Here is a 56,497-nt window from a genome sequence, read left to right as displayed (position 1 = left end):
TTTAGGGTTCAAGAGCGAGCGCATCTTCAATTCGCACTCGAACAAAAATTCAAAGGCCTCGATCTGCCGCAGGGCATCGCTCATGCGCGTGCCCCAGGTGTAGAGGCCATGGCCGCGGATCAGGTAGCCGACGCAATCGGGATGGGCGTCGAGCCAAGGCTGCACCTTGGCGGCCAGGCGCGCAATGTCCTGGTCGTTGTCGAAAATCGGCACGCGCACCCGGGATTCGTGGGTCGTCACACCGCTGAAGGCCTTTTGCAGTTCGTAGTCTTCAAACTCGATGAAGTCTTGTTGCGTCAGGCGCGACAGCACGGTGGCATTCACCGAGTGGGTGTGCAGCACGGCACCGATCTCTGGGCGCCAGCTGTAGAGCTGGGTGTGCAACAGGGTTTCGGCGGACGGTTTCTTGCCCGGTTCCAGGCTGTTGCCTGACAGGTCGGTGGCCAGCACATCGTCCATGCCGAGTTGCCCCTTGTGCTTGCCGGACACGGTCAGCAAGGCTTCGGTCGGCGACAGGCGGGTCGAGTAATTGCTGCTGGTGGCCGGCGACCAACCGCGGCCATACAGAAAACGCCCGGCGTCGATGATTTCCTGGGCGAGGTGTTCACGGGTAAGGCTCATGGCCTGTCCTCTTGCATACATGTGGCAATGATAACGGCAGCCGCGACGGCTGCGAGGCTGGCAATACTAAAGGTCAATGCGGCGCCAAGGGCGTTCCAGCTGTAACCGGCGTACAACGCGCCCAATGCGCCACCGGTGCCGGCCAGGGCGGCATACAGCGCCTGACCCTGGCCTTGCTGGCGCGCGCCGAAACTACGTTGCACGAATTGAATGGCAGCGGCGTGAAAACTGCCGAACGTCGCCGCGTGCAGCACCTGGGCAAACAACAGCACCCAAAGAAACTCCGCGAGCGTGCCCAGCAACAGCCAACGCAGCGCCGCCAGCAGAAAACTGGCCATCAGCACCCGGCGCAGCGAGACGCGCGCGAGGATCCGGCTCATGGCCAGAAACATCAGGACTTCGGCAACCACGCCGACCGCCCAGAGCATGCCGATCACTCCGCGGCTGTAACCCAGTCGCTCAAGGTGCAGCGTTAAAAACGTGTAATACGGCCCGTGGCTCATCTGCATCAGCGCCACGCAGGCGTAAAACGCCAATACGCCGGGGTTGCGCAGCTGCTTGAGAAATCCCTCCCCCGCCACCCGGTTGCCCGGCGCCGGTTGAGCGTTCGGCACCCACAGGCTGCTGAGCACGATGCCGGCCAGGATCAGTACCAGCGCCGCCGGGTAGATGTCGAGGCTCAGCCATTCGAACAACCGCCCCAGCGCGACCACGGTGATGATGAAACCGATCGAGCCCCACAGGCGAATCTGGCTGTAGCGCGAAGTCTGCCCTTGCAAGTGCGCCAGGGTGATGACTTCGAACTGCGGCAACACCGCGTGCCAGAAGAACGCATGCAAGGCCATGACCATCGCCAGCCAGGCGTAGGTCTTGCTGACGAAAATCAGCGAGAACGTCAGCAATGTGCACACTGCACCGAAGCGCACGATGGCCAGCCGCCGGCCGGTGTAGTCGCCCAGCCAGCCCCAGATGTTCGGCGCCACGCAACGCATCAGCATCGGGATCGCCACCAGTTCGCCGATGCGCGCAGCACTGAACCCGAGGTGATCGAAGTACAGCGCCAGAAACGGCGCTGTCGAACCGAGCAAAGCGAAATAGAACAGATAGAAACTGGAGAGCCGCCAGTACGGGAGCGCCGCCACGCCGGTCAAACCGCAGCGGCTGCGAGGTCAGCCATTAAAGCTGACCCAGCACCGGCGTGCTCACACGCACATCGGCGTTCTGCCCACGGTGACGCAGCAGGTGATCCATCAGCACGATGGCCATCATCGCTTCGGCAATCGGCGTGGCGCGGATGCCGACGCACGGGTCGTGACGACCCTTGGTGATTACTTCCACCGGGTTGCCATGGATGTCGATGGAACGGCCCGGCGTGGTGATGCTCGACGTCGGCTTCAGCGCCAGGTGCGCTACGATTGGCTGACCCGAGGAAATACCACCGAGAATGCCGCCCGCGTTATTGCTGAGGAAACCTTCCGGGGTCATTTCATCGCGATGCTCGGTGCCGCGCTGGGCGACGCTGGCGAAACCGGCGCCGATTTCCACGCCCTTGACCGCGTTGATGCTCATCAGTGCATGGGCGAGTTCGGCATCGAGACGGTCGAAGATCGGCTCGCCCAGGCCTGGCATCACGCCTTCGGCGACCACGGTGATTTTCGCGCCGACCGAATCCTGGTCGCGGCGCAACTGGTCCATGTAGGCTTCCAGTTCCGGCACCTTGTCCGGGTCCGGGCTGAAGAAGGCGTTCTGCTCAACCGATTCCCAGGTCTTGAACGGGATTTCGATCGGCCCGAGCTGGCTCATGTAGCCGCGAATGACGATGCCCTGGCTGGCCAGGTATTTTTTCGCAATCGCACCGGCCGCGACGCGCATCGCGGTTTCGCGGGCCGAACTGCGACCGCCGCCGCGGTAGTCGCGCTCGCCGTACTTGTGGTGGTAGGTGTAGTCGGCGTGGGCCGGGCGGAACAGATCCTTGATCGCCGAGTAGTCCTTGGACTTCTGGTCGGTGTTGCGGATCAACAGGCCGATGGAACAGCCGGTGGTGCGCCCCTCGAACACGCCGGAGAGGATTTCGACTTCGTCGGCTTCCTGGCGCTGGGTTGTGTGGCGGCTGGTGCCGGGTTTGCGGCGATCCAGGTCACGCTGCAGATCCTCCAGGGATATCTCCAGGCCCGGCGGGCAGCCATCGACAATGGCGACCAACGCCGGACCATGGCTTTCGCCCGCGGTGGTGACAGTGAACAGCTTGCCGTAGGTATTGCCGGACATGCAGGACGCTCCGTGAAATGAACCTGAATACGTAATGCGCGCCAGTATACGCAGGCTACCCAAGTAGTTCATCCTCGAACCTTATGGGTGCCTGTGAGTCCAACCGGCACCTTCTTGATGATGGCGCGATGATGCTGCGAGTTCTAGCCTTGAGCCTTACCCTGATTTCCGGCTTCGCCCAGGCGACTGTCCTGCAACGACCGATCACATTGGATACAGGCACTGGCGAGCTTTTCGGCTCGCTGTTACTGCCAAAATCCGACAATCGAGTGCCGGTTGTCCTGATCATTTCCGGTTCCGGCCCTACGGATCGTGACGGAAACAACACCGACGGCGGGCGCAATGACAGCCTCAAGCGCCTTGCCTGGGTGCTGGCCAAACACAACATTGCCAGCGTGCGTTACGACAAACGTGGCGTGGCCGCGAGCCTGGCCGCGACCCCGGACGAACGCAACTTGACGGTAGAGGCTTATGTGTCCGATGCCCAAGCCTGGGGCCGGAAGCTCAAGACCGATCCGCGCTTCGGCAAACTGATTGTGCTGGGTCACAGCGAGGGCGCCTTGATCGCCAGCCTTGCTGCGCCGGGCATCGATGCCGACGCGGTGATTTCTGTCTCGGGTAGCGCAAGACCGGTGGATCAGGTCATTCGCGAGCAACTGGGCAATCGCCTGCCGCCACCGCTGATGCTGCGCAGCAATGAATTGCTCGACAGCCTCAAGGCCGGGAAACCCGACGACAATGTGCCGCCACCCTTGCAGGCGATTTTCCGTCCGAGCGTACAGCCTTACCTGATTTCCCTGTTCCGCCAGGACCCGGCCGCGGCATTTGCCAAGCTGAAGATGCCGGCGCTGATCATCCAGGGCAGCAACGACATCCAGGTTGGCGTCAATGACGCAAGGCTGCTCAAGGCGGCCAAACCGGACGCCGAACTGGCGCTGATCGAGGGCATGAACCACGTCATGCGCATCGTGCCCAACGACGTCAAACGCCAGCTGGCTTCCTATAAAGACCCGCAGTTGCCCCTGGCAGCGGAACTGGGCACGCGAATCCTCGGGTTTATCGACGGACTTCGCACCAGCTAAGCGCTGCCGGGGGCGTTCTCAACCAGTTTTCACCGCGTGAAAATGGTTGAGAACAACCCCAGCCCTCCAGTCTTGAAAAAAACGGCCGATAAGCCTTTGTCGCCAGCAGATTGGCTGGCGACAAGCTGAGCTTGGACAGGATCTCGCCGTTATGACTGACACCCAGACTTCACCCGACACCACCGCTGAAAAAGACGCACCGCCAGCGGTCGAGCTGCCCTGGGCGGACGTCCACGTCGAGCACCACAAGATGCTCCGTCTGGCGCCGCTGCAGACTGACCGCAACACGGGCGGGCGCCCGTTGCGCTTTGTCGAGCTCGGCTATGCCGAGCGCAACGACAAGGAACGCAGCCTGATGCGCATGAGCATCACCCTGCCCGGCCAGCGCGTGCGCAAGGAACAGAATCATCTGGACGTGTGGGTCGATCACACCGAAAAGCGCGTGCATTTCGCCCCGGATAGCGGTTTGCAGGTTGAACCGCTGAACCGCGGCATTGGCCGATTCATGGCGGCCCAGGGCATCAACTGGGCGAAGAAGCGCTGGCCGACCTACACCGTCGACGGCTTTGACCWGAGCAACAAGGAAGCGCTGAACGAAGACACCCGCCTGCGCCGCGATCATTTTTTACGCGTGCACGGTTTCGACGTGGTGTATGCCGATGCCCAGCATTTGAAAGGCAGCGTCAAGCCGGTCAAGGTCGGCGACCTTGCTGGCGACTGGAACAGCGAAAAACTGCAGGTCGTGGAAATTCTCGAGGCGGCGCAGATGCTCCAGCAAGCCGAGCAGAACCTGGCCGAGCAGGAAGTCAAACTCAAGAAACACGAAGAAAAAGTCAGCAAGTACAAACGCGAAGACGCCGGACTGCGCTTCACCATCACCTGCCTGGTGGCGTTTGCGGTGTTTCAGGCGGGGTTGCTGATCTGGATTGCCACGCACCGGTAAAGGCTTGAGAGCGCGGCGCATTCATTGTAGGAGCGAGCTTGCTCCGGGCGGCGTTCCGACGATGGACCTGAGAGCAAGCTCGCTCCTACAAGGGTCAGACGCGGGAAGCGAACAACGCCTGATGCTCACGGCACTGCTGCGCGCTCAGCATGAATACGCCATGGCCGCCACGCTCGAACTCCAGCCAGGCAAAGTCGACTTCCGGGTACAACGCCTCGACGTGCACCTGGCTGTTGCCCACTTCGACAATCAGCAAGCCCTTCTCGGTCAGATGATCCGCCGCTTCGGCGAGCATGCGCCGTACCAGGTTCAAACCGTCATCGCCGCAGGCCAGGCCCAGTTCCGGTTCGTGCTGGTATTCGTCCGGCATGTCGGCGAAATCCTCTGCATCGACGTAGGGCGGGTTCGACACGATCAGGTCGAAACGTTGTCCCGGCAAGCCCTCGAAACCGTCGCCCTGCACCGTGTACACGCGCTCATCGACACCATGGCGCTCGATGTTCTGGTTGGCCACTTCCAGCGCTTCGAACGACAGGTCTGCCAACACCACCTCGGCATGCTGGAACTCGTAGGCGCAGGCAATGCCGATGCAACCGGAACCGGTGCACAGGTCGAGAATCCGCGCAGGCTCCGAAGCCAGCCACGGGGTAAAACGATTTTCGATCAACTCGCCAATCGGTGAACGCGGGATCAGCACACGCTCATCGACGATGAACGACATTCCGCAGAACCAGGCCTCGCCCAGCAGATACGCAGTCGGTACCCGCTCTTCGATACGGCGCTTGAGCAAGCGCTGCAAATGGACCAGTTCGTCGTCTTCCAGATTGCAGTCGAGGTAGCTGTCGGCGATTTCCCACGGCAGGTGCAGTGCGCCCAACACCAATTGCCGGGCTTCGTCCCAGGCGTTGTCGGTGCCATGACCGAAAAACAGATCCTCCCCATGGAAGCGACTGACGGCCCAACGGATATGGTCACGCAGGGTGCGAAGGCGGGAAGTGATCACGACGGCAAACTCCAGAAAAATCGACGGGCGATTCTACCAGTCAAACGACGTCACGACGACGCGGGAAACTACCGATTCAAATGTAGGAGTTATCCATTTTTTCGCCAGGCTATTGAACAAAACGTGACTATTGACAAGGCTACAGGCCAGCAACGACGGCACCTACGATCGTAGCGATTCACAGAACCGCTCAGCCAGAGGACAATGTCGCAAAAGCCCCACTCCAAGGAGCCCCAGAATGTCCGTTCCAAAAACGATGTTTCAACTCAGCGGCCGCGGTTATCCGGCAGCCAAACTGAGTCATGCGACCCTTATCATCATCGATGCCCAGAAAGAATATTTGAGCGGGCCGCTGGCCCTCAGCGGCATGGATGAGGCCGTCGCGAACATCAAGCAGTTACTCGCCGCGGCCCGTGCCGCTGGCCGGCCGATCGTGCATGTCCGCCACCTCGGCACGCTCGGTGGAATGTTCAACCCGCAAGGCGTCGGTGGTGAGTTCATTCCGGGTCTTGAGCCACAGAACGACGAAACCATCATCGGCAAATTGCTGCCGAGCGCGTTCCACGGTACCGAACTGGCCAAACGCCTGGAGGACCTCGGCGCCCTCGACCTGATCGTCTGCGGTTTCATGAGTCACTCCAGCGTCAGCACCACCGTGCGCGCAGCGAAGAACCTGGGTTTCCGATGCACACTTATTGAAGACGCCTGCGCCACTCGCGATCTGCCCTACAAGGGCGGTGTACTGAGCGCCGCGCACGTTCATCAGACCGAAATGGCGATCATGGGCGATAACTTTGCCACCCTCGCCTTGACCCACGAACTGGTCTGATCAGCGCCCAATGAGCGGTCAAAAACGCCGCTCATCCGCAAAAGCCTCTCATTAGCCGTAATTGTCTTAGCCTCAGGAACATCCCGGTCAACTCCCGGTCGAAGGGCCGATACCCATTGAGGAAGGTCGGAATGAAGTTATCCGATGGTTTTGACGCTCGCCGCTTGCGGCCCAAAGGCCAACGCAATTGGCGTTTTCGAATCGGCGCAACGATAGCCGCGTTGCTGGCCATGAGCGGTGTGTTGCTCGCCATGGCCGGTGTCGCCAGCCTGCTCGGTCACGCCCCCGCCCTCGGCGAGATGAACACCAACCGTGCCGGTGCGGCGGTGATCCTGGCGATTGGTCTGGTGGTGCTGTACCTCGGCGTGTGGCTGTGGCGCCGCTGCCGTCGCCGCTCGCGTCAGTCACAAGAACTGAACATGTCCCCGCATCTGATGAAAAAACACGACTGAGACCAAGGTCGAGACCGAACGCCGCGCGTTTTGTCGCGCCCGATTCGCTTCGAGTTGGGTAAACTGGCCGCCCTTCGCGGAGGCTGACATGCAAGACGACGATTTTTCCCTGTTCAAAAGCGCGATCCAAGGCGTCAAGCCGATCAAGCACGATCGCGCCGAAACCGGCAAACCCAAGGCTGACCGCGCGCAGATTGCCAAACTGCGTCTAGCGGCCACTGTGCGCACCGAATCCACCACCGTTGACGGGCTGTCCGATCAGTTCGTCATCGACGTCGGCCCTGAAGACGAGCTGATGTGGGCACGTGACGGCGTACAGGAAAGCCAGATGCGCAAGCTCAAGATCGGCCAGATTCCGTTCGAAGGCAGCCTCGACCTGCATGGCATGAGCGTGGAAAAAGCCCGGGAAACCCTCTGGGCCTTCCTGGCCGAAGCGACCAGGTTCGAAATCCGCTGCGTGCGCGTCACCCATGGCAAGGCTGTACGCCTGGACGGCAAGCGGCCGATGATCAAAAGCCACGTCAACACCTGGCTGCGCCAGCATCCACAGGTGCTCGGCTTCACCTCGTGCCAGGCCAAACACGGCGGTGCCGGCGCGGTTTATGTGATGCTCAAACGCACCATGATGGAAGGTCGCGACGAGTAAAGCTGATGCGCCACGCTTGCAGCGTCGTGTCCGCCACCGTACCCTTGCCCTTTGCGTAAAATCCCACAGGTAGTTTCATGTCCCTGGAACAGAATTACACCGCGATCCTTGGCCAACTGGGCGAGGACGTCTCCCGCGAGGGCCTGCTCGACACGCCCAAGCGTGCCGCCAAAGCCATGCAGTACCTCTGCCGCGGCTATGAACAGACACTGGAAGAGGTCACCAACGGTGCCCTGTTCAGCTCCGACAACAGCGAAATGGTGCTGGTCAAGGACATCGAGTTGTACTCGTTGTGCGAACACCACCTGCTGCCGTTCATCGGCAAGGCTCACGTCGCCTACATCCCGAGCGGCAAGGTTCTGGGCCTGTCGAAGGTGGCGCGGATCGTCGATATGTACGCCCGTCGCCTGCAGATCCAGGAAAACCTCAGCCGCCAGATCGCCGACGCGGTCCAGCAGGTCACCGGCGCCCTGGGCGTTGCGGTGGTGATCGAGGCCAAGCACATGTGCATGATGATGCGCGGTGTGGAGAAGCAGAATTCGACGATGATCACCTCGGTGATGCTCGGTGAGTTCCGTGAGAACGCTGCGACCCGCAGCGAATTCCTCAGCCTCATCAAGTAATTCGCGGCACGAAGAAAACCGGCACTCATCGCCGGTTTTTTTTCGTCCGCAAAAAATCAGGTAAGCTGCGCGCCCTTCTTCATTTGCACCGTGAGGCTTTCAACGTGTTCGTAAAAGCGCTTCGTGTCGGCCTTGGCCAACTGATCATCTTCATCGACTTCATCACCCGTCCGGGCAAGAAAAAGCGCCCCGCCGCGGCTCAGGCCCAGGTTGAAGCGGCCGCCAAGGGCCTGACGCTGTATCAATTCCACGCCTGCCCGTTCTGCGTGAAGACCCGCCGCACCCTGCGCCGCCTGAATGTGCCGGTGGCCCTTCGCGATGCGAAGAACAACGAGCAGGATCGTCAGACCTTGCTGGAGCAAGGCGGCAAGATCAAGGTGCCGTGCCTGCGTATCGAAGAGAATGGCCAGACCACCTGGATGTATGAGTCCAAGGTGATCATTGATTATCTGGACAAGCGTTTCGCGGCGGCCTGATGTATTTTCGGTGAGGCTGATGGCCTCTTCGCGGGCAAGCCCGCTCCCACAGGTTTTGTGCACGCCACAGTCCCTCTGTGGGAGCGGGCTTGCCCGCGAAGAGGCCGGCACAGGCACCGCAAACCTCAGACAAAAATAAACCGGCCCATTGGCCGGTTTATTTGTATCTAGCCCGCTTGCGCCGCCTGCGCCTGTCGCACCACCGCCGCCAAGCGCTTGAGCCCTTCATCCAGCCGCGCCGGATCAATGTGGCTGAAGTTCAACCGCAGATATCCCGGATGATTATCCGGCTCGGGGAAAAACGGTTCGCCCGGCATGAACGCCACGTCGTTGGCCAGCGCGGCGTTAAGCAAGGTTCGGGTGTCCTGTGGCTGCTTGAGTTTCAACCAGAAAAACAGCCCGCCCTGCGGCACGTTCCAGTCCGCCAGATCCGAAAAGTGAGTTTCCAGCGCTGCCTGGAACGCATCCCGACGTCCACGGTAAAAGTCGCGTAACTCACTGCGGTGTTGCTGATATTTCTCGCTGCCTATCCATTGCAGCGCCTGCCACTGGCCGACCCTATTGGTGTGCAAATCCGCCGACTGCTTGAGTTTCAACAGATGGGGAAACAGGTCTGGACTGGCGATCAGGTAGCCGACGCGTAAACCCGGCAACAGGGTTTTAGACACAGTGCCGGTGTAGATCCAACTGGCGTTTTTCAAGCGACTGACAATCGGCCTGGCGCTGCCGCCATCAAAGGTCAGTTCGCGGTAAGGCTCGTCTTCGATCAAAGTGACGCCGAACTCATCAAGCAACGCGGCCACCGCATCGCGCCTGGTTTCGCTGTAACGCACGGCCGATGGATTCTGGAAGGTCGGGATCAGGTAGATGAAGGCCGGACAGTGTTTTTCCAGGCGTGCGCGCAATTGCGCCAGGTTCGGACCGTCAGCCTCCAGCGGCACGGTCAGGCATTCGGCGCCGAACAGCTGAAAAATCTGCAACGCCGCCAGATAAGTCGGCGCTTCGAGCAGGACTTCAGTGCCCTTGTCGATGTAGAGCTTGGCTGCAAGGTCCAGGGTCTGCTGTGAGCCGCTGACCACCAGCACCTGGCTCGCCTCACATGGCACGCCCAACGCTCGCGCTTCGGCGGCCAGGGCTTCGCGCAGCGCCGGCTCGCCTTCGCTCATGCCGTATTGGCCCATGGACAACGGCATGTCGGCCCATTCGACCTTCGGCAGCATGGCTTCGGCGGGCAGGCCGCCGGCAAACGACATCATCTGCGGACGCTGAGCCGCGGCGAGGATTTCACGGATCAAAGAACTTTTAAGGCGCGAGACACGTTCGGAAAAAGCCATGGGGATCACCGGTAGCGAGGCACGAGGAGAATGAGTCAAACTTGTTGACCGAAATTACGCCAGCTCGAATGGATACGTCAATATGCTTGACCTTAAAAACCCGATCTCCCAGCAGCAAGCCATGGAAGCGTTTTTCTTCGGCTACCAGGCCTTTACCGCCAAGGCCGATGAAATGCTCGAACGTCGCGGCCTGAGTCGGGTGCATCAGCGCATCGTGTTTTTCATCGCCCGTTACCCGAACCTGAGCGTCAAGGAGTTGCTGGCCTTGCTAGGTGTGAGCAAGCAGGCGCTGAACATGCCATTGCGACAATTGCTGGAGATGCATCTGGTCGACAGCGTCGCGTCCGAGACTGACAAGCGTAAGCGCTTGCTGGAATTGACTGCTGAAGGCGCACGGTTTGAGCAGGCGTTGAGGCGCGAGCAGGTGAAATTGCTGGAACGGGTGTTTGCCGAGGCCGGGGAGACGGCGGTGAATGGGTGGTTGGCGGTGAATCTGGCGTTGGGAAAGAGTCATTCGCCGGCTGAATGAGTGTTTTGGCTACTCCATAAGCGTTGGCCGATCTGGCCTCTTCGCGGGCAAGCCCGCTCCCACAGGTTTTGTGAACACCATAGAACTAATGTGGGAGCGGGCTTGCCCGCGAAGGGGTCGGAACAGGCGATATATCCCTAAAGCCAAACTTTTCGTCGACAAAACCAAAAACATTATTTGCATTATTTGTATACAAAAGCATAATCCACCTCGTGCGAGTTCCTGACCAAGCGGTCAACAAATTCGCAAGTGCCTCAAAGGGCCGCTGCCACCCTCATGGGTCCGGCCCTGGAAATAACAATAAAACTCTTGAGGAGTATTCGCTGTGGAAAGCCGCAAATCCGAAGCATCGACGCTGGATCTCTCGCCGCCATTACGCAATGGCTTGCTGGAACGTCTGTTCAAACTCAGCTTGCACGGCACCACGGTGAAGACCGAGCTGATTGCCGGTCTGACAACCTTTATCACCATGGCTTACATCATTTTCGTTAACCCCAACATCATGGCCGACGCCGGGATCGATCACGGTGCCGCGTTCGTCGCCACCTGCATCGCCGCGGCACTCGGTTGCCTGTTGATGGGCCTGTACGCCAACTGGCCAGTCGGCCTGGCACCGGGCATGGGGCTGAACGCCTTCTTCACCTACACCGTGGTCGGCACCATGGGCTACAACTGGGAAACCGCCCTCGGCGCGGTGTTCGTTTCCGGTGTGCTGTTCATGATCCTGACCTTCTCGCGGATCCGCGAATGGCTGCTCAACAGCATCCCGGTCAGCCTGCGCTTCGCCATGGGCGCCGGCGTGGGTCTGTTCCTGGGGCTGATCGGTCTGAAAACCGCGGGTATCGTCGTCGATAGCCCGGCTACCCTGATCAAGCTCGGTTCCCTGCGCGAGCCCGGCCCGCTGCTCGCCGCCGTGTGCTTCCTGATGATTGCCATCCTCAGCTATCACAAAGTGTTCGGCGCAATCCTCATCAGCATCATTACCGTGACCCTCGCCGGTTGGGGCCTTGGGCTGGTGCACTACGAGGGCATCATGTCGGCCCCGCCAAGCCTGGCCCCGACCTGGATGGCCATGAACGTCGCCGGTGTGTTCAACGTCAGCATGATCAGCGTGGTCCTGGCGTTCCTCTTCGTGCACATGTTCGACACCGCCGGCACACTGATGGGCGTTGCCCAGCGCGCCAATCTGGTGGGCGCTGACGGCCGCATCGAAAACCTCTCCCGCGCCATGAAAGCCGACAGTGCTTCCAGCGTATTCGGCGCAGTGGTGGGTGTTCCGCCAGTAACCAGCTACGTGGAAAGTGCTGCCGGCGTCGCCGCTGGTGGTCGGACTGGTCTTACCGCAGTCACCGTTGGTGTGCTATTTATAGCTGCAATGTTTTTCGCACCACTGGCCGGCATGATTCCCGCCTATGCCACCGCTGGCGCACTGATTTATGTAGCAATGCTGATGATGGGCGGCATGGCCCACATCGAATGGGATGAAGCGACCGACAGCATTCCGGCGATTGTCACCGCAATCATGATGCCGCTGACCTTCTCGGTTGCCGACGGTATCGCGCTGGGCTTCATCACCTACGTGGCGCTGAAGGCCGGTACCGGCAAGTACAAGGAAATTTCCGTAAGCCTGTGGGTGCTCTGCGCGATCTTCATCGCCAAGTTCATCTTCCTGTAAACCTTACGCGGGACCCGCTTCAAAACAGCCTCACCCCGTCGGGTGAGGCTTTTGTGCAAATGGAGGAAAGTGATGAGTCTGGAAACCTGGCTGCTGTTCAGCGGCGCTGCGCTGATAGTGATCCTGATCCCGGGGCCGCTGTCTTTGCTGATGATCAGCAACAGTCTGAATTACGGCCTGCGCCGCTCTTACCCGGCCTTTCTCGGCGGCGTGTCGGCATCGATCTGCCTGCTCAGTGCTTCGGCGCTGGGCCTGGGTGCGTTGTTGCTGGCTTCGGAACAGCTGTTCAGCGCCCTGAAGATTGTCGGCGCACTGTATCTGTTCTACCTCGCCTGGCAGAGCTGGCAGCAATCGCGCCAGCCTTCCCACGGCGCTGAAGTGCCGCAGGCAGCACCGGTGCCTCGCTTTCGTGCACTGTTCGGCCGTGCCTTCATGCTCGGCGCCAGCAATCCGAAAGACATACTGTTCTTCGCCGCTTTCCTGCCGCAGTTCTTGAGTGCCGAACAACCGTTCCTGCCGCAACTGCTGGTGATGATTGCGACCTGGACCGTGCTTGATCTGCTGTGCAAGCTCGCCTACGGCCTCGGCGCCCATGGTGCGGCGCGCTATCTGCGCAGCGGCAAGGGCCAGAGCTGGTTCAACCGGATCAGTGCGGGGTTGTTTGGTGGTGCGGGTGCCGCGTCGCTGCTGAGCCGCTAAGAGCCAAAAGCTAAAGCTTCGCGAGCAAGCCCGCTCCCACATTGGAACGCATTCTCCTGTGGGAGCGGGCTTGCTCGCGAAGACGGCTTCACAGGCACCGGTTTTCTCAAGACGAAAAAAAGCCCGCAGTGTGAGCGGGCGAAAGACCAAAGAAGCTATATGCGCAGTCGCTTCCAGGGTGCAGCAGCTGCCTGGGGGATCAGCTGCCGCGATAGGTGGAGTAGCTGTAAGGCGAAATCAACAACGGCACGTGGTAGTGATCCTGTTCGGCAGAGATGCCGAAACGCAGCACCACGACATCCAGAAACGCCGGCTCCGGCAGTTTTACACCACGGGCGCGGTAGTAATCGCCGGCATGAAACTGAACCTGATAGACCCCGGTGCGGTAGTCATCGCCTTGCAGCAGCGGTGCATCGACACGGCCATCGCTGTTGGTGACGGCAGTGGCGACCAATTCCAGCTGCGAACCTTCAACGCGGTACAACTCGACCTTGATCGAGCTGCCCGGGCAACCGTGTGCTGCGTCCAAAACGTGTGTAGTCAAACGTCCCATTGATTCTGCGCGCCTGCCTGCGTGGAGCAGTCAGACTTCGCGCCTCCCGAAGTCAGTTGAAAAGGAGACCGCACCGATTCGAAGCACGAAAAGCTGCGGCGAGCGACTGATTAAGACATTTTTCAAAAAAATTGTACACAATAAAAACGACATATTTCGCATTACCCCCGCCCTCTGCATATTTACCGTCGATTCCCCGCCAAACCGCACAGCCTTTGAACCCTTCAATCAATAATTGACCAGTCAGGCAGATTTCTTGCAGGCTCACGCCAATAGCAGTAAAAGATGACAGTCGGTGAAAAATGCGAAAAATCAGGCTTACAAAGTGAATATAAAGCTGTATACAATCAGCCCATCGCTGTGACGCAAGCCTGCCATCCAATTTTCAGCTGCGTCACACCAACCGTCATCATCGAATAAGAAGGAAGCCTGCAGTGAGCGCTGACTACCCACGCGACCTGGTCGGTTACGGCAGTAACCCTCCTCACCCCCACTGGCCGGGCAATGCCCGCATTGCCTTGTCGTTCGTACTCAATTACGAAGAAGGCGGCGAGCGCAACATCCTGCATGGCGACAAAGAGTCCGAAGCGTTCCTCTCGGAAATGGTTTCAGCCCAGCCGCTGCAAGGCGCGCGCAACATGAGCATGGAATCCCTTTACGAGTATGGCAGCCGTGCCGGCGTCTGGCGGATTCTGAAACTGTTCAAGGAATTCGACATTCCGCTGACCATCTTTGCCGTGGCCATGGCCGCCCAGCGTCACCCGGACGTGATCCGCGCCATGGTCGATGCCGGCCACGAGATCTGCAGCCACGGCTATCGCTGGATCGACTACCAGTACATGGATGAAACCCAGGAACGCGAGCACATGCTCGAAGCGATCCGCATCCTCACCGAGATCACCGGTGAGCGTCCGCTGGGCTGGTACACCGGCCGCACCGGCCCGAACACCCGTCGCCTGGTGATGGAAGAAGGCGGTTTCCTCTACGACTGCGACACCTACGACGACGACCTGCCCTACTGGGAGCCGAACAACCCGACCGGCAAGCCGCACCTGGTGATCCCGTACACCCTGGACACCAACGACATGCGCTTCACCCAGGTCCAGGGTTTCAACAAGGGCGACGATTTCTTCGAATACCTCAAGGACGCGTTCGACGTGCTCTACGCCGAAGGCGCCGAGGCACCGAAAATGCTGTCGATCGGCCTGCACTGCCGCCTGATCGGCCGTCCGGCGCGTCTGGCCTCGCTCAAGCGCTTTATCGAATACGCTAAAAGTCATGAACAGGTGTGGTTCAGCCGTCGCGTCGACATCGCGCGCCACTGGCAGGAAACCCACCCGTACCAAGGGGCCGCGAAATGAGCGCCTTTCAAACATTGAAACCATCGACATTGAGCCGCGACGCCTTCGTCAAAGCCTTCGCCGACATCTACGAACATTCGCCATGGGTGGCCGAGAAGGCCTTCGACCTGGGTCAGGACGCTGCGATCGACCAGATCGAAACCCTGCACCAGCGCATGAGCGACATCCTGTTGAGCGCCGATCACACAAGCCAGCTGGCCCTGATCAACGCTCACCCGGACCTGGCCGGCAAAGCCGCCGTCCAGGGCCAGTTGACCGAAGCCAGCACCCATGAACAGGCTGGCGCCGGTATTCACCAATGCACGGCCGAAGAGTTCCAGCGCTTCACCGAGCTGAACGACGCCTATAAAGCCAAGTTCAAGTTTCCCTTCATCATGGCGGTAAAAGGCAGCAACCGGCATCAGATCCTCGCAGCGTTCGAAACGCGCATCCACAACCCGGTCGACACCGAGTTCAAGTGCGCGCTGGCGCAGATCAACAAGATCGCCCTGTTCCGATTACTGACCCTATAGCAAGCCTGGCCCAGGCATTTCATGAACGCCGAAATCAACCTGGGCCTCGCAAGCATCCCAAGCCACTTATTTAAAGGCAGACAAGAAGAATGAAAGCTTACGCCGTACCTTTCGAGAAGTTCGTCAACCTGGCCGATGCCCGCCTGGGCACCAAAATCATCTCGGTCACCGATGACTGGTTCGCAGACGCCAACCGTCTGTTCCAACCGACCCCGGCCGTATGGAAGGAGGGCGTGTTCGATGACAACGGCAAGTGGATGGATGGCTGGGAGTCGCGCCGCAAGCGCTTCGAAGGCTTCGACAGTGCCGTGATCCGCCTGGGCGTACCGGGTTCGATCAAGGGCGTCGACATCGACACTTCATTCTTCACCGGCAACTTCCCGCCATCGGCGTCCCTGGAAGCGTGCTTCCTGGCGTCGGGCGAGCCTGATGAAAACACCCAGTGGACTGAAGTGCTGTCTGCCGTCGAGCTGCAAGGCAACAGCCACCACTACCACGAAATCAACAACGATCAGGCGTTCAGCCACCTGCGCTTCAACATCTACCCGGATGGCGGCGTGGCCCGTCTGCGTGTGTATGGCGTGCCATTCCGCGACTGGTCGGCGATCGGCGACAACGAGCAAGTCGACCTTGCCGCSGCCCTCAATGGTGGTCGCGCCCTCGCCTGCTCCGACGAACACTTCGGCCGCATGAGCAACATCCTCAACCCGGGCCGTGGCATCAACATGGGCGACGGCTGGGAAACCGCGCGTCGTCGTACCCCGGGCAATGACTGGGTCATCGTCGCGCTGGGTCACGCCGGCGAAGTCGAGAAAGTCATCGTCGACACCCTGCACTTCAAGGGCAACTACCCGGACAGCTGCTCGATCCAGGGCGCATTCGTGAAGGGCGGCACCGACAGCCAGATCGAAACCCAGTCGCTGTTCTGGCGCGAACTGCTGCCAAGCCAGAAGCTGGAAATGCACGCCGAACACACCTTCGCCGAGCAGATCAAGGCACTGGGCCCGATCACCCACATCCGCCTGAACGTGTTCCCGGATGGTGGTGTGAGCCGCCTGCGCGTACTGGGCAAGGTCGCTAAATAAGCGCTGAACCCAATCGCGAGCAAGCTCGCTCCCACAGGGGATTGCATTCCAAATGTGGGAGCGAGCCTGCTCGCGATGACAATAGAACCAACAACACAGAATTCGGATAAGAACAGCATGCGCACACTGACGATTGAACCGCTGACCAAAGAAGCCTTCGCCCCTTTCGGTGACGTGATCGAAACCGACGGCAGCGATCACTTCATGATCAACAACGGTTCGACCATGCGCTTCCATAAACTGGCTGTGGTCGAAACCGCTACGCCAGAGGACAACGCGATCATCAGCATCTTCCGCGCCGACGCGCAGGACATGCCGCTGACCGTCAGCATGCTGGAGCGCCATCCGCTGGGCAGCCAGGCTTTCATTCCGCTGCTCGGCAACCCCTTTCTGATCGTGGTCGCGCCACTTGGCGATGAACCTGTATCAGGCTTGGTCCGCGCCTTCGTCACCAACGGCAGGCAGGGCATTAATTACCATCGCGGCGTCTGGCACCACCCGGTGCTGACGATCGAAAAGCGGGATGACTTCCTGGTGGTTGATCGCAGTGGCACAGGCAATAACTGCGATGAGCATTTTTTCAAAGAGGATGAGCGTTTGATCCTCGCCCCCCACCAATAAGAGAAGGTCTGATCACTCGACAACAGAGTGACAGGCGAGAGGTAAAGACTGTGGAAGCACATCTGTTGGAATGGCTGAACCTGAGCGTGCGCTGGGTTCACATGATTACTGGCGTGGCCTGGATCGGTGCGTCGTTCTACTTCGTCTGGCTGGAAAACAACCTCAATCGGGTCAACCCGAAAAGTGGTCTGGCCGGTGATTTGTGGGCGATCCACGGCGGCGGTATCTACCACCTGGAAAAATACAAACTGGCTCCACCGACCATGCCGGACAACCTGCACTGGTTCAAATGGGAAGCCTACTTCACCTGGATGTCGGGGATCGCGCTGCTGTGCGTGGTGTTCTACTCCAACCCGACGCTCTACCTGCTGGCTCCGGGCAGCACCCTGAGCGGTCCTGAAGGCGTGGCCATCGGTCTCGGCTCGCTGTTCATCGGCTGGTTCATCTACTCCTTCCTGTGCGACTCGGCCCTGGGTAAACGCCCTGCCCTGCTAGGTTTCATCCTGTTCGTCCTGATCATCGGCGCGGCCTACGGCTTCAGCAAAGTGTTCAGCGGTCGCGGTGCGTACCTGCACGTCGGTGCGATCATCGGCACCATCATGGTCGGCAACGTGTTCCGCATCATCATGCCGGCGCAACGCGCACTGGTGGCGGCGATTGCCGAGAACCGCACGCCCGATCCGGCCCTGCCGGCCAAAGGCCTGCTGCGTTCGCGTCACAACAACTACTTCACCTTGCCGGTGCTGTTCATCATGATCAGCAACCACTTCCCGAGCACCTACGGCAGCCAGTACAACTGGTTGATCCTGGCCGGGATCGCGGTACTGGCGGTGTTGGTGCGTCACTACTTCAACACCCGTCACGACAGCCACAAGTTTGCCTGGACCCTGCCGGTGGCAGCCGTGGGCATGATCAGCCTGGCTTACGTCACCGGCCCTGCGCCGTTGAACAGCCCGGAAGTGGCCAAGGCGCCAGCGAAGATCGAATACCAGCCGCTGCCGGAAACCGCAGTGGGTGGTGGTTTGAAACCCGCTGAAGCCAAACCTGCAGAAGCACCAGCCGCCGCCCCGGCGCAAGCGTCCAACGCCGGCCCTGGCTTTGACAAAGTGCACAGCGTGATTCAGGAACGTTGCGCCGTTTGCCATTCGGCCAAGCCAACCAGCCCGCTGTTCAGTGCGGCCCCTGCCGGTGTGATGTTCGACACCCCCGAGCAGATCCGCCAGAACGCAGCACGGATCCAGGCACAAGCTGTCACCAGCCAGATCATGCCACTGGGCAACATCACGCAGATGACCCAGCAGGAACGTGACCTGATCGGTGCCTGGATTGTGCAGGGAGCCCAGACCAATTAATCGTTAAAAGCATCGCGAGCAAGCTCGCTCCCACATTGATTTTGTGTCGATCACAAATCCCCTGTGGGAGCGAGCTTGCTCGCGATTGGCCGCGCCGCGGTCAGCCTGATGCACAAAATCACAAGAATAAAAAAGATCCGAGGTGTTGCATGTCCGAGCTATCCGCAGCGCGCATCCCCGACGCACCCGCCATTCAGCGTTTGCCCCTCTTGCAACTGATCCTGGTCGGTTTGCAACATGTTCTGCTGATGTACGGTGGTGCCATCGCGGTACCGCTGATCATCGGACAGGCCGCTGGCCTGAGTCGTGAAGAAATTGCCTTCCTGATCAACGCCGACCTGCTGGTAGCGGGTATCGCCACCATCGTCCAGTCCCTCGGCATCGGCCCCATGGGCATTCGCATGCCGGTGATGATGGGCGCCAGTTTCGCCGCCGTCGGCAGCATGGTCGCCATGGCCGGCATGCCCGGTATCGGCCTGCAAGGGATCTTCGGCGCAACCATCGCTGCCGGTTTCTTCGGCATGATCATCGCCCCGTTCATGTCCAAAGTCGTACGCTTCTTCCCGCCGTTGGTGACCGGCACGGTCATCACCTCGATCGGTTTGTCACTGTTCCCTGTGGCCGTGAACTGGGCCGGTGGCGGTGCCAGCGCCGCTCAATTCGGTTCGCCGATTTACCTGACCATCGCCGCGCTGGTGCTGGGCACCATTTTGCTGGTGCATCGCTTCATGCGCGGCTTCTGGGTCAATATTTCCGTGCTGATCGGCATGTGCCTGGGATACGTGCTCTGCGGCCTGCTCGGCATGGTCGACCTCAGCGGCATGGCTCAGGCGCCATGGCTGCAATTCGTCACCCCGCTGCACTTCGGCATGCCGAAGTTCGAACTCGCGCCGATCCTGTCGATGTGTCTGGTGGTGGTGATCATTTTCGTCGAGTCCACCGGGATGTTTCTGGCGCTGGGCAAGATCACCGGCCAGGAAGTCTGCCCACGGATGCTGCGTCGCGGCTTGCTGTGCGATGCCGGCGCCTCGTTCTTCGCCGGGTTCTTCAACACCTTCACCCACTCCTCCTTCGCCCAGAACATCGGCCTGGTGCAGATGACCGGCGTGCGCTGCCGCTCGGTGACCATCGTTGCCGGCGGGTTGTTGATCGTCCTGAGCCTGCTGCCCAAAGCCGCGTTTTTGGTGGCCTCGATTCCTCCGGCAGTACTGGGTGGCGCAGCGATTGCGATGTTCGGCATGGTCGCCGCCACCGGGATCAAGATCCTGCAGGAAGCCGACATCGGTGACCGTCGCAACCAGTTGCTGGTGGCGGTGAGCATCGGCATGGGCCTGATCCCGGTAGTACGCCCGGAGTTTTTCGCCCACCTGCCCGTGTGGATGAGCCCGATCACCCACAGCGGCATCGCCATGGCCACGCTCAGTGCCCTGACCTTGAACCTGCTGTTCAACATCCTCGGCGGCAAAGAACGCGCCGCGATCAACGACTGCCACGCTCATACGCATTGACTCGCAAACACACGCCCCCTGTAGGAGCGAGCCTGCTCCGGGCGGCGTTCCGACGATGAACCCGAGAACACCGCGTTTATCCAGATAACACGCGTAATCGTTGACGACCATCGCGAGCAGGCTCGCTCCTACAGGGCAAGGGCTGCCTGCGCCTCAAAAATAAAAACAAGAGGGAGCAACAGATGATTCGGACACAAACCAACCTGCTGTTGGGTGCTGGCCTGCTGGCCGCGAGTCAGGCCATGGCCGGCGATTTACTGCTGTGGCAGACCAACAGCCTGAGCTACCTGTACGGAAAGAACTACGCGATCAACCCACCGATCCAGCAGACGATAACCTTCGAACACGCCGACCGCTGGAAGTACGGCGACAACTTCATGTTCATCGACAGCACCTGGTACAACGGCGACAAAGACCGGAACAAAGGCGCTCACGCCTATTACGGCGAGTTCAGCCCGCGTCTCTCCTTCGGCAAGATCCTCGACCGCCGTTTCGAATTCGGCCCGATCAAGGACGTGCTGCTGGCCATGACCTACGAAAACGGCGAAGACGACACCGAGGCCTACCTGATCGGCCCCGGTTTCGACCTCGCGGTACCGGGCTTCAACTTTTTCACCCTGAACTTCTATTACCGCCAGACCGAAGGTTCGCGCCCTGGCGATGATGTCTGGCAAATCAGTCCGGCCTGGTCCTACACCCTGCCACTGGGCAGCTCGAACCTGTTGATCGACGGCTACATCGACTGGGTGGTGGATAACGACCAGAACGCCCGCGGCACCTATCACGCCAACCTGCACTTCAACCCGCAGATCAAGTACGACCTGGGCAAAGCCCTGGGCTGGCGCGAGAAACAGGTGTATGTCGGCACCGAATACAGCTACTGGAAGGACAAATACGGCGTCCAGGACAGCTCCCGTTTCAACACCAATGAAAACACCGCCAGCCTGCTGGTAAAGGTGCACTTCTAATGCTGCTCCGCAACCGTGCCCCAAACCTGTCGTCGGTGCGCCGTTGCGGAGCACTTGAGACCTGGCCGAGGAGTCAGTATTCTCCGCGGCCGCCCGAATCCGGTTTAAAAAAAAGCCCGGATGTAAAACCTGACCAGCAGGCCAACTTATCCCGGCGCTGGCAGGAACCAAGGCACTCCAAAACCCCTCTCAATCGACCGCTCTTGAGCCGTCGAGCGGGAGTTTTTTTGCTTTTTGAAAGCCTTGGCCCAGCTCTTGCTCACAGCGCTAAAGCTGACCGAATGGATAATTTTTTTCAGCTACAGAAACAGGCGCCACACCAGAGCGCCGACTTTAAAAAAATAACGTGGAACCACCTACTTTTTGGGAGCAACCGAATGAAACGTACGTGCACTAGCCTGATGCTGGCAGGATCGATGCTGGCCGGGGGCCAGGCCATGGCCGGCGATTTGCTGCAATGGCAGAACAACAGCCTGTCCTACCTCTACGGTAAAGACTTCAAGGTCAACCCGCACATTCAGCAGACCGTGACCTTCGAACACGCCGATGGCTGGAAGTACGGCGACAACTTCTTCTTCATCGACAAAATCTTCTACAACGGCAAGGAAGACGCCTTCGCTGGCAAGAACACCCACTACGGTGAGTTCAGCCCACGCCTGTCGTTCAACAAGATCTTCGACCAGAAGTTCGAGTTCGGCCCGATCAAGGACGTGCTGCTGGCCATGACCTACGAGTTCGGTGAAGACGATACCGAGTCCTACCTGATCGGCCCTGGTTTCGACCTGGCCATCCCGGGCTTCGACTACTTCCAGTTGAACTTCTACAACCGCCACACCGAAGGCGACCGCCCGGGCGACAATGTCTGGCAGATCACCCCGGTCTGGTCCTACACCATCCCGGTGGGCGAATCGAACATCCTGATCGACGGTTTCATGGACTGGGTAGTCGACAACGATGTGAACAAAAATGGCGAATACCACGCCAACCTGCACTTCAATCCACAGGTCAAGTACGATCTGGGCAAGGCGCTGAATTTCGGTGCCAAACAGTTGTATGTCGGTGTTGAGTACGACTACTGGTCGAACAAATACGGGATCGACGATTCCAAGGCCTTTAACACCAATCAGAACACGACGAGCTTCCTGGTGAAGTTCCACTTCTGATCCTGCTGTAACCGGCGTCTGCAAGGACGCCTTCGCGAGCAGGCTCGCTCCCACAGGGATTTGCGTCGTACGCCGAATTCGAATTCGGCGCAAATCTTTGTGGGAGCGGGCTTGCTCGCGAATGCCGCACCGCCGCTATCAAGCCGAAACCACCGCCTCGTTAATCCCCAGAAACCGGCACAACTCCCCACGCTTGGCCAACGCATCGCGCCGCCCCAGCTCGATCAATTCGCTGCAATACCCCGCCTCGAACAGCAGATAGCTCAATACCCCCGCCCCGCTGGTCTTGGTCGCACCCGGCCCGCGCAAGAACAGGCGCAGCGCCGGTGGCAGTTCCTGGCGATGGCGTGCGGCAATCTCGTCGATCGGCTGACTCGGTGAAATCACCAGCACGTCCACCGGCGCCACGCCCAAGGCACGGGTTGGCGTACCGTCGGGCATCAGGTGACTGAACTGATTCAGGCGCTGCAACAGTTCGATATCACTTTCCAGGCTGTCAATGAACGTACTGTTGAGCATGTGCCCGCCGATTTGCGCCAGTGTCGGCTGCTGACCGGTGTAGCTGCGCTGCAAGGGTTGTTGCGGGTCGAACCCGCGGGGGTTGCCGCTGACGCCCACCACCAGCACCCGACTGGCGCCCAGATGCAGCGCCGGACTGATCGGTGCCGACTGGCGCACTGCACCATCACCGAAATACTCTTCGCCGATTTTCACCGGGGCGAACAGCAGCGGAATGGCCGAACTGGCGAGTAGATGTTCAACGGAAAGCCGGGTTGGAACGCCGATGCGTCGATGGCGCAACCAGGCATCGATCTTGCCGCCGCCCTGATAGAAGGTGACTGCCTGGCCGGACTCATAGCCGAACGCGGTGACCGCCACCGCATGCAATTGCTTCTGTGCGATCGCTTCGGCGATGCCGCCCATATGCAGCTTGTCATGGAGCAAATGCCGCAGCGGAGAACTGTTGAGCAACGCCACCGGCATGTGTGCACCGATGCCAAGCAAACTGTGGCTGACAAAGCGGCTGGCCTGGCGGATCACCCCGGGCCAGTCGCTGCGCAACACCAGATGACTGCGAAAGCCCTGCCAGAAGGCCGTCAGGTGTTCGATGGCGCTACGAAAGTCCATTGCCCCGCTGGCGAGGCTGACTGCGTTGATCGCGCCCGCCGAGGTGCCGACAATCACCGGAAACGGATTGCTCGCCCCCGGCGGCAGCAATTCGGCAATCGCCGCCAGCACCCCGACCTGATAGGCCGCCCGAGCCCCGCCGCCGGAAAGAATCAACCCTGTAACCGGTTCGCCTGGACTCATGCACAACTCTCCATGGTGCTTGATGGAATTTCGTTGTTTCGACCTGTTCCCTTGTAGGAGCTAGCTTGCTTGCGATGGACGCTAACGATGACGCTGGGAGCCTGACGCCCCGTGGCGCTCTCTGGTCCATCGCGAGCAAGCTCGCTCCTACAGGAGAGCGGGATTCAACCGCGTTTGGCGTACAGCTTGGGCTCGCCCGGCGGACGGCTCTTGAAGCGGCGGTGGGCCCACAGGTATTGCTCGGGATGTTCGCGCAGAACAGCTTCGATCCATTGGTTGATGCGGATGCAGTCGTCTTCTTCGGTTTCACCGGGGAAGCCTTCGAGCGGCGCATGAATCACCAGGCGATAACCGCTGCCGTCCGCCAGGCGCTCCTGGGTGAACGGCACCACCAGTGCCTTGCCCAGCCGCGCAAACTTGCTCGTGGCGGTGACGGTCGCCGCCTGAATGCCGAACAGCGGCACGAAAATGCTTTGCTTGGCGCCGTAGTCCTGATCCGGTGCGTACCAGATCGCCCGGCCCGAGCGCAGCAATTTGAGCATGCCGCGCACGTCTTCGCGCTCCACCGCCAGCGAGTCGAGATTGTGGCGCTCGCGGCCCTGGCGCTGGATATAGTCGAACAGCGGATTTTTGTGCTCGCGGTACATGCCGTCGATGGTGTGCTGCTGACCGAGCAACGCGGCACCGATTTCCAGCGTCGTGAAGTGCAGCGCCATCAGGATCACGCCCTTGCCCTCGCGCCGGGCCTTTTGCAAATGCTCCAGCCCTTCGACATGAGCCAGGTTCGCCAGGCGTTTACGCGACCACCACCAACTCATCGCCATCTCAAAAAAAGCGATGCCGGTGGAGGCGAAGTTTTCCTTGAGCAGGAGTTTGCGCTCGGCGGCGTTTTTTTCAGGAAAACACAGTTCCAGGTTGCGCTTGGCGATGCGCCGTCTGTCGCCGGCCACCCGATACATCAATGCACCCAGAACACGACCGATCCACAACAGTGCCGGATACGGCAACTGGACGATCAGCCACAACAGCCCCAAGCCACACCATAGCGGCCAGAAACGTGGAGATAGAAATGCTTTTCGAAAACGCGGGCGGTCCATTAATGCTTCCGGAATGACAATGGCCGCGCATTCTACATCGTTCGACCCGGCTTGCGGCCTGCGGGCGTTCTCGTTATAAGTCTCGGCACTTTTAGTGACAAGTCGTTGTATGCCGACCATGAGCCAAACCGAACCGCTAGACCAAGATCCCGTGTTCCAGTTGAAGGGCAGCATGCTGGCCATTACGGTGCTGGAACTGGCCCGTAACGACCTCGAAAGCCTTGATCGGCAACTGGCCGCCAAGGTCGCCCAGGCGCCCAACTTCTTCAGCAATGCGCCGCTGGTACTGGCCCTGGACAAACTCCCGGCCAACGAAGGCGCGGTCGATCTGCCAGGTCTGATGCGCGTTTGCCGCCAGCATGGCCTGCGCACCCTGGCGATCCGCGCCAGCCGCATCGAAGACATCGCCGCCGCCATTGCGGTGGACTTGCCGGTGCTGCCACCGTCCGGCGCCCGGGAACGGCCACTGGACCTGACCGAAGGCGAGCCGAAGAAAAAACCGGAAAAACCGCCCGAGCCGACCATCAAGCCGACGAAAATCATCACCTCGCCAGTACGTGGTGGCCAGCAGATTTATGCCCAGGGCTGTGATCTGGTGGTGATCTCCTCGGTCAGCCCGGGGGCGGAACTTCTCGCCGATGGCAACATCCATGTATACGGCCCGATGCGGGGTCGCGTGTTGGCCGGCGTCAAGGGCGACACCAAGGCGCGGATTTTCTGTCAGCAAATGAGTGCTGAACTGATTTCCATCGCCGGGCATTACAAGGTTTCCGAAGATCTGCGCCGCGACCCGTTATGGGGTTCGGGTGTGCAGGTCAGCCTGTCCGGCGACGTGTTGAACATCATTCGGCTTTAACGGATACTGCCGCATTTTCCAAGCATCTCTAAAACGTAGCGAAAACGGCTCAAACGAAGTAGGAAAAAGGCCGAAAGCAGTGTTTACCGGGGGTAAACGCCGCTCAAAACCGGATTCCAGCCAAGGCTGTCCGACTGCAGTAGTTTTTCAGGAGATGTTTTTCAGGGACTGAAAAGTCCTTCTTCCTTAGGGGTGAAACACCTTGGCCAAGATTCTCGTGGTTACATCCGGCAAGGGTGGTGTGGGTAAGACCACCACCAGCGCCGCTATCGGTACCGGCCTCGCTCTGCGCGGTCACAAAACAGTTATCGTCGACTTCGACGTGGGCTTGCGTAACCTTGACCTGATCATGGGTTGCGAGCGCCGCGTGGTGTATGACTTCGTCAACGTGGTCAACGGCGAAGCCAACCTGCAACAGGCCCTGATCAAAGACAAGCGCCTGGAAAACCTCTACGTGCTGGCCGCCAGCCAGACCCGCGACAAAGACGCGCTGACCGTCGAAGGCGTGGAAAAAGTCCTGATGCAACTCAAGGAAGACTTTGAGTTCGTGGTCTGCGACTCCCCGGCAGGTATCGAGAAAGGCGCCCACCTGGCCATGTACTTCGCTGACGAAGCGATCGTCGTGACCAACCCGGAAGTCTCCTCGGTGCGTGACTCCGATCGCATGCTCGGCCTGCTGGCCAGCAAGTCCCGTCGTGCCGAACGCGGCGAAGACCCGATCAAGGAACACCTGCTGATTACCCGTTATCACCCGGAACGTGTGAGCAAAGGCGAAATGCTCGGCGTAGAAGACGTCAAGGAAATCCTTTCGGTGACCCTGCTCGGCGTGATCCCTGAATCCCAGGCGGTGCTCAAGGCATCCAACCAGGGTGTTCCAGTGATTCTCGACGACCAGAGCGATGCCGGCCAGGCCTACAGCGATACCGTTGACCGCCTGCTGGGCAAGACCGTGGATCATCGATTCCTCGATGTACAGAAGAAGGGATTCTTCGAGCGCCTGTTTGGAGGCAACTAAGCAATGAACCTTTTTGACTTCTTTCGTGCCAACAAAAAGCAAAGCACCGCGTCGGTAGCGAAAGAGCGTCTACAGATCATCGTGGCGCACGAACGCGGCCAACGCAGTACCCCGGACTACCTGCCGGCCTTGCAGAAGGAACTGGTCGAGGTGATCCGCAAGTACGTCAATATCGGGTCCGATGACGTGCATGTCGCACTGGAAAGCCAGGGCAGCTGCTCGATTCTGGAACTCAATATCACCCTGCCAGATCGCTGAGTCGATCCGCCAGGAGCCACGGCGGTTGCAGGAGCGAGCTTGCTCGCGAAGATGTGTCAGCCACATTGATTTCGCTGACACTCCTTCGCGAGCAAGCTCACTCCTGCAGCCGCCGTTGGCATTTGTTACGAGGCTGTTTTAATGCCGTTGTCCAACGTTCACATCATCCATCAGGACGCCGCCGTATTGGTGGTGAACAAGCCGACCCTGTTGCTCTCTGTCCCTGGCCGGGCCGATGACAACAAGGACTGCCTGATCACCCGCCTGCAGGAAAACGGCTACCCGGAAGCGCGAATCGTCCATCGGCTGGACTGGGAAACTTCCGGCATCATCCTGCTGGCCCGCGACCCGGACACCCATCGCGAGCTGTCCCGGCAATTTCACGACCGCGAAACCGAAAAGGCCTACACCGCCCTGTGCTGGGGTCAGCCGGAACTCGACAGCGGCAGCATCGACCTGCCCTTGCGCTACGACCCGCCGACCAAACCACGGCATGTGGTCGACCATGAATTCGGCAAACATGCGCTGACCTTCTGGCGCGTGCTCGAACGTTGCGGCGACTGGTGCCGCGTCGAACTGACACCGATCACCGGCCGCTCCCACCAGTTGCGCGTGCACATGCTCTCGATCGGTCATCCGCTGCTGGGTGACGGGCTCTACGCCCATGAACAAGCGCTGGCGGCCTGGCCGCGCCTGTGCCTGCACGCGAGCATGCTCACCTTCACCCATCCGCAAAGTGGCGAGCGCCTGCGCTTCGAGTGCCCGGCACCGTTCTGAAACAGATGTAATCCCTGTGGGAGCGGGCTTGCTCGCGAAAGCGGTGTGACAGTCACTATTGATGTTGTCTGACACTACGCCTTCGCGAGCAAGCCCGCTCCCACAGGGGATCTCCTCCAGATTCGATTTCGATGGCCAGCCCCAAAATCAGTGCGACGCCATTTACCAAGCCAATACGTTAAACTGGCGCCACTGCTGTCTGGAGCTACTTTATGCGCGAAGAGTTGAACCAAGGCCTGATCGATTTCCTCAAGGCCTCCCCTACCCCGTTCCATGCCACCGCCAGCCTTGTTCAGCGCCTGGAAGCGGCGGGCTATCAACGCCTCGACGAGCGCGAGCCGTGGTATACCGAAGCCAACGGTCGCTACTACGTCACCCGCAACGACTCTTCGATTGTCGCAATCAAAATGGGCCGTCATTCGCCGCTGCATGGCGGTATTCGCCTGGTCGGCGCCCACACCGACAGCCCGTGCCTGCGCGTCAAGCCGCAACCGGAGCTGCAACGCCAGGGCTTCTGGCAGTTGGGCGTCGAAGTCTATGGCGGCGCGCTGCTGGCGCCGTGGTTCGACCGTGATCTGTCCCTGGCCGGCCGCGTAACCTTCCGGCGTGATGGCAAGGTCGAGAGCCAGTTGATCGACTTCAAGGCTCCGGTCGCGATCATTCCGAACCTGGCGATTCACCTCAACCGTGAAGCCAACATGGGCTGGGCAATCAATGCCCAGACCGAACTGCCGCCGATCCTCGCGCAATTTGCCGGTGACGAGCGTGTGGACTTCCGCGCGGTGCTCACCGATCAACTCGCCCGCGAACACGGCCTGAACGCCGACGTAGTGCTCGATTACGAGCTGAGCTTCTACGACACCCAAAGCGCTGCGGTCATCGGTCTGCACGGTGATTTCATCGCCGGCGCGCGCCTGGACAACCTGCTGTCGTGCTACGCCGGCCTGCAAGCGCTGTTGACGACCGACACCGATGAAACCTGCGTGCTGGTCTGCAACGACCACGAAGAAGTCGGTTCCTGCTCGGCCTGTGGTGCCGATGGCCCGATGCTTGAGCAAACCTTGCGTCGCCTGCTGCCTGAAGGGGATGAATTCGTACGCACCATTCAGAAATCCCTGCTGGTTTCGGCTGACAACGCCCACGGCGTGCATCCGAATTACGCCGACAAACACGATGCCAACCACGGCCCGAAACTCAATGCCGGCCCGGTGATCAAGGTCAACAGTAACCAGCGCTACGCCACCAACAGCGAAACCGCCGGATTCTTCCGCCATCTGTGCATGGCTGAAGAAGTGCCGGTGCAGAGTTTCGTTGTGCGCAGCGACATGGGCTGCGGCTCGACCATCGGCCCGATCACCGCCAGCCATCTGGGTGTACGCACCGTGGACATCGGCCTGCCGACGTTCGCCATGCACTCGATCCGCGAACTGTGYGGCAGCCATGACCTGGCACATCTGGTCAAGGTGCTGAGCGCGTTCTACGCCTGCCGCGAGTTGCCGTAACCCCCGCAATACTCTGTAGGAGCGAGCTTGCTCGCGATGGACGCTAACGATTACCCGTGTTTTCTGGATAAACGCGGCGCCCTGAAATCCATCGTCGGATCGCCGCCCGGAGCAAGCTCGCTCCTACACACATCACACACCGGCCGCGTCAAAAGCCGCCTAGACTTCAAGTATCCATTCGACAAGGCTGTCTCCATGATTTCGATGTCTACCTTTCACGCCATGCTGGTCCCGATTCTTGCAGGGATGATCCTGCTGGCCGTCGGCTTCAACTTTCGCGACAAAAATGCCGGTGTGTTCACCATGTGGATCGGCATGCTGAGCATCCTCGCGACCGTGGTGATCAAGATCCTCGCCAAACTCAACGAATAATTCATCACCCTTGGCTCGCATTGATTTTGACGGGCTCGTACACTCGGTCGATCCGCTCCTTGCGAGGTTGACCGCCTAGTGTTCGCTCGTCTTTTTGCCCTGCCGTGCTTTTTCCTTGTCTGCCTGATGACGCTGCTGCCAGTGGCGCCTGCCCAGGCGGTCGGCCTGCCAAGCCTGCTCAGCGGCCAGGCCAAGGCGCAGCCCGAAGCACAGGAACCGCTGGGGCAATCCCTGGACGAAGTGATCAAGTCACTGGAGAACGATCAGCAACGCAGCAAACTGCTGGCCGATCTGAAAAAGCTCCGTGACGCCACCCAAAAGGCCCAGCCGATTACCGAAGAAGGCGTGCTGGGCTTGATTGGCGGAACCCTGGCCACTATCGAGAAGAAGTTTTCCGGCGACGACAGTCCGCTCACTCGCTGGTCCAGCGAGTTCGATCAGGCCAAGGAAGAACTGGTGGCGCTGGCGCTGCCGGCCAATGAATGGCTACCCATGCTCTTTGCCTTTGCCATGATCCTGATGGTCTGGAGCCTGCTGGCCGCCGCACTGATCTGGATAAGCCACCGCGTGCGGATGCGTTTCGGCCTGACCGAAGAACTGCCGCAGCACCCCCGAGCCCTGGACATGTTGCGCTTCGCCTTGCGCAAGCTCGGGCCATGGTTGATCGCCCTGGTGATCACGGTATACATGAGCTACGCCCTGCCCTCGTCCCTGGGTAAAAGCCTGGCCATGGTGCTGGCCTATGCACTGGTGGTCGGCACCTGCTTCTCGGCCATCTGCGTGATTGCCTTCTCCCTGCTCGACGGTCCACACCGCCACCGCGCCTTGTACATTCTGCGGCACCAGGCGTTTCGGCCGCTGTGGCTGATCGGCAGCTTCGCCGCGTTTGGCGAAGCGCTGAGTGATCCAAAACTGGTCGACAGCCTCGGCAGCCATCTGGCCCACACTGCTGCCACGGTTGCCAACGTCCTGGCAGCCTTGTCCACCGCCCGGTTCATCTTGCGTTTCCGCCGCCCGATCGCCCACCTGATCCGCAACCAGCCGCTGTCCCGGCGCCTGACCCGCCGCGCCCTCAACGACACTCTGTCGATTCTCGGCACCTTCTGGTACGTACCGGCGCTGGTGCTGGTGGCCATTTCCCTGTTCGCGACGTTCATTTCCGCCGGTGACACCAGCACTGCCCTGCGCCAGTCGCTGATCTGCACCGTGTTGCTGGTGTTGTGCATGGTCATCAACGGCCTGGTACGCCGCCACGCCCTCAAGCCCCAGCGCGGCATCCGGCGTTACGCCGTGTATTCGGAGCGGCTGAAAAACTTCTTCTACACCATCCTCCACCTGTTGGTGTGGCTGGCCTTTATCGAGCTCGGCCTGCGGGTCTGGGGCATGTCGTTGATCCGCTTCACTGAAGGCGATGGCCATGAAGTCAGCGTCAAACTGTTCAGCCTCGCCGGTACGCTACTGTTCGCCTGGCTGATCTGGATTCTCAGCGACACCGCCGTGCACCACGCCCTCACCCGTTCGCGCAAAGGCCTGGCCAATGCCCGCGCGCAAACGATGATGCCGCTGATCCGCAACGTGTTGTTCGTGGCGATTTTCATCGTTGCGTTGATTGTCGCGCTGGCGAACATGGGCATGAACGTCACACCGCTGCTGGCCGGTGCCGGTGTGATCGGCCTGGCCATTGGTTTTGGCGCACAATCACTGGTAGCCGACCTGATTACCGGGTTGTTCATCATCATCGAAGACTCACTGGCCATCGACGACTACGTGGATGTCGGCGGCCACCTCGGCACAGTCGAAGGCCTGACCATCCGCACCGTGCGCCTGCGAGATATCGATGGGATCGTCCACACCATTCCGTTCAGCGAAATCAAAAGCATCAAGAATTACTCCCGGGAATTCGGCTACGCGATCTTCCGCGTAGCAGTGCCCGCCAGCATGGACATCGACAACGCAATCAAACTGATGCGCGAAGTCGCCCAGAAAATGCGCACCGATCCGCTGCAGCGGCGCAATATCTGGTCGCCGCTGGAGTTTCAGGGAGTGGAAAGTTTCGAGTCGGGCAACGCGATCCTTCGCGCCCGCTTCAAGACCGCGCCAATCAAGCAGTGGGAGGTTTCACGGGCGTTCAATCTTTCGCTGAAACGACATATGGATGAAGCCGGACTGGATCTGGCGACACCGAGGATGAGTATTCAGGTGATGACTGCGGGCGGTGGGCAGGAAAAACTGGAGTGACTGGCAGGACGCCATCGCGAGCAAGCTCGCTCCCACACTGGTTCTCAGGTGCGATTCAATTCCCTGTGGGAGCGAGCTTGCTCGCGATGGGGACGACTCGATGTTCCGGACAAACCAAATCAGTCAAACCACATCCACACCGACATGAATCGCATCATGCCGCCAGAACTCCAGGTCACAGTCGATCAACCGCTCATGCTGGTCATAGTTGACCCGGGCAATCTGCAAGCCCGGGCTACCCACCGATACCTTCAATGCCGCCGCCGCATCCACCGACAACGCCGTGGGCACAATCTCGAAGCGCACCCGGCCGTAGTGCAAGTCGTAATGCCGCGCATACAACTCGGTGATCGACTGATTCAAATCGAAATCGAGGATCCCCGAAAAGTACTGCGGGTTCAGGTAGTGCTCCACATACAGGACCAGCCGCCCGTCGATGCGCCGCGAGCGGCAGATCTGGATCACGCTCGACAGCGCCGGCAATTGCAGCCAGGCACACACCGCCGCCGATGCCGGTTGCAATCGCGCCGAAATCACCTCGGTGGACGGAACCCGCCCCTGGGCGCTGACCATCGCGTGAAAGTGGCTGCGCTGCATGAGGTTGTACGCCAGGCGTGGCGGCGAGACGAACCAGCCGCGACGCTCCTCTCGATAAATCTGCCCCTGTGACTCCAACTGCAACAACGCTTCACGCAAAGTGATCCGCGTCGTGCCGAACAATTCACTGAGCTTGCGCTCGGCCGGCAATTTGCTGCCAGGCGCCAACAGACCGTGGTCGATCTGTTCCTGAAGCACTTGGCCAATGGCTGTCACCGCTTTTGTTGCCTCGTCACGCATCAATGTTACCTATCTGGACTAGACCAGCACCAATTCGGGGCAGAACCGCAGCGCAAACCGGCTCATTCAATAGTCTGCAAGCGTAGGCAGCGTAGATGACCGAGATGTGACAAAGCTGCCCAACGGTCGCCATTCTCTGGCTTCCTTATCTTTCAACAACCTGCAATTCATCGGCCAAGTCCCTTGCCTGCCGGGGCCTTGACCATGGTCTACGCTTAGCAGGCCACCCGCGATAGCGCTCAACAAAAAGTCATCCCGGGCGACGAGCGACATCAAAGTGTCATCCAGCCCCCTTAAATTGGCTCAGGTATTGCTGACCTAGACCAACACAAACCGCAATCGCAGCGTTGAACACGACCCAAGGAGCTTCGGAATGAAAAAGCTTTTCCTGGCATCACTGTTAGGCTCGACCATCGCAATGTGCACTGCCGCCATGGCGGCTGATGATCTGAAAACCCTGGAAGCCGCTGCAAAAGCGGAAGGCGCCGTCAACAGCGTCGGCATGCCCGATGACTGGGCCAACTGGGCCGGCACCTGGAAAGACCTGAGCGACAAGTACGGCCTCAAGCACATCGACACCGACATGAGCTCGGCCCAGGAGATCGCCAAGTTCGCCGCGGAAAAAGACAACGCCAGCGCGGACATCGGCGACGTCGGTGCAGCTTTCGGCCCGATCGCGGTCAAGCAAGGCGTGGTCCAGCCTTACAAGCCTTCCACCTGGGAACAGGTTCCAGCCTGGGCCAAGGACAAGGACGGTAACTGGGCACTGGCCTACACCGGCACCATCGCTTTCATCGTCAACAAGAAGTTGCTGCACGGTTCCGAAGCACCAACCAAATGGGCTGACCTCAAGACCGGCAAATACAAGGTCTCCATCGGCGACGTGAGCACCGCGGCCCAGGCAGCCAACGGCGTACTCGCCGCGGCACTGGCCAACGGTGGCGACGAGAAGAACCTCCAGCCTGCCCTGCTGATGTTCGCCGACATCGCCAAGCAAGGTCGCCTGTCGATGTCCAACCCGACGATTGCCACCATGGAAAAAGGCGAAATCGAAGTCGGCGTGGTCTGGGACTTCAACGGCCTGAGCTACAAGGCCAAGATGGCCAACCCGGATGACTACGTGGTGCTGATCCCGTCCGACGGCTCGGTGATTTCCGGCTACACCACCATCATCAACAAGTACGCGAAGAACCCGAACGCCGCCAAGCTGGCCCGCGAATACATCTTCAGCGACGCCGGCCAGATCAACCTGGCCAAGGGCAACGCCCGTCCGATCCGTGCCGAGCACCTGACCCTGCCAGCCGAGGTGCAGGCCAAGCTGCTGCCTAACGAGCAGTACAAGAAAGTGACGCCGATCAAAGACGCGGATGCGTGGGAAAAGACCTCCAAGGGTCTTCCTCAGAAGTGGCAGGAAGAAGTCATCATCAATATGCAGTAACCGGGAAGATCCCCATTTCGGGATCTGATGGCGATCCCTGTAGGAGCGAGCCTGCTCGCGATAGCGGACTGACCGTCGACAACGATGCGACTGTTCCTCCGCGATCGCGAGCAGGCTCGCTCCCACAAGGGATTGATTGCGTACTTGAATTATCTGTTACACGGAGTTTTTGCCCCTATGAAGCACAACGTCATCCTTGTCGTGCTCGACGGCCTCAACTACGAGGTCGCCCGCCACGCCATGGGGCACCTGCAGGCGTACGTCGGCGCCGGACGCGCCGCCCTCTATAAACTGGAGTGCGAGTTGCCGGCCCTGTCCCGACCGCTTTACGAATGCATCCTGACCGGCGTTCCGCCGATCGACAGCGGTATCGTCCACAACAACGTTTCGCGTCTGTCCAACCAGCGCAGCATTTATCACTACGCCACCGCTGCCGGCCTGACGACCGCAGCGGCGGCCTATCACTGGGTCAGCGAACTGTATAACCGTTCGCCCTTCGTGGCGGCCCGGGATCGCCACACCGACAGCCCGGAACTGCCGATCCAGCACGGCCATTTCTACTGGAACGATCACTACCCGGACTCGCACCTGTTCGCCGACGCCGAAAACCTGCGTCTGCGCCATGCGCCGAACTTCCTGTTGATCCACCCGATGAACATCGACGACGCCGGGCACAAGCACGGCCTCGACACACCGCAGTACCGCAACAGCGCGCGCTCGGCCGACATCATCCTGGCCGACTACCTGCAAGGCTGGCTCGATGCCGGCTATCAGGTGCTGGTTACCGCCGACCACGGCATGAACAACGACCGTTCCCACAACGGCCTGCTGCCGGAAGAACGTGAGGTGCCGTTGTTCGTGCTCGGTGACGCATTCAGCTTCGACGCCGGCGCCGCGCCGAAACAGACCGAGATCTGCGGCACCGTCTGCGAACTGCTGGGCGTGCCTCACGACAAACCGGTCTGCCAGGAGTTGCTCAAGTGAGTGCCATGACCCGCAGTAAATGGCTCGCTGCCCTGTGCCTGCTCCCGTTTGCGCTGTTCTTCATCGTGTTCGAAATCGCCCCGCTGACCTGGGTGATGATCAACAGCCTGCAATCGGAAGAGTTCGGCTGGGGCCTGGCCAACTTCAGCAAAATCTTCAGCTCGAAGTTTTACCTGCAGGCGATCCAGTACAGCCTTGAGATCAGCTTCTGGTCCAGCGTGTTCGGGATCATCATCGCCATACTTGGCGCCTACTCCCTGCGCCAGGTCGATTCGAAACTGCGCAACTTCGTCAACGCCTTCGCCAACATGACCAGCAACTTCGCCGGTGTGCCCCTGGCCTTCGCATTCATCATTTTGCTCGGTTTCAACGGCAGCTTCACCATCATGCTCAAGCAGGCCGGCATCATTCAGGATTTCAACCTGTACTCGAAAACCGGGCTGATCATTCTCTACACCTACTTCCAGATTCCCCTCGGCGTGTTGCTGCTGTACCCGGCCTTCGACGCCCTGCGTGAAGACTGGCGCGAGTCTGCCGAGCTGCTCGGCGCCAATGGCTGGCAGTTCTGGCGGCACATCGGTCTGCCGGTGCTGACCCCGGCATTGCTCGGCACCTTCGTGATCCTGCTGGCCAACGCCCTCGGTGCCTACGCCACGGTATATGCCCTGACCACCGGCAACTTCAACGTGCTGCCGATCCGCATCGCAGCGATGGTGTCCGGTGACATTTCCCTGGACCCGAACCTGGCTAGCGCCCTGGCCGTGGTGCTGGTGGCCTTGATGACCCTGGTGACCATCGTGCATCAGCTGCTGTTGAAGAGGAGCTACCATGTCTCGCGCTGAACTGGGACCCGCCGGTGTCTACCACCGCGTCGCGGTGTATTTACTGTTTGCCATCCTGCTGTTGCCGCTGGCCGGCACGCTGGTCTACTCGATCGCCAGCAGTTGGTCGGCGACCATCCTGCCCAGCGGCTTCACCCTCAAATGGTACATCCAGCTGTGGAGCGATCCGCGCTTCCTGCATGCGTTCGGGCAATCGCTGCTGGTCTGCGTCGGTTCGCTGATTCTTTCGGTGGTGCTGATTCTGCCGCTGCTGTTCGTGGTGCATTACCACTTCCCGAAACTCGACGCGCTGATGAACATCCTGATCCTGCTGCCCTTCGCCGTGCCACCGGTGGTGTCTTCGGTGGGGCTGCTGCAGCTCTATGGTTCCGGCCCCTTCGCCATGGTCGGGACGCCGTGGATCCTGATCGGTTGCTACTTCACCGTGGCGCTGCCGTTCATGTACCGGGCGATCACCAACAACCTGCAGGCGATCAACCTGCGCGACCTGATGGACGCCGCTCAGTTGCTCGGCGCCAGCACCTTTCAAGCAGCGTTCCTGGTAGTGCTGCCGAACCTGCGCAAGGGCCTGATGGTGGCACTGCTGCTGTCGTTCTCGTTCCTGTTCGGTGAGTTCGTGTTCGCCAACATCCTCGTCGGCACCCGCTACGAAACCCTGCAGGTCTACCTCAACAACATGCGCAACAGCAGCGGTCATTTCACCAGTGCGCTGGTGATTTCCTACTTCTTCTTTGTGCTGGTCCTGACCTGGGCTGCCAATATCTTGAGCAAGGACAAAAGCCAATGAGCTTCGTCAGCGTCCAACATCTGAAAAAAGACTACGCAGGCACCACGGTGTTCAGTGACATCAACTGCGAGATCCAGAAAGGTGAGTTCGTCACCCTGCTCGGCCCGTCCGGCTGTGGCAAATCCACCCTGCTGCGCTGCATCGCCGGCCTGACCTCGGTCGATGGCGGCAAGATTCTGCTCGATGGTCAGGACATCGTGCCCCTGAGCCCGCAAAAACGTGGAATCGGCATGGTGTTCCAGAGCTATGCCCTGTTCCCCAACATGAGCGTGGAACAAAACGTCGCCTTCGGCTTGCGCATGCAAAAGGTCAATGCCGACGACAGCCAGAAGCGTGTTGCCGAAGTGTTGAAGCTGGTGGAGCTGACCGACTTCGCCGCGCGTTATCCGCATCAACTGTCCGGTGGCCAATGCCAGCGTGTTGCCCTCGCCCGCTCACTGGTGCCCCGCCCACGCCTGTTGTTGCTGGACGAACCGCTGTCGGCCCTGGACGCGCGGATTCGCAAGCACCTGCGCGAACAGATCCGTCAGATCCAGCGCGAACTGGGCCTGACCACGATTTTCGTCACACACGATCAGGAAGAAGCCCTGACCATGTCTGACCGGATTTTCCTGATGAATCAGGGAAAGATCGTACAAAGCGGCGACGCCGAAACCCTCTACACTGCGCCGGTGGACGTGTTCGCTGCCGGATTCATCGGCAACTACAACCTGCTGGATGCCGACAGCGCTTCGAAGCTGTTGCAGAGACCGATCAGCAAACGTATCGCCATTCGCCCGGAAGCCATCGAACTGAGTCTTGACGGCGACCTGGACGCGCAGATACGCAGCCACAGCCTGCTGGGCAACGTGATTCGCTACCGGGTCGAAGCCCGGGGCGTGGAATTGGTGGTGGATGTGCTGAACCGCTCGGCGGCCGATCTGCATCCCGATGGTCAGCGCCTGGCGCTTTCCATCGATCCGACGGCCCTGTGTGAGGTAGCCTGATGCCTTTGCTTATGCTGAAGAGAGAACTGCACTGATGGCCCTGGCAATTTTTGATCTGGACGAAACCCTGATCCACGGCGACTGCGCTACCCTTTGGAGCGAGCAGATGGGCCGCCTTGGCTGGGTCGATCCCGAGTCGTTCATGCGGCAGAACAACGAACTGATGGACGCCTACAGCCACGGCAAACTGCGCATGGAGGACTACATGACCTTCAGCCTGGAGCCGTTGATTGGTCGTACGCCCGCAGAGGTCGAGCATCTGGTTGGCCCGTGGGTGGAAGACTTCATCGAACCAATCATTTTCAGCGACGCCACCAAAACCATCGCGGCCCATCGCAAGGCCGGCGACCGGATCCTGGTGATCTCGGCCTCGGGTACGCACCTGGTCGGCCCCATCGCCGAGCGCCTGGGCATCGACGAGATTCTGGGCATCGAACTGGAAGTGGCCCACGGCGTTTACACCGGCCACACCGTGGGTACCCTGACCTACCGCGAAGGCAAGATCGTGCGCTTGCTGGAGTGGCTGGATGCAGAGGAGGAAAACCTCGAAGGCGCGAGTTTCTATTCCGACTCTCGCAACGACCTGCCACTGTTGCTGAAGGTGGATTACCCCCACGTGGTCAACCCCGATCCGGTGTTGCGCGAGCAGGCTGAAAAGGCCGGGTGGCCGATTCACGACTGGAAATAACCCGGCCCCCTGTGGGAGCGAGCTTGCTCGCGATGGCGGCGAGTCAGTTACATTAATATCAACTGACACTCCGCTAATCGCGAGCAAGCTCGCTCCCACAGGTTTCTCGTTGTCAGCTCAGGCACTCGTCAATCACCAACACCACTTTCCCCGCCACGGTATTGCTCGCCAGCTCGGCAAACGCYGCCTCGGCATCCTTGATCGCAAAGGTCCTGGCCAGTTGCGGGCTCAAGCGCCCCTCGGCGAACAACGGCCACACGTGCAGGCGTAGATCGCTGAACAGATCGGCCTTGAACTGATCGTCACGGCTGCGCAGGGTCGACCCCAGCAACTGCACACGCTTGGCCAGCACCTGGGCCAGATCCAGCTTGGCTTCGCGGCCGCCCATCAGACCGATCAACACCCAACGGCCATCTTGCGCCAACAATTTGAGGTTCAATGCCGCGTAATTGCCGCCCACCGGGTCGAGTATCACGTCGAACGGCCCCAGATCCCGCAGGCTCTCCAGATCCTCGTTACGCACCACGCCGCCCTGGGCGCCCAGCGCTTCGCAGTACGCCAGTCGCTCGGCGGAGCCGGCGCTGACCCAACACGGGTTGCCGAAGGCCTTGCACAGCTGAATGGCCGCTGAACCAATTCCACTTGCTCCAGCATGCAGAAGAACTTTCTGACCTGGCTTGAGCGCAGCCAGTTGAAACAAATTCAGCCAGACCGTTGCATAAACTTCGGGCAATGCAGCCGCTGCGACCAGTGACACTCCGTCGGGAACCGGCAGCACGTGCCGCCCGTCGACAACCACCTCTTCGGCCATCCCGCCCCCGGCCAGCAAGGCGCAAACCCGGTCGCCAACCTGCCAGGATGAACCCGGCCCCACCTCGCTGATTACTCCCGAGCACTCTAGACCGAGCACTTGACTGGCCCCCGGTGGTGGCGGGTAAAGACCCGCTTTCTGCAATAAATCGGCACGATTGAGGCCCGCTGCAGCCACTCGAATACGAACTTGTCCTACATCGCACGCAGGACTCGCCTCATCAACCCATACCGCTTGACCGTCAACGCCTTGCAATGCTTTCACAGTGCCTCCATAGTGAGTCTGGACTGAGCCCGAAGTTATAGCGTCGGGCTTTTTGCATTATGCGACCGGCTCTCAAAGAACCGGCGACTTCAAAGACGGCCTAATATGCGTTATCAATTGTCCCYGCGTCGAATCAGCATGAAGCATCTGTTCCCCAGCACTGCTCTCGCCTTGTTCATCGGTATCGGCTTGCTGCCGATGTCGAGCAATACATTCGCAGCCAATAGCTGGGACAAGCTTCAACCCGATCGTGACGAAGTGATCGCCAGTCTGAACGTCGTGGAGTTGCTCAAACGCCACCACTACAGCAAGCCACCGCTCGATGACGCGCGCTCGGTGATCATCTACGACAGCTACCTCAAGCTGCTGGATCCGTCGCGCAGCTATTTCATGGCCAGCGACATTGCCGAATTCGACAAGTGGAAGACGCAGTTCGACGACTTCCTCAAGAGCGGCGACCTCAACGCCGGGTTCACCATCTACAAGCGCTACCTGGACCGCGTAAAGGCGCGTCTGGACTTCGCTCTTGCCGAGCTGGACAAAGGCGTCGACAAGATGGACTTCACCACCAAAGAAACCTTGCTGATCGACCGCAAGGACGCCCCTTGGCTCAAATCCTCCGCAGAACTCGACGACCTGTGGCGCAAACGCGTCAAGGATGAAGCGCTGCGGATGAAGATCGCCGGCAAAGAGCCCAAGCAGATCCAGGAAACCCTGACCAAGCGCTACAAGAACCAGTTGGCACGCCTGGACCAGACCCGCGCGGAAGACATCTTCCAGGCGTACATCAATACCTTCGCCATGTCCTACGACCCGCACACCAACTATCTGTCGCCGGATAACGCGGAGAACTTCGACATCAACATGAGCCTGTCCCTCGAGGGCATCGGCGCCGTGTTGCAGAGCGATAACGACCAGGTGAAAGTCGTGCGCCTGGTGCCGGCAGGTCCGGCGGACAAGACCAAGCAGGTTGCACCGGCCGACAAGATCATCGGCGTTGCCCAGGGCAACAAGGAAATGGTCGACGTGGTGGGCTGGCGCCTGGACGAAGTGGTCAAGCTGATCCGTGGTCCGAAGGGCACCGTGGTGCGCCTGGAAGTCATCCCGGCCAGCAATGCGCCGAACGACCAGACCACCAAGATCGTGCCGATCACCCGTGAAGCGGTGAAGCTCGAAGACCAGGCCGTGAAGAAGTCGGTACTGAACCTGAAGCAGGACGGCAAGGACTACAAGCTCGGCATCATCGAAATCCCGGCGTTCTATCTGGACTTCAAGGCCTTCCGTGCCGGCGACCCGGATTACAAGAGCACCACCCGCGACGTCAAGAAGCTGCTGACCGAGTTGCAGAAAGAGAAAGTCGACGGCGTGGTCATCGACCTGCGTAACAACGGCGGCGGTTCCTTGCAAGAGGCCACCGAGCTGACCAGCCTGTTCATCGACAAAGGCCCGACCGTGCTCGTGCGTAACGCCGATGGCCGCGTCGATGTCCTGGAAGATGAAAACCCGGGCGCGTTCTACAAAGGCCCGATGGCATTGCTGGTCAACCGCTTGTCTGCCTCGGCTTCGGAGATTTTTGCCGGCGCCATGCAGGACTACCATCGCGCACTGATCATCGGCGGCCAGACCTTCGGAAAAGGCACCGTGCAGACCATTCAGCCGCTCAACCATGGCGAACTGAAACTGACCCTGGCCAAGTTCTACCGGGTTTCCGGGCAGAGCACCCAGCATCAGGGCGTCTTGCCGGACATCGATTACCCGTCGATCATCGACACCAAGGAAATCGGTGAAAGCGCCCTGCCCGAAGCCATGCCGTGGGACACCATCAAGGCCGCAATCAAGCCTGCGGTGGATCCGTTCAAGCCGTACATTTCACAGCTCAAGTCCGAGCATGACGTGCGCACGGCCAAGGATGCAGAGTTCGTGTTCATCCGCGACAAGCTGGCCCTGGCGCAGAAACTGATGGCCGAAAAAACCGTCAGCCTCAATGAAGCCGAGCGCCGTGCCCAGCACGCCGACATCGAAGCCAAGCAACTGGCCATGGAAAACATCCGTCGCAAGGCCAAGGGCGAAGAACCGCTCAAAGAGCTGAAGAAAGAAGACGAGGACGCTATTGCGGCCGAGGATGACAAGACCAAGCCGGAAGACGACGCCTACCTGAGCGAAACCGGGCGGATTCTGCTGGATTACCTGAAACTCAACACGGCAGTGGCCAAGCACTGAGTTATTACAAGCAACTGATGGCAATTTAATGTTGACGCTCCCCGGAGCGTCATCAAGCAGTCATCATTCTGTCGTGAAATAAAGGACCGGGCGTGCTCTTTTTACCAAGGGCACGCCGGTCCTTTTTTTATCGCCAGAGATCGCCATGACCACAACCGAACAGCTGAGTGCATTGAGCTCAATTCTGACTCAAAGCGGTCTGCACAGCCTGTTCCAACCGATCATCAGCCTCTCTGAACGGCGCATTCTCGGTTACGAAGCCCTCAGTCGCGGCCCCTCCAACAGCCCTCTGCACTCCCCTGTCGCCCTGTTCGCCGTCGCCCGCCAGGCCGGACGCCTGAGCGAGCTGGAGATTGCCTGCCGCGAAAGCGCTTGCCGACGCTTCAATGAGCAACAACTGCCTGGCATGTTGTTCCTCAACGTATCCCCGGAATCCCTTCTCGAAGCGGCCCATCAACCRGGGCGCACCCTGCAATTGCTGCAGGACTTCGGCATTGCGCCGAGTCAGGTGGTCATCGAGCTCACGGAACAAACGCCGACGGATGATTTCCAGTTGCTGCAAACCGCCCTGCATCACTATCGGGCGATGGGGTTTTCGATTGCGCTGGATGATCTGGGGGCGGGTTATTCGAGTTTGCGCTTGTGGTCGGAGCTGCGGCCGGATTACGTGAAAATCGACCGGCATTTCATTGATGGCATTCATCAGGATTCGCTCAAGCGCGAATTCGTCGGCTCGATCCTGAAAATCGCCAAGGCCTCGCGGGCGCAAGTCATTGCCGAAGGTATCGAGTTACCGGAAGAGCTCACGGTGCTGACCGAGATGGGTGTGGATTTGGTCCAGGGCTATCTGCTCTGCCGCCCCCAGGAACACCCACCGCGGGATGCCCGGGCATTGATGCCCCGACAGGACAGCACCGCTGTTGTACTGAGCGAGGACGGCAGCGACCTCAGCGCCCTGCTCAACGAGCAACCTGCCATGGACCGCGACACTCCGACCGCCACGGTGCTCGAAGCCTTTCGCCGCCAGGCCAACCTGAACTCGCTGGCGATCCTGAATGAACAGGGTCAGCCTTGCGGTATCGTCCATCGGCATTCGCTCTCCGATGCCCTGCTCAAGCCCTTTGCCACCGATCTGTTCGCCCGCAAACCCATCAGCCGGTTGATGAACGATGACTTCCTCGCCGTCGAGCTGAGTCAGTCGCTGCAACAAGTCAGCCGCCTGATCACAGGCCGTGCCCGCCAGCGCATCGAAGAAGATTTCATCATCACCCTCAACGGCGGCTACCTGGGACTGGGCCGGGTGATTGACGTGCTCAAGCTGATCACGGAACTGAAGATCCAGCAGGCCCGCTACGCCAACCCGCTGACCTTGCTCCCGGGCAACGTGCCGATCCAGCAATGCCTGACGCGGCTGCTGCAACAGCAACGGGAATCGGTGATCTGCTACGTGGACATCGATAGCTTCAAACCTTTCAACGACATCTACGGCTATGGCCGCGGCGACGAAGTCCTGCTGTGCCTGGCCCAATGCCTGAACGACCGCATCGACCCGTCCCGCGACTTCGTCGGCCACATCGGCGGTGATGATTTCCTGCTGGTGCTCGGCCCGGAAGACTGGCGCAAACGTTTGAACCAGTTGCTCGACGACTTCCAGAGCCAGTGCCGACGTTTCTACCGCAGCGAACACCTGGAGGCCGGATGCTTCATCGCACCAAATCGACAGGGCGTACGGCAGGAGTTTGCGCTGTTGTCGCTGTCGATCGGCGTTGTGCATCTGCATCCACAGGCCTGTGGACAACTCGATGCGAGCCAGCTGGCGGAAATGGCGTCACAAGCCAAGCACCATGCGAAGAATGTGCAGGGGTATAGCGTGCACGTGATTGATAGCCGGGTGGTTTCGACTGTTGAAGAGGTGCTCGTTACCGGGCATCGATAAGGGATCTCGGCATCACGCCAATCAACGAGGTGCCGAGGAAGACTTCAGCTCTTCGAGCTTGATCGGCGCCAACGGATGCCCGGCCTTCGCCGCGATCTCCCAGAACCGCGCGGCTTCAACCGGATCCGGTGCCTTGCTCGCCGTCCCGGCCAGACTGATCACTCCAACTTGATACGCCGCCTTGCCATCGCCCGCCAACGCCGCCAGGCGCAACAAACGCGCGCCCTCTTCACGAGCGCCAAGGCCGACGCCACGAAACGTCAGGATATGCCCATAGAAGCTCTGGGCGCCGACGTCGCCCAGGTTGGCCATGCGTGCAAACTGGCCTTCAAGCCAGCGCCAGCCCTGCGGCTGGCGAACAAACCACGGCCAGTGAAACAGTCTGCGCGCGAGCCAATATCCGGATCGCGCCTTGAGTTGCAAAAACACTCAGGCCTCGGCCGATTCCGGGTATTCGTACTCGAACACCCGCACCACTTCCGAAGCATGCCAGGACGCGGCGGCAACGCCGTCCGACGGCCCGGAAAAGCGCCCGAGGCGCTCGACACATTCAAAAAATCCGGTGCGCGGCAGGCGACTGGCGCCCTGGCTGATCACCAGTGAACTGCGCAATGGCTGCTCTGCCCTGGCGTCCAGTGCCGCCAGATGCTCAAGCGCCGCCGTCAGGGTTTGCATGGCCGGTGTCGGCAACTGCAAACGTTCCAGTAATGCCCGATAAGTCAGAAGATGGCGCTGACGACGCGCCTGATCCAGTTCGCCCAGCAATCCGTCCCAATGTTGACGACTGATGCGTACGCTCACGATTCATCCCTCCACCCTGGCACCGTCAATTCCCAGGCCAGGCTGCGACGAATCGCGGCGTCGGGCAGACGCTCGCCACTTTCGATCATGGCCAGGTAAGACGGGCTGATGCCTACCGTGCGGGCCAGCGCCTCGATGGCGATGCCCTTTCCTTCGCGCAAACTGCGTAGTTGATCCAGACCCGGAAGAATCGCGTCTGGTGTTGCCGCCTGAAGCTTCATGGCTTCAGGCGACGCCTGCTCCTTGATGCCTGCTGCTTTCAGTAACGCCTGATACTGAGCCCATGGCAGAACCGCATATTCGGGTTCGCCTTCGCGTGTAATTATCTGAATATCCATGACTACCCCGTAGGACAACAACACTTAGCGAGTCGGCACTTTTCCCTAGAAGTGTAATCCTAACAGCGGCCAAGGTCGCGGGGGGCATCAATCTGTGAACAGGTCGAAATCGACTCAGTGTTTTTTCGGGCCTTGAAGTTGAAGTTGCTCGGGGGTATCAGGCAGGCGCTCGACCACCGCGAGCTTCTCCGGCACCTGCCGCTTTCGCCAGGCACGGAAGGCATTGAGTTCGTCGTCGAGGACTTTCATCAGCCATGCCAGTACGGCGATGTCATCGAGCATGCCAAACATTGGTATGAAGTCCGGGATCGCATCCACCGGACTGAGGAAGTACATCAGGCCCGCGACAACCGAAACCAGCGCCTTGGGGCTGATGGCACGATACTCACCGCGCCAGTAGGCCAGGCAGAGTGCCTGCAACAGCTTCAAATCGTCCTTGATCTTGCCCAGTCGATTGCCCTGGCTCGCGCCTTTGCTGGCGACCGCAAACAACAGGGTCGGCAATCGGCCGCGCGCCAGCAGGCGTCCAGCCAGTGGCAGGAATCGAGCGAAACTCCAGGGTGCTTTCATCATTCCTCCCGTTGAAATGTTATCCACACAAATTGTGGATAACCTTGTGAACAGAGCTGCTTTTCATCGCTGTAAGCCCCGCTTTACAAGGCCTCCGTTCAGATCGGGCGTTTTTTACTCATCAAAAAAAACCCATAATTTCATTGACTTGGCGGCCTGGTGCGTCTACCGCCAACGCCTACTATGCCTAAGACTCCGACCTAGAGCGCCTGTTCGTTTTTTTTACCCGTGCCGAACGCCAGATGCAACAACGCCCCGCATAAGCGAGGCGTTGTTATCGAAGCAGACGCTGGTTACTTGGCAGCGGCGTCTTCTTTTGCCGGATCCTTGATGGCCAGCAGTTCCAGGTCGAATACCAGCACCGAGTTGGCTGGAATCGCCGGGCTCGGGCTTTGAGCGCCGTAAGCCAGGTCAGCAGGGATGTACAGTTTGTACTTCTCGCCAACGTGCATCAGTTGCAGGCCTTCGACCCAACCCGGGATCACACCGCTGACCGGCAGATCGATCGGACTGCCGCGCTCGACGGAGCTGTCGAATACGGTGCCGTTGGTCAGCTTGCCGGTGTAGTGAACGGTCACTACGTCAGACGGCTTTGGCTGAGGGCCATCGGCTTTCTGCACTACTTCGTACTGCAAGCCCGAAGCGGTGGTGGTCACGCCGGCTTTCTTGCCGTTTTCTTCGAGGAATTTCTTGCCGGCAGCGGCCGACTCTTCGCTCATCTTGGCCATGCGTTCTTCAGCACGCTTTTGCAGTGCGGCGAACGCCTCAACCAGTTCTTCGTCCTTGAGCTTCTGCTCTTTCTTGCCGACGGCGTCTTCGATGCCCTGGGCTACAGCTTTGGAATCCAGATCATCCATGCCTTCCTGAGCCAGGCTCTTGCCCATGTTCAGGCCAATGCCGTAGGAAGCTTTTTGCGCCGGAGTTTTCAGCTCTACGCTGGTCTGCGAATCACAACCCGCGAGTACCAGGCTAACCAGGGCCACCGCCGCCGCCAACCGATGCTGTTTCATGCTATTTCCTTGTTCATGCGCCTAAAGGGCAATCGAGTAAAGCCGCGAGCTTATCAGGCCGCCACGACCAATGGCTACCGGCATGAGAGCCGGAAACAATTGATAAGTTCAGGTGTTTAAACGCATTTCACCATTCGGGGGATGAAGCTTCTTTCATCTTGTTCCGACGCAGGCTGATTCCTGAACCTGCAACATCTGGCGTAATGGCCTCTTGCCGCACCTTCGGCACTCAGGCATAACGACATGATAGTTCAACAAGGATGTTTATCTTGCGCCTCTTCTTTCGCCTGCTGGCTCTCATCGCAGTACTGTTCGGACTGGTCATGGCCGTGGTTCTTTACTATGTCGCCAACCCGAAATTGCCGGCCTGGTCGCCGGCACAACAGGTGCACTACCTGGAGCAATGGAGCGCCGCCGATCGAGAAACTTATTACTTCACACCCCAGGGCACTCAGGTCAAAGGCTTGCGCTACGACTGGTTCACCGCCCTCGAACTGCCCTTCTCGCAGCAACGCTTCGCCGCCCCCGAGTACCTCGCCCGTTTCGGTTTTCTGGTGGACCCCGGCCAGAAACCGACACCGAACAACCCCGGCAACCTCCCGGCAGGCTTTACCCGGCATCAGAATGCGGGGAGCCCGGATGTGTTTCTGGATGTCACCTGCGCGGCCTGCCATACCGGTGAACTGCGTTTCAAGGGCCAGGCCGTGCGTATCGACGGTGGCTCGGCGCAGCATGTTCTGCCCTCCAGTGTTCCTACACTCAAAGGGGGCAGTTTCGGACAAGCGCTGGTGGTCAGCCTGGCCTCGACTTACTACAACCCGTGGAAATTCGAGCGCTTCGCACGCAATGTGCTGGGTCAGGACTACGAGACGCACCACAAACAACTGCGCAAAGAATTCAAATCTTCAATGGATACGTTCCTCAAAGTGGCCTGGAACGATACCCATCGCGGGCTCTATCCGACCGAAGAAGGTCCGGGGCGCACAGACGCCTTCGGGCGCATCGCCAACGCCAGCTTCGGTGATGCGATTTCCCCCGACAACTACCGCGTGGCCAATGCCCCGGTCGACTATCCACAGTTGTGGGACATGTGGACGTTCGAATGGGTGCAGTGGAACGGTTCGGCGAAACAACCGATGGCGCGCAACATCGGCGAGGCGTTGGGCGTCGGTGCCACGCTGAATTTCTTCGACGGGAACGGCCAGCCGCTGATGGGCGATGCCCGCTATCCCTCCAGCGTGCGCGTGCGCGATCTGCACCTGATCGAAGAAACCCTGCAACGACTCGCGCCTCCGGCCTGGCCGGAAGATCTGTTGGGCGCGGTCGACAAACCTCTGGCAGCAAAGGGTCGCGCCTTGTTCACCGAAAACTGCGCGGGTTGTCATGTACCGCGTACCACCCAGGGCGACGGGCGATATGTCCAGCATCTGAAAATGGTCCCGGTGAATTACATCGGCACTGACCCCGGTGCGGCCAACAACATCGCCGACCACCGCTTCGACCTCACAGCATTGCAATGGAAGCAGGCGGAACTGGAAAAACTTGATGTGGAACCCAAACCCGCCGAGCCACTGGACCTGAGCAAAATGTCCGTGGCCAAGGGGCTGGCCTATGTCACGGCATTTGTCCAGGACCGCGCGTATCAAGACGCCAATGTTACCCCTGCCGAGCGCCCTGAAATGGACGGTTTCGGCCTGCCGATCGGTGTGCGCGAATTGCGTTCGTACAAGGCCAGGCCATTGGCGGGTGTATGGGCGACAGCGCCGTTCCTGCACAACGGTTCGGTACCGAGCATTTATCAATTGCTGTCACCTCAGGATGAACGTGCGACCACGTTCTACAAAGGCACTTTCGAATACGACCCGGGGCACCTGGGTTACCGCACCGAAGCCTTTACCAACGGTTTCCTGTTCGACACGCGAATCACCGGCAACCACAACAGTGGTCATGAATTCCGTGCCGGCAATCTCGGCAATGGCGTGATTGGCCGCGGGTTGCAGCCGCAAGAACGCTGGGCACTGCTGGAATACCTGAAAGTGCTGGGCGGCCCGCTGGAAGCGCAATTGCCATGACCACAGCCTCAGTCACAGGGACTCTCTCATGCTGATTACACTCTGGCTGCGCCTGGGCGCCTTCCTCGGCAAGCTGTTGCTGTGGCTGCTGGGTCTTGGAGTGCTTGGCTGGGCATTGGCCAGCGCCTGGTTTGCCTGGCAGCAGCGCGGACCGGTCTCGGCGCAGGAGTTGATTGCGGACGATGAAGCCGCGATGACCCAGGACATCATCCAGACCGCTGTGCGCATCGTCGATCAGCACCGTGAAAGCACCCGCTACCTGCGCGATGCCCATGCCAAGGCCCACGGCTGCGTCAAAGCCGAAGTTCAGGTGTTGCCGGAACTGGCCAGCGAATTGCGCCAGGGCGTGTTCAGCGAGCCGGGCAAAACCTGGCAAGCGACGATGCGCCTGTCCAATGGCAATGCCTACCCGCAGTTCGACAGCATCCGCGATGCCCGGGGCATGGCGATCAAGCTGTTCGATGTTCCGGGCAAACAACTATTGAGCGATCAGCAGGGGCGAAGCGAACAGGACTTTGTGATGTTCAGCCATCCGAACTTCTTTGTAAGTAGCGTGGCCGAATACCGTCAGAACGTCGCTGCCCAGGCCGACGGTAAAAAAATGATGGCGTTTTTTCCGGGCCGGGATCCACGTTCGTGGCAAGTTCGCCACCTGTTTATTGCCTTGGCAACATTGTCCCCTGCTCCATCGAGCCCAACCCGGACGACGTACTTTTCGGTTTCACCCTACAAATTCGGTGAAGCCAATGCGAAGTTCCGGGTCATGCCCGATCCGGGCAGTTGCCCGGCCTACAACCTGCCGGAACAAAATCGCAAGTTGCCGAACTTCCTGCGCAATGCGCTGAATCAACAGTTATCGACCGACCGGGTACCCGCGTGTTTCGTCTTGCAAATCCAGCGACAGGACGCCAACAAGTACATGCCGATTGAGGACACCAGCATTGAATGGCGCGAAAGTGATGCGCCCTTCGAGACGGTGGCGCAGATCAAGGTGTCGGCGCAGGACTTCGATACACCGGCGCTGAACCTGCAATGCGACAACCAGTCATTCAATCCCTGGTTCGGTATCGAGGCACACCGCCCCATCGGCGGGATCAATCGCCTGCGCAAAGCTGTATATGAAGCTGTCAGCGACTACCGTCACGCCCGCAATGCCGGACTGTAGGAGCGAGCTTGCTCGCGAAAAAACCATGGGCGCCGCTGGGCATCTGAAATTACGCGGTCCTTCGCGAGCTGGCTCGCTCCTACAGGGAGCGAGGAAAGCCAAATCCAGGACAGCAAAAAGCCCGCACAAGGCGGGCTTTCTGTGGTGACCTGGCGTTCAGTGTTCCAGGTTACCGAATATGGCGCAGCGGACGGGACTCGAACCCGCGACCCCCGGCGTGACAGGCCGGTATTCTAACCGACTGAACTACCGCTGCGCGTAACACTGAAAACGAATGGTGGGTGATGACGGGATCGAACCGCCGACATTCTGCTTGTAAGGCAGACGCTCTCCCAGCTGAGCTAATCACCCTTCGCTTCGGTGTGGCGCGCATTCTACGGAGCGACCCAACCTCTGGCAAGCACTTTTTAAAATAATTTTCTCAGGCCTTCCAAAGGCTTAGAGAAAGGTTGGCCTATGGCACGGCGAAGACAATAATGCCCCCCTTTGTATAAAGGAGAGACTCACCCCATGTGGTTCAAAAACCTGCTTATCTATCGCCTGACCCAAGATCTGCCTGTTGATGCCGAGGCGTTGGAAACTGCACTGGCCACCAAACTGGCGCGTCCATGTGCAAGCCAGGAGTTGACCACCTACGGTTTCGTCGCGCCGTTCGGCAAAGGCGAAGATGCGCCGCTGGTGCACATCAGCGGTGACTTCCTGCTGGTGTCCGCGCGCAAGGAAGAACGTATTTTGCCGGGCAGCGTCGTGCGTGACGCGGTCAAGGAAAAGGTCGAAGAGATCGAAGCCGAGCAAATGCGCAAGGTCTATAAGAAGGAACGGGATCAGATCAAGGATGAAATCATCCAGGCCTTCCTGCCTCGCGCCTTTATCCGCCGCTCGTCGACCTTTGCTGCCATCGCGCCCAAACAGGGCCTGATCCTGGTCAACTCGGCCAGCCCGAAACGCGCCGAAGACTTGCTGTCGACCTTGCGCGAAGTGATCGGCACCCTGCCGGTGCGTCCGCTGACCGTGAAAATGTCCCCGACCGCTACCATGACCGAGTGGGTCACCACGCAGAAAGCCGCGGACGATTTCTTTGTACTGGACGAGTGCGAACTGCGCGACACCCACGAAGACGGCGGCATTGTGCGTTGCAAGCGTCAGGACCTGACCAGCGAAGAAATCCAGTTGCACCTGAGCACCGGCAAAGTGGTCACCCAACTGTCCCTGGCCTGGCAGGACAAACTGTCATTCGTCCTCGACGACAAGATGGTGGTCAAGCGCCTGAAGTTCGAAGACCTGCTGCAAGACCAGGCGGAACAGGACGGCGGCGACGAAGCCCTGGGCCAACTGGACGCCAGCTTCACCCTGATGATGCTGACCTTCGGCGACTTCCTGCCGGCGCTGGTTGAAGCGCTGGGTGGTGAAGAGACTCCGCAGGGGATCTAAACCCTGGTGATATCCAAACTGTAGGAGCGAGCCTGCTCGCGATAGCGGAATGTCAGTCAACATCCCTGTTGAATGTTAGTCCCTCATCGCGAGCAGGCTCGCTCCTACATTGGTTTTTGTGGAGCTACTTAATAACAAGGATAAGGCCATGCGCGCACTGGCTGCATTGAGTCGTTTTGTCGGTAACACCTTCGCTTACTGGGTACTGATTTTCGCTGTCGTGGCGTTCCTGCAGCCGGCGTGGTTCCTCGGCCTCAAAGGCGCCATCGTGCCCTTGCTCGGGCTGGTGATGTTCGGCATGGGCCTGACCCTCAAGCTCGAAGACTTCGCCGAAGTCGCTCGCCATCCCTGGCGCGTGGCTCTGGGCGTGGTTGCACATTTCGTGATCATGCCGGGCGTGGCGTGGTTGCTCTGCCAGGTGTTCCACTTGCCGCCGGAAATCGCCGTCGGCGTGATTCTGGTCGGCTGCTGCCCAAGCGGCACATCGTCGAACGTGATGACCTGGCTGGCCCGTGGCGACCTGGCGCTGTCGGTGGCCATCGCCGCCGTCACCACCCTCCTCGCCCCGCTGCTTACGCCGGCGCTGATCTGGCTGCTGGCCTCGGCCTGGTTGCCGGTGTCGTTCATGGAGTTGTTTTGGTCGATCCTGCAAGTGGTGCTGTTGCCGATCGTGCTGGGCGTGGTTGCCCAACGCTTGCTCGGCAACAAGGTCCGTCATGCGGTGGACGTTTTACCGCTGGTGTCGGTGGTCAGCATCGTGATCATCGTCACGGCAGTCGTCGCCGCCAGCCAGGCGAAGATTGCCGAGTCCGGCCTGTTGATCATGGCCGTGGTCATGCTGCACAACAGCTTTGGCTACCTGCTGGGTTACTTCACCGGGCGCCTGTTCAAGCTGCCTCTGGCTCAGCGCAAGTCCCTGGCCCTGGAAGTCGGCATGCAGAACTCCGGATTGGGTGCCGCGTTGGCGAGTGCGCACTTCTCGCCACTGGCGGCAGTGCCAAGTGCATTGTTCAGTGTCTGGCACAATATTTCCGGGGCATTGCTCTCCACGTATTTCCGCCGCATGAGTGAAAAGCAGGATCGGGAAATAGCGGCGCAACAGGTCAGTGACTGACTCGCGATCTTGATCTGAAAACTTGATCCCCGGGTTAATGCTGGGCACTATATTGCCCATCGCGAGGACGACCTCGCGGCTCGATCGAGTCATTAATCAGGGGACGACCCCGTCAGACGATGGAGGTCTTCATGTCCTGGATCATTCTGTTTTTCGCCGGCCTGTTCGAAGTGGGCTGGGCCGTCGGCCTCAAGTACACCGACGGCTTCACCCGCCCGCTCCCCACTGTATTGACCGTTGCGGCCATGGTTATCAGCCTTGGCTTGCTCGGCCTTGCAATGAAGGAACTGCCGCTGGGTACGGCCTATGCGATCTGGACCGGTGTCGGCGCCGTTGGCACGGTGATCGCCGGGATCATTCTGTTTGGCGAGTCGATGGCGCTGGTGAGGCTGGCGAGTGTGGCGTTGATCATTAGCGGATTGGTCGGGCTCAAGGTCAGCGCTTGATTTTCAGACCGCCATCGCGAGCAAGCTCGCTCCCACAGGGCTGGAGGTGAATCACACATTTTGTGTACACCTGCGATTATTGTGGGAGCGGGCTTGCCCGCGATGAGGCCAGCACAGCCAGCGGCTATCTAGCGGACCCACGCAACTCCCCCACCAACGCCTGCAACTTCGCCGGCTCCGCCACTTCAAACGCCACCGCCGGCCCAGCCACCAATGTCACTCGCGACCACAGGCGGTGAAACAGCCCCTTGCCCGGATCGCGGCTGAAGAAACTCCCCCACAACCCCTGCAAGGCCAATGGAATCACCGGCACTGGTGTCTCTTCGAGAATCCGCGTCAACCCGCCCTTGAACTCATTGATCTCGCCATCGGCGGTCAATTTACCCTCGGGGAAGATGCACACCAGTTCACCGTCCTTCAGATACCGGGCAATGCGCGTGAAGGCCTTTTCGTAGATCTGGATGTCTTCATGACGCCCCGCGATAGGAATCGTCCCCGCGGTACGAAAGATGAAATTCAGCACCGGCAGGTTGTAGATCTTGTAATACATCACAAAGCGAATCGGCCGCCGCACCGCGCCGCCAATCAACAAGGCATCGACGAACGACACGTGGTTGCACACCAGTAACGCCGCGCCTTCATCGGGGATCAGATCCAGGTTGCGGTGCTCGACGCGGTACATGGAATGGCTGAGCAGCCAGATCATGAAACGCATGGTGAACTCGGGGACGATCTTGAAGATGTAGGCGTTGACACCGATGTTCAGCARCGACACCACCAGGAACAGCTGCGGGATCGACAGCTTGGCCACACTCAGCAAGACGATCGAGACAATCGCCGACACCACCATGAACAACGCATTGAGGATGTTGTTGGCGGCAATCACCCGCGCCCGCTCGTTCTCCGCCGTACGTGACTGGATCAGCGCGTACAGCGGCACGATGTAGAAACCGCCGAAGACGCCCAGGCCGAGGATGTCGAGCAACACCAGCCAGGCGTGGCCAAAACCGAGGATGTCGATCCAGCCATGGCCGGCGGCGCTGTCCGGTATTAAGCCGGAATGCCACCACAGCAGCAGACCGAATACGGTCAGGCCGAACGATCCGAACGGCACCAGGCCAATCTCGACTTTGCGCCCGGAGAGCTTCTCGCACAGCATCGAACCCAATGCGATGCCGACCGAGAACACCGTCAGAATCAGCGTCACCACGGTTTCGTCGCCGTGCATCCATTCCTTGGCATAGGCCGGGATCTGCGTCAGATAAATCGCCCCGACAAACCAGAACCACGAGTTGCCGACAATCGAGCGTGACACCGCGGGCGTTTGCCCCAGGCCCAGTTTCAACGTGGCCCAGGACTGACTGAAGATGTTCCAGTTCAGGCGCAATTGCGGCGTGGCGGCCGCCGCGCGGGGAATGCTGCGGCTGGCCAGGTAGCCGAGCACGGCAATGCCGATGATCGCCGTGGACACCACCGGTGCGTAATGCGCCGAAGACATCATGACCCCGGCGCCAATGGTGCCGGCAAGGATCGCCAGGAAGGTGCCCATTTCCACCAGGCCGTTGCCCCCCACCAGCTCATCTTCATGCAAGGCTTGCGGCAGGATCGAATATTTCACCGGCCCGAACAGCGCCGAGTGAGTCCCCATGGCAAACAGCGCCACCAGCATCAGCGACAGGTGATCGAACAGGAAGCCAATCGCACCGACCGCCATGATGGCGATTTCCCCAAGCTTGATCAGGCGGATCAACGCATCCTTGGCGAACTTTTCCCCGAATTGCCCGGCCAGTGCCGAGAACAGGAAAAACGGCAGAATGAACAGCAACGCACACAGGTTGACCCAGATAGAGCGGTCACCCTCGATGCTCAACTTGTACAAAATGGCCAGGATCAACGACTGCTTGAACACGTTGTCGTTGAACGCCCCAAGGGACTGGGTAATGAAGAACGGCAGGAAGCGCCGGGTACGCAACAAGGTGAACTGTGAGGGGTGACTCATCTTCCATGTGTCCCTGATTATGTAGAGAGTGGCCTGGATACTGTAATTGGAGTATCGAAAACCGATTCAGGCCACACCTTACCTAATCTTTGCCGGTTATTTCTTCAATCCGGCAATGCACGGCGAGACAAACAGCTCGCCCCGCCAGGCGCCCAGCACCGTGCGCTTGCCGACAATCAGCCACATCACCGCCAGCAACGCCACCAGCACACAGCCAAACACATTGAAAAACGTCAGGTTCAAGGTGCTGGCCAGTTTCAATGTCGCTAGAGAATAGACGCCCAACGGAAAGGTAAAGCCCCACCAGCCGAGATTGAACGGAATGCCGGCACGCAAGTAGCGCACGGTAATCAGCAGCGCCATCAGCATCCACCACAAACCGAAACCCCACAGGGTGATACCGGCCACCAGCCCCAATCCTGCCGCAATTTCACCGACTCCCGGCAGACCATTGGCGGAGAAGATCAGCGGTGCATCGCCGCCCAGCACCAGCATGCCCAACGCACCGGTGCCAATCGGGCCAAGGGCCAGCCAGCTCGAGGCGGCCATGTTTTCGTGGGGCAGTTTATGCAGGGCCATGCGCAGCAACAGAATGGTCAGGATGCTGAAGGCTACCGGCAGGGAAAAAGCCCAGAGCACGTAGCTGGTCACCAGCACCACCAGTTGCGAATGAGCGTCGGCCAAATGCGGCGCCAACAGACCACCGCTGGCGGCCGCCACTTCCGCCGCGACCACCGGCAACAGCCAGACGGCGGTCATCTGGTCGATGCTGTGCTCCTGGCGGGTGAACATCATGTAGGGGATCAGCACGCCGCAGGCCAGCGACATGGCCACATCCAGCCACCACAGCACCTCGGCCAGCGAAATCACCCCTTCACCCCAGCGCGGCAGGCCGAATACCAGGAAGCCATTGATGATGGTCGCCAGGCCCATGGGGATGGTGCCGAAAAACATCGAAACCGTGGAGTGGCCGAAAATCCGCCGCGCTTCGTCGAAAAACAGCACCCAGCGCGCCGTGTATAGCGCCGTAAACAGCAGAAACAGCACGATATTGAACAGCCATAGGGCTTCGGCAAAGGCGTGCAAGGCGGGCATGGCGACCGGCAATTGCGCCAGTGCCAACGCCAGCACGCCGGTACCCATGGTGGCCGCGAACCAGTTGGGAGTGAACTGGCGGATCACTTCGCGTGGGTGCTGCAGGTGACTGAAAGGTTTGATTCCGGGCTTGATGCTATTGGCGCATGTCATGGCGAACTCCTGTCCTCTCGTGAGGTAGAGCCCATGTTAGATCCGAATAGAATATCTATATAACGGGTAATATCTCTATATGTTATCTATTACATAGATATTTAATCAGGAACCGGCCTCACATGCCCTGCCTGAACGCGGGCGCATCAAACCTGCCAAAGCGCCAAGGGCCAGAAGAATCAACACCGTTCCATAACCGTCGATGGTCGCCACCAAACCGAGGGTTCGGCTCAGGTTCCCGGCCAGCAGCGATGGCAGGCAGAAGGCGAGATAGCTGAGCGCGTAATACGCCGATACGAGCCCGGCACGCTCATGGGGCAAGGCCAGCGGCACCAGACTACGCAAGGTGCCAAGAAAACCGGAGCCGAAACCACACCCTGCGACCAGTGTGCCAAGGAAGAACAGCAGCAGGCTGGCACTGTGCACACCCAGCAAAATCAGCACCACACCCGTTGGCATCATGCTGGCGCCCAATAATAACGCCTTGTCGGCGGGTCGGTTGCGCATGCTGTAAATCATCAGCGCACCGGTCAACGTCAATGCGGCAACGGTCGCCCCGCCAATCATGTTCGAGGTCGAGCCCGTGGCCGTGCGCACCAACGAAGGCGCCAGGGAAGCGTAGAAACCGCCGAGAGCCCACAGGGCAGTATTGAGCGGCAGCACCCGCCACAAAGTCGAGCGCGCTTGCAGCGGCACATGCAGAGTAGGTCGCAATGAGGCCCAAACCCCGGCCTGCCGCGAGACGCTTTCCGGCAAGCGCCAGACATACAACGCCTGCATC

The 56,497-nt window shown here is 59.8% G+C and carries 56 protein-coding genes and 2 tRNA genes (2 of these 58 cut by a window edge); 38 read left to right on the top strand and 20 right to left on the bottom strand.

What is annotated here, in order from left to right:
* The 3 genes in view from AB4Z35_RS16500 to aroC are tightly spaced (at most 34 nt apart) and all read right to left on the bottom strand, a layout consistent with a single transcriptional unit that may run on beyond the window.
* Nucleotides 1-621 carry the 5' portion of a methylthioribulose 1-phosphate dehydratase gene (locus tag AB4Z35_RS16500; protein WP_442098136.1) on the bottom strand. The gene continues 6 nt to the left of window position 1, outside the view, so only the first 621 of its 627 coding nucleotides appear in the window; it begins with the start codon at nucleotides 619-621; its stop codon lies off the left edge, out of view.
* Nucleotides 618-1,763 carry an MFS transporter gene (locus AB4Z35_RS16495; protein WP_007993073.1) on the bottom strand — a complete coding sequence of 382 codons (1,146 nt, stop codon included), beginning with the start codon at nucleotides 1,761-1,763 and terminating at the stop codon, nucleotides 618-620. The genes AB4Z35_RS16500 and AB4Z35_RS16495 overlap by 4 nt, the downstream gene beginning before the upstream one ends.
* A gap of 34 nt (nucleotides 1,764-1,797) precedes the next feature.
* Entirely contained in the window at nucleotides 1,798-2,889 is a 1,092-nt protein-coding gene (aroC, locus tag AB4Z35_RS16490; RefSeq protein ID WP_007993074.1) for a chorismate synthase, read from the bottom strand.
* A gap of 83 nt (nucleotides 2,890-2,972) precedes the next feature.
* Between aroC and AB4Z35_RS16485 the strand changes: the two genes are divergently transcribed.
* Nucleotides 2,973-3,971, top strand: coding sequence for an alpha/beta hydrolase (locus tag AB4Z35_RS16485; RefSeq protein WP_442098134.1), 999 nt, complete (start codon nucleotides 2,973-2,975; stop codon nucleotides 3,969-3,971).
* A gap of 151 nt (nucleotides 3,972-4,122) precedes the next feature.
* A complete protein-coding gene (locus AB4Z35_RS16480) occupies nucleotides 4,123-4,914 on the top strand; it encodes a hypothetical protein (RefSeq protein WP_442098133.1) in 792 nt (263 codons plus the stop codon).
* A gap of 94 nt (nucleotides 4,915-5,008) precedes the next feature.
* Here the strand turns inward: AB4Z35_RS16480 and prmB are convergent, their stop codons facing one another.
* Nucleotides 5,009-5,917 (bottom strand): 50S ribosomal protein L3 N(5)-glutamine methyltransferase, encoded by a 909-nt coding sequence (prmB, locus tag AB4Z35_RS16475; protein ID WP_007993078.1) that lies wholly within the window; start codon nucleotides 5,915-5,917, stop codon nucleotides 5,009-5,011.
* A 238-nt stretch (nucleotides 5,918-6,155) separates the two neighbouring features.
* Here prmB and AB4Z35_RS16470 point away from each other — a divergent pair, with 238 nt between their 5' ends.
* The 5 genes from AB4Z35_RS16470 to AB4Z35_RS16450 all read left to right on the top strand — a co-directional run bounded on the left by AB4Z35_RS16470 (nucleotide 6,156) and on the right by AB4Z35_RS16450 (nucleotide 8,943).
* On the top strand, nucleotides 6,156-6,746 hold the full coding sequence (locus AB4Z35_RS16470) for a cysteine hydrolase family protein (protein WP_007993079.1): 591 nt from the start codon (nucleotides 6,156-6,158) through the stop codon (nucleotides 6,744-6,746).
* A gap of 131 nt (nucleotides 6,747-6,877) precedes the next feature.
* Nucleotides 6,878-7,198 (top strand): hypothetical protein, encoded by a 321-nt coding sequence (locus AB4Z35_RS16465; RefSeq protein ID WP_007988126.1) that lies wholly within the window; start codon nucleotides 6,878-6,880, stop codon nucleotides 7,196-7,198.
* Between the two features lie 88 nt (nucleotides 7,199-7,286).
* Nucleotides 7,287-7,844, top strand: a complete 558-nt coding sequence (locus AB4Z35_RS16460; protein WP_108232268.1) for a Smr/MutS family protein — start codon at nucleotides 7,287-7,289, stop codon at nucleotides 7,842-7,844.
* 77 nt (nucleotides 7,845-7,921) lie between these two features.
* Nucleotides 7,922-8,467 carry a GTP cyclohydrolase I FolE gene (gene folE, locus AB4Z35_RS16455; RefSeq protein WP_007988130.1) on the top strand — a complete coding sequence of 182 codons (546 nt, stop codon included), beginning with the start codon at nucleotides 7,922-7,924 and terminating at the stop codon, nucleotides 8,465-8,467.
* Between the two features lie 104 nt (nucleotides 8,468-8,571).
* Nucleotides 8,572-8,943: a glutathione S-transferase N-terminal domain-containing protein gene (locus AB4Z35_RS16450; protein ID WP_007988133.1), complete on the top strand. Its 372-nt coding sequence runs from the start codon at nucleotides 8,572-8,574 to the stop codon at nucleotides 8,941-8,943.
* Nucleotides 8,944-9,110: 167 nt separating this feature from the next.
* Here AB4Z35_RS16450 and AB4Z35_RS16445 read toward each other — a convergent pair whose 3' ends face one another.
* Complete coding sequence (locus AB4Z35_RS16445) at nucleotides 9,111-10,277, bottom strand: aminotransferase-like domain-containing protein (RefSeq protein WP_442098131.1); 1,167 nt, start codon at nucleotides 10,275-10,277, stop codon at nucleotides 9,111-9,113.
* A gap of 82 nt (nucleotides 10,278-10,359) precedes the next feature.
* Here AB4Z35_RS16445 and AB4Z35_RS16440 point away from each other — a divergent pair, with 82 nt between their 5' ends.
* The 3 genes from AB4Z35_RS16440 to AB4Z35_RS16430 all read left to right on the top strand — a co-directional run bounded on the left by AB4Z35_RS16440 (nucleotide 10,360) and on the right by AB4Z35_RS16430 (nucleotide 13,180).
* Complete coding sequence (locus tag AB4Z35_RS16440; RefSeq protein WP_442098130.1) at nucleotides 10,360-10,806, top strand: MarR family winged helix-turn-helix transcriptional regulator; 447 nt, start codon at nucleotides 10,360-10,362, stop codon at nucleotides 10,804-10,806.
* 325 nt (nucleotides 10,807-11,131) lie between these two features.
* Nucleotides 11,132-12,481, top strand: coding sequence for an NCS2 family permease (locus AB4Z35_RS16435; protein WP_007993083.1), 1,350 nt, complete (start codon nucleotides 11,132-11,134; stop codon nucleotides 12,479-12,481).
* 72 nt (nucleotides 12,482-12,553) lie between these two features.
* The gene (locus AB4Z35_RS16430; RefSeq protein WP_442098128.1) at nucleotides 12,554-13,180 is read left to right on the top strand and encodes a LysE family translocator; all 627 of its coding nucleotides are present in this window, start codon (nucleotides 12,554-12,556) and stop codon (nucleotides 13,178-13,180) included.
* 199 nt (nucleotides 13,181-13,379) lie between these two features.
* On the opposite strand, the gene uraH is transcribed toward AB4Z35_RS16430, so the two are convergent.
* Entirely contained in the window at nucleotides 13,380-13,733 is a 354-nt protein-coding gene (uraH, locus tag AB4Z35_RS16425; RefSeq protein WP_008017679.1) for a hydroxyisourate hydrolase, read from the bottom strand.
* 434 nt (nucleotides 13,734-14,167) lie between these two features.
* Here uraH and puuE point away from each other — a divergent pair, with 434 nt between their 5' ends.
* The 8 genes from puuE (at nucleotide 14,168) to AB4Z35_RS16385 (ending at nucleotide 22,303) form a co-directional block, all read left to right on the top strand.
* A complete protein-coding gene (gene puuE, locus AB4Z35_RS16420; RefSeq protein ID WP_007974927.1) occupies nucleotides 14,168-15,094 on the top strand; it encodes an allantoinase PuuE in 927 nt (308 codons plus the stop codon).
* Nucleotides 15,091-15,606, top strand: a complete 516-nt coding sequence (uraD, locus tag AB4Z35_RS16415) for a 2-oxo-4-hydroxy-4-carboxy-5-ureidoimidazoline decarboxylase (protein WP_442098127.1) — start codon at nucleotides 15,091-15,093, stop codon at nucleotides 15,604-15,606. Before puuE ends, uraD begins: the two co-directional genes overlap by 4 nt.
* An 89-nt stretch (nucleotides 15,607-15,695) precedes the next feature.
* On the top strand, nucleotides 15,696-16,691 hold the full coding sequence (alc, locus tag AB4Z35_RS16410; protein ID WP_007988149.1) for an allantoicase: 996 nt from the start codon (nucleotides 15,696-15,698) through the stop codon (nucleotides 16,689-16,691).
* Nucleotides 16,692-16,808: 117 nt separating this feature from the next.
* Complete coding sequence (locus tag AB4Z35_RS16405) at nucleotides 16,809-17,312, top strand: ureidoglycolate lyase (protein WP_085723223.1); 504 nt, start codon at nucleotides 16,809-16,811, stop codon at nucleotides 17,310-17,312.
* A gap of 50 nt (nucleotides 17,313-17,362) precedes the next feature.
* A complete protein-coding gene (locus AB4Z35_RS16400) occupies nucleotides 17,363-18,664 on the top strand; it encodes a urate hydroxylase PuuD (protein ID WP_442098126.1) in 1,302 nt (433 codons plus the stop codon).
* 149 nt (nucleotides 18,665-18,813) lie between these two features.
* Entirely contained in the window at nucleotides 18,814-20,172 is a 1,359-nt protein-coding gene (locus AB4Z35_RS16395) for a nucleobase:cation symporter-2 family protein (protein WP_442098125.1), read from the top strand.
* Between the two features lie 182 nt (nucleotides 20,173-20,354).
* Nucleotides 20,355-21,140, top strand: a complete 786-nt coding sequence (locus AB4Z35_RS16390) for an outer membrane protein OmpK (protein ID WP_442098123.1) — start codon at nucleotides 20,355-20,357, stop codon at nucleotides 21,138-21,140.
* Nucleotides 21,141-21,517: 377 nt separating this feature from the next.
* On the top strand, nucleotides 21,518-22,303 hold the full coding sequence (locus AB4Z35_RS16385; protein ID WP_442098121.1) for an outer membrane protein OmpK: 786 nt from the start codon (nucleotides 21,518-21,520) through the stop codon (nucleotides 22,301-22,303).
* A gap of 138 nt (nucleotides 22,304-22,441) precedes the next feature.
* Here the strand turns inward: AB4Z35_RS16385 and AB4Z35_RS16380 are convergent, their stop codons facing one another.
* Complete coding sequence (locus AB4Z35_RS16380; RefSeq protein WP_442098120.1) at nucleotides 22,442-23,614, bottom strand: patatin-like phospholipase family protein; 1,173 nt, start codon at nucleotides 23,612-23,614, stop codon at nucleotides 22,442-22,444.
* Nucleotides 23,615-23,778: 164 nt separating this feature from the next.
* Nucleotides 23,779-24,711, bottom strand: a complete 933-nt coding sequence (locus AB4Z35_RS16375) for a lipid A biosynthesis lauroyl acyltransferase (RefSeq protein ID WP_442098119.1) — start codon at nucleotides 24,709-24,711, stop codon at nucleotides 23,779-23,781.
* A gap of 118 nt (nucleotides 24,712-24,829) precedes the next feature.
* Here AB4Z35_RS16375 and minC point away from each other — a divergent pair, with 118 nt between their 5' ends.
* From minC to AB4Z35_RS16340, 7 genes are all read left to right on the top strand, one after another.
* Nucleotides 24,830-25,567 carry a septum site-determining protein MinC gene (minC, locus tag AB4Z35_RS16370; RefSeq protein ID WP_046037759.1) on the top strand — a complete coding sequence of 246 codons (738 nt, stop codon included), beginning with the start codon at nucleotides 24,830-24,832 and terminating at the stop codon, nucleotides 25,565-25,567.
* 202 nt (nucleotides 25,568-25,769) lie between these two features.
* Nucleotides 25,770-26,582, top strand: coding sequence for a septum site-determining protein MinD (gene minD, locus AB4Z35_RS16365; RefSeq protein WP_007974946.1), 813 nt, complete (start codon nucleotides 25,770-25,772; stop codon nucleotides 26,580-26,582).
* Between the two features lie 3 nt (nucleotides 26,583-26,585).
* Nucleotides 26,586-26,840, top strand: coding sequence for a cell division topological specificity factor MinE (minE, locus tag AB4Z35_RS16360; protein ID WP_007974947.1), 255 nt, complete (start codon nucleotides 26,586-26,588; stop codon nucleotides 26,838-26,840).
* Nucleotides 26,841-26,981: 141 nt separating this feature from the next.
* On the top strand, nucleotides 26,982-27,617 hold the full coding sequence (locus AB4Z35_RS16355) for an RluA family pseudouridine synthase (RefSeq protein WP_007988158.1): 636 nt from the start codon (nucleotides 26,982-26,984) through the stop codon (nucleotides 27,615-27,617).
* A 212-nt stretch (nucleotides 27,618-27,829) separates the two neighbouring features.
* Nucleotides 27,830-29,119: a M18 family aminopeptidase gene (locus tag AB4Z35_RS16350; protein WP_007999675.1), complete on the top strand. Its 1,290-nt coding sequence runs from the start codon at nucleotides 27,830-27,832 to the stop codon at nucleotides 29,117-29,119.
* 195 nt (nucleotides 29,120-29,314) lie between these two features.
* Nucleotides 29,315-29,491 (top strand): hypothetical protein, encoded by a 177-nt coding sequence (locus AB4Z35_RS16345; protein WP_007999677.1) that lies wholly within the window; start codon nucleotides 29,315-29,317, stop codon nucleotides 29,489-29,491.
* A 78-nt stretch (nucleotides 29,492-29,569) separates the two neighbouring features.
* Nucleotides 29,570-31,729 carry a mechanosensitive ion channel family protein gene (locus AB4Z35_RS16340; protein ID WP_442098117.1) on the top strand — a complete coding sequence of 720 codons (2,160 nt, stop codon included), beginning with the start codon at nucleotides 29,570-29,572 and terminating at the stop codon, nucleotides 31,727-31,729.
* 123 nt (nucleotides 31,730-31,852) lie between these two features.
* On the opposite strand, the gene AB4Z35_RS16335 is transcribed toward AB4Z35_RS16340, so the two are convergent.
* Entirely contained in the window at nucleotides 31,853-32,566 is a 714-nt protein-coding gene (locus tag AB4Z35_RS16335) for a UTRA domain-containing protein (RefSeq protein ID WP_442098115.1), read from the bottom strand.
* A gap of 373 nt (nucleotides 32,567-32,939) precedes the next feature.
* Here AB4Z35_RS16335 and AB4Z35_RS16330 point away from each other — a divergent pair, with 373 nt between their 5' ends.
* The 6 genes from AB4Z35_RS16330 (at nucleotide 32,940) to AB4Z35_RS16305 (ending at nucleotide 38,291) form a co-directional block, all read left to right on the top strand.
* Nucleotides 32,940-34,004: an ABC transporter substrate-binding protein gene (locus AB4Z35_RS16330; RefSeq protein ID WP_007999681.1), complete on the top strand. Its 1,065-nt coding sequence runs from the start codon at nucleotides 32,940-32,942 to the stop codon at nucleotides 34,002-34,004.
* Between the two features lie 177 nt (nucleotides 34,005-34,181).
* Entirely contained in the window at nucleotides 34,182-34,988 is an 807-nt protein-coding gene (locus AB4Z35_RS16325; protein WP_442098114.1) for an alkaline phosphatase family protein, read from the top strand.
* Between the two features lie 5 nt (nucleotides 34,989-34,993).
* Complete coding sequence (locus tag AB4Z35_RS16320) at nucleotides 34,994-35,830, top strand: ABC transporter permease (RefSeq protein ID WP_442098151.1); 837 nt, start codon at nucleotides 34,994-34,996, stop codon at nucleotides 35,828-35,830.
* A complete protein-coding gene (locus AB4Z35_RS16315; protein ID WP_442098112.1) occupies nucleotides 35,817-36,617 on the top strand; it encodes an ABC transporter permease in 801 nt (266 codons plus the stop codon). The genes AB4Z35_RS16320 and AB4Z35_RS16315 overlap by 14 nt, the downstream gene beginning before the upstream one ends.
* Entirely contained in the window at nucleotides 36,614-37,603 is a 990-nt protein-coding gene (locus tag AB4Z35_RS16310) for an ABC transporter ATP-binding protein (RefSeq protein WP_442098111.1), read from the top strand. The genes AB4Z35_RS16315 and AB4Z35_RS16310 overlap by 4 nt, the downstream gene beginning before the upstream one ends.
* A gap of 34 nt (nucleotides 37,604-37,637) precedes the next feature.
* Nucleotides 37,638-38,291, top strand: coding sequence for an HAD family hydrolase (locus AB4Z35_RS16305; protein WP_442098109.1), 654 nt, complete (start codon nucleotides 37,638-37,640; stop codon nucleotides 38,289-38,291).
* A 112-nt stretch (nucleotides 38,292-38,403) separates the two neighbouring features.
* On the opposite strand, the gene AB4Z35_RS16300 is transcribed toward AB4Z35_RS16305, so the two are convergent.
* A complete protein-coding gene (locus tag AB4Z35_RS16300; protein ID WP_442098108.1) occupies nucleotides 38,404-39,366 on the bottom strand; it encodes a zinc-binding dehydrogenase in 963 nt (320 codons plus the stop codon).
* 138 nt (nucleotides 39,367-39,504) lie between these two features.
* On the opposite strand from AB4Z35_RS16300, the gene AB4Z35_RS16295 reads away from it, so the two are divergent.
* Both AB4Z35_RS16295 and AB4Z35_RS16290 read left to right on the top strand, forming a co-directional pair.
* A complete protein-coding gene (locus AB4Z35_RS16295; RefSeq protein ID WP_178087205.1) occupies nucleotides 39,505-41,586 on the top strand; it encodes a carboxy terminal-processing peptidase in 2,082 nt (693 codons plus the stop codon).
* A 145-nt stretch (nucleotides 41,587-41,731) separates the two neighbouring features.
* The gene (locus tag AB4Z35_RS16290; RefSeq protein WP_442098107.1) at nucleotides 41,732-43,522 is read left to right on the top strand and encodes a bifunctional diguanylate cyclase/phosphodiesterase; all 1,791 of its coding nucleotides are present in this window, start codon (nucleotides 41,732-41,734) and stop codon (nucleotides 43,520-43,522) included.
* A gap of 21 nt (nucleotides 43,523-43,543) precedes the next feature.
* Here AB4Z35_RS16290 and AB4Z35_RS16285 read toward each other — a convergent pair whose 3' ends face one another.
* The 5 genes from AB4Z35_RS16285 to AB4Z35_RS16265 all read right to left on the bottom strand — a co-directional run bounded on the left by AB4Z35_RS16285 (nucleotide 43,544) and on the right by AB4Z35_RS16265 (nucleotide 46,241).
* Nucleotides 43,544-43,951 carry a hypothetical protein gene (locus tag AB4Z35_RS16285; protein WP_007997288.1) on the bottom strand — a complete coding sequence of 136 codons (408 nt, stop codon included), beginning with the start codon at nucleotides 43,949-43,951 and terminating at the stop codon, nucleotides 43,544-43,546.
* Nucleotides 43,952-44,323 (bottom strand): hypothetical protein, encoded by a 372-nt coding sequence (locus AB4Z35_RS16280; RefSeq protein WP_007898892.1) that lies wholly within the window; start codon nucleotides 44,321-44,323, stop codon nucleotides 43,952-43,954.
* Nucleotides 44,320-44,661, bottom strand: a complete 342-nt coding sequence (locus AB4Z35_RS16275; protein WP_442098105.1) for a helix-turn-helix domain-containing protein — start codon at nucleotides 44,659-44,661, stop codon at nucleotides 44,320-44,322. The genes AB4Z35_RS16280 and AB4Z35_RS16275 overlap by 4 nt, the downstream gene beginning before the upstream one ends.
* 114 nt (nucleotides 44,662-44,775) lie before the next feature.
* A complete protein-coding gene (locus AB4Z35_RS16270) occupies nucleotides 44,776-45,231 on the bottom strand; it encodes a YkvA family protein (protein ID WP_442098104.1) in 456 nt (151 codons plus the stop codon).
* A 293-nt stretch (nucleotides 45,232-45,524) separates the two neighbouring features.
* The gene (locus AB4Z35_RS16265) at nucleotides 45,525-46,241 is read right to left on the bottom strand and encodes an FKBP-type peptidyl-prolyl cis-trans isomerase (protein WP_007997283.1); all 717 of its coding nucleotides are present in this window, start codon (nucleotides 46,239-46,241) and stop codon (nucleotides 45,525-45,527) included.
* Between the two features lie 269 nt (nucleotides 46,242-46,510).
* Here AB4Z35_RS16265 and AB4Z35_RS16260 point away from each other — a divergent pair, with 269 nt between their 5' ends.
* Complete coding sequence (locus AB4Z35_RS16260; RefSeq protein WP_442098102.1) at nucleotides 46,511-48,313, top strand: di-heme-cytochrome C peroxidase; 1,803 nt, start codon at nucleotides 46,511-46,513, stop codon at nucleotides 48,311-48,313.
* A gap of 28 nt (nucleotides 48,314-48,341) precedes the next feature.
* A complete protein-coding gene (locus AB4Z35_RS16255; protein WP_442098101.1) occupies nucleotides 48,342-49,478 on the top strand; it encodes a catalase family protein in 1,137 nt (378 codons plus the stop codon).
* A gap of 179 nt (nucleotides 49,479-49,657) precedes the next feature.
* Here the strand turns inward: AB4Z35_RS16255 and AB4Z35_RS16250 are convergent.
* Together AB4Z35_RS16250 and AB4Z35_RS16245 are read right to left on the bottom strand one after the other, a co-directional pair.
* Nucleotides 49,658-49,734 (bottom strand) — tRNA-Asp (locus AB4Z35_RS16250).
* Nucleotides 49,735-49,753: 19 nt separating this feature from the next.
* A tRNA-Val gene (locus tag AB4Z35_RS16245) sits at nucleotides 49,754-49,829 on the bottom strand.
* Between the two features lie 159 nt (nucleotides 49,830-49,988).
* Here AB4Z35_RS16245 and rdgC point away from each other — a divergent pair.
* The 3 genes from rdgC to sugE all read left to right on the top strand — a co-directional run bounded on the left by rdgC (nucleotide 49,989) and on the right by sugE (nucleotide 52,469).
* Nucleotides 49,989-50,909 (top strand): recombination-associated protein RdgC, encoded by a 921-nt coding sequence (rdgC, locus tag AB4Z35_RS16240; RefSeq protein WP_442098100.1) that lies wholly within the window; start codon nucleotides 49,989-49,991, stop codon nucleotides 50,907-50,909.
* A 148-nt stretch (nucleotides 50,910-51,057) separates the two neighbouring features.
* A complete protein-coding gene (locus tag AB4Z35_RS16235; protein WP_008001225.1) occupies nucleotides 51,058-52,023 on the top strand; it encodes a bile acid:sodium symporter family protein in 966 nt (321 codons plus the stop codon).
* Between the two features lie 131 nt (nucleotides 52,024-52,154).
* Complete coding sequence (gene sugE, locus AB4Z35_RS16230; protein WP_442098098.1) at nucleotides 52,155-52,469, top strand: quaternary ammonium compound efflux SMR transporter SugE; 315 nt, start codon at nucleotides 52,155-52,157, stop codon at nucleotides 52,467-52,469.
* Between the two features lie 124 nt (nucleotides 52,470-52,593).
* Here the strand turns inward: sugE and AB4Z35_RS16225 are convergent, their stop codons facing one another.
* The 3 genes from AB4Z35_RS16225 to AB4Z35_RS16215 all read right to left on the bottom strand — a co-directional run.
* Entirely contained in the window at nucleotides 52,594-54,468 is a 1,875-nt protein-coding gene (locus AB4Z35_RS16225; protein ID WP_442098096.1) for an MFS transporter, read from the bottom strand.
* Between the two features lie 96 nt (nucleotides 54,469-54,564).
* Nucleotides 54,565-55,716 (bottom strand): TDT family transporter, encoded by a 1,152-nt coding sequence (locus AB4Z35_RS16220; protein ID WP_442098094.1) that lies wholly within the window; start codon nucleotides 55,714-55,716, stop codon nucleotides 54,565-54,567.
* 105 nt (nucleotides 55,717-55,821) lie between these two features.
* On the bottom strand, nucleotides 55,822-56,497 hold the 3' portion of the coding sequence (locus AB4Z35_RS16215; protein ID WP_442098092.1) for an MFS transporter. Its footprint extends 515 nt past the window's final position; 676 of the gene's 1,191 nt are visible here — the last part of the coding sequence; its start codon lies off the right edge, out of view — the gene reads right to left on this strand; it ends in the stop codon at nucleotides 55,822-55,824.

Source organism: Pseudomonas sp. KB_15, from assembly GCF_052114525.1.
Taxonomy (GTDB): Bacteria; Pseudomonadota; Gammaproteobacteria; order Pseudomonadales; family Pseudomonadaceae; genus Aquipseudomonas.
This window is presented reverse-complemented; position numbering and strand designations above follow the sequence as displayed.

Bases quoted from the DNA above. Each gene is read 5' to 3' on its own strand.
- aroC (WP_007993074.1), bottom strand. From the start codon at position 2,889: ATGTCCGGCAATACCTACGGCAAGCTGTTCACTGTCACCACCGCGGGC.
- AB4Z35_RS16485 (WP_442098134.1), top strand. From the start codon at position 2,973: ATGGGTGCCTGTGAGTCCAACCGGCACCTTCTTGATGATGGCGCGATG.
- AB4Z35_RS16470 (WP_007993079.1), top strand. From the start codon at position 6,156: ATGTCCGTTCCAAAAACGATGTTTCAACTCAGCGGCCGCGGTTATCCG.
- AB4Z35_RS16465 (WP_007988126.1), top strand. From the start codon at position 6,878: ATGAAGTTATCCGATGGTTTTGACGCTCGCCGCTTGCGGCCCAAAGGC.
- AB4Z35_RS16460 (WP_108232268.1), top strand. From the start codon at position 7,287: ATGCAAGACGACGATTTTTCCCTGTTCAAAAGCGCGATCCAAGGCGTC.
- folE (WP_007988130.1), top strand. From the start codon at position 7,922: ATGTCCCTGGAACAGAATTACACCGCGATCCTTGGCCAACTGGGCGAG.
- AB4Z35_RS16445 (WP_442098131.1), bottom strand. From the start codon at position 10,277: ATGGCTTTTTCCGAACGTGTCTCGCGCCTTAAAAGTTCTTTGATCCGT.
- AB4Z35_RS16440 (WP_442098130.1), top strand. From the start codon at position 10,360: ATGCTTGACCTTAAAAACCCGATCTCCCAGCAGCAAGCCATGGAAGCG.
- AB4Z35_RS16430 (WP_442098128.1), top strand. From the start codon at position 12,554: ATGAGTCTGGAAACCTGGCTGCTGTTCAGCGGCGCTGCGCTGATAGTG.
- uraH (WP_008017679.1), bottom strand. From the start codon at position 13,733: ATGGGACGTTTGACTACACACGTTTTGGACGCAGCACACGGTTGCCCG.
- uraD (WP_442098127.1), top strand. From the start codon at position 15,091: ATGAGCGCCTTTCAAACATTGAAACCATCGACATTGAGCCGCGACGCC.
- AB4Z35_RS16405 (WP_085723223.1), top strand. From the start codon at position 16,809: ATGCGCACACTGACGATTGAACCGCTGACCAAAGAAGCCTTCGCCCCT.
- AB4Z35_RS16395 (WP_442098125.1), top strand. From the start codon at position 18,814: ATGTCCGAGCTATCCGCAGCGCGCATCCCCGACGCACCCGCCATTCAG.
- AB4Z35_RS16390 (WP_442098123.1), top strand. From the start codon at position 20,355: ATGATTCGGACACAAACCAACCTGCTGTTGGGTGCTGGCCTGCTGGCC.
- AB4Z35_RS16385 (WP_442098121.1), top strand. From the start codon at position 21,518: ATGAAACGTACGTGCACTAGCCTGATGCTGGCAGGATCGATGCTGGCC.
- AB4Z35_RS16380 (WP_442098120.1), bottom strand. From the start codon at position 23,614: ATGAGTCCAGGCGAACCGGTTACAGGGTTGATTCTTTCCGGCGGCGGG.
- AB4Z35_RS16375 (WP_442098119.1), bottom strand. From the start codon at position 24,711: ATGGACCGCCCGCGTTTTCGAAAAGCATTTCTATCTCCACGTTTCTGG.
- minC (WP_046037759.1), top strand. From the start codon at position 24,830: ATGAGCCAAACCGAACCGCTAGACCAAGATCCCGTGTTCCAGTTGAAG.
- minE (WP_007974947.1), top strand. From the start codon at position 26,586: ATGAACCTTTTTGACTTCTTTCGTGCCAACAAAAAGCAAAGCACCGCG.
- AB4Z35_RS16355 (WP_007988158.1), top strand. From the start codon at position 26,982: ATGCCGTTGTCCAACGTTCACATCATCCATCAGGACGCCGCCGTATTG.
- AB4Z35_RS16345 (WP_007999677.1), top strand. From the start codon at position 29,315: ATGATTTCGATGTCTACCTTTCACGCCATGCTGGTCCCGATTCTTGCA.
- AB4Z35_RS16335 (WP_442098115.1), bottom strand. From the start codon at position 32,566: ATGCGTGACGAGGCAACAAAAGCGGTGACAGCCATTGGCCAAGTGCTT.
- AB4Z35_RS16330 (WP_007999681.1), top strand. From the start codon at position 32,940: ATGAAAAAGCTTTTCCTGGCATCACTGTTAGGCTCGACCATCGCAATG.
- AB4Z35_RS16325 (WP_442098114.1), top strand. From the start codon at position 34,182: ATGAAGCACAACGTCATCCTTGTCGTGCTCGACGGCCTCAACTACGAG.
- AB4Z35_RS16320 (WP_442098151.1), top strand. From the start codon at position 34,994: ATGACCCGCAGTAAATGGCTCGCTGCCCTGTGCCTGCTCCCGTTTGCG.
- AB4Z35_RS16315 (WP_442098112.1), top strand. From the start codon at position 35,817: ATGTCTCGCGCTGAACTGGGACCCGCCGGTGTCTACCACCGCGTCGCG.
- AB4Z35_RS16310 (WP_442098111.1), top strand. From the start codon at position 36,614: ATGAGCTTCGTCAGCGTCCAACATCTGAAAAAAGACTACGCAGGCACC.
- AB4Z35_RS16305 (WP_442098109.1), top strand. From the start codon at position 37,638: ATGGCCCTGGCAATTTTTGATCTGGACGAAACCCTGATCCACGGCGAC.
- AB4Z35_RS16295 (WP_178087205.1), top strand. From the start codon at position 39,505: ATGAAGCATCTGTTCCCCAGCACTGCTCTCGCCTTGTTCATCGGTATC.
- AB4Z35_RS16275 (WP_442098105.1), bottom strand. From the start codon at position 44,661: ATGGATATTCAGATAATTACACGCGAAGGCGAACCCGAATATGCGGTT.
- AB4Z35_RS16270 (WP_442098104.1), bottom strand. From the start codon at position 45,231: ATGAAAGCACCCTGGAGTTTCGCTCGATTCCTGCCACTGGCTGGACGC.
- AB4Z35_RS16265 (WP_007997283.1), bottom strand. From the start codon at position 46,241: ATGAAACAGCATCGGTTGGCGGCGGCGGTGGCCCTGGTTAGCCTGGTA.
- AB4Z35_RS16255 (WP_442098101.1), top strand. From the start codon at position 48,342: ATGCTGATTACACTCTGGCTGCGCCTGGGCGCCTTCCTCGGCAAGCTG.
- rdgC (WP_442098100.1), top strand. From the start codon at position 49,989: ATGTGGTTCAAAAACCTGCTTATCTATCGCCTGACCCAAGATCTGCCT.
- AB4Z35_RS16235 (WP_008001225.1), top strand. From the start codon at position 51,058: ATGCGCGCACTGGCTGCATTGAGTCGTTTTGTCGGTAACACCTTCGCT.
- sugE (WP_442098098.1), top strand. From the start codon at position 52,155: ATGTCCTGGATCATTCTGTTTTTCGCCGGCCTGTTCGAAGTGGGCTGG.
- AB4Z35_RS16220 (WP_442098094.1), bottom strand. From the start codon at position 55,716: ATGACATGCGCCAATAGCATCAAGCCCGGAATCAAACCTTTCAGTCAC.